Source organism: Nonomuraea sp. LP-02 (assembly GCF_036289125.1).
Taxonomy (GTDB): Bacteria; Actinomycetota; Actinomycetes; order Streptosporangiales; family Streptosporangiaceae; genus Nonomuraea; species Nonomuraea bangladeshensis.
In genome coordinates this window covers 6,089,440-6,145,962 of sequence record NZ_JAXCLK010000001.1, presented here as the reverse complement: position 1 = coordinate 6,145,962, position 56,523 = coordinate 6,089,440, and the positions used below count along the sequence as shown (strand labels likewise).

At 70.8% G+C, this 56,523-nt stretch carries 54 protein-coding genes and 1 pseudogene (2 of these 55 cut by a window edge); 30 read left to right on the top strand and 25 right to left on the bottom strand.

What is annotated here, in order from left to right; all coding sequences use genetic code 11:
- Nucleotides 1-225: the 5' portion of a hypothetical protein gene (locus tag SMD20_RS28860; protein ID WP_329587135.1), read on the bottom strand. The gene continues 222 nt to the left of window position 1, outside the view; the window shows 225 of its 447 coding nt (coding positions 1-225); it begins with the start codon at nt 223-225; its stop codon lies off the left edge, out of view.
- Between the two features lie 88 nt (nt 226-313).
- On the opposite strand from SMD20_RS28860, the gene nth reads away from it, so the two are divergent.
- Complete coding sequence (gene nth, locus SMD20_RS28855; RefSeq protein WP_329587132.1) at nt 314-1,036, top strand: endonuclease III; 723 nt, start codon at nt 314-316, stop codon at nt 1,034-1,036.
- 44 nt (nt 1,037-1,080) lie between these two features.
- Nucleotides 1,081-1,731 (top strand): NUDIX hydrolase, encoded by a 651-nt coding sequence (locus SMD20_RS28850; protein WP_329587129.1) that lies wholly within the window; start codon nt 1,081-1,083, stop codon nt 1,729-1,731.
- 10 nt (nt 1,732-1,741) lie between these two features.
- Here SMD20_RS28850 and SMD20_RS28845 read toward each other — a convergent pair whose 3' ends face one another.
- Nucleotides 1,742-2,254: a HEAT repeat domain-containing protein gene (locus SMD20_RS28845; protein WP_329587126.1), complete on the bottom strand. Its 513-nt coding sequence runs from the start codon at nt 2,252-2,254 to the stop codon at nt 1,742-1,744.
- Between the two features lie 81 nt (nt 2,255-2,335).
- On the opposite strand from SMD20_RS28845, the gene SMD20_RS28840 reads away from it, so the two are divergent.
- The gene (locus SMD20_RS28840; protein ID WP_329587123.1) at nt 2,336-3,526 is read left to right on the top strand and encodes a MarP family serine protease; all 1,191 of its coding nucleotides are present in this window, start codon (nt 2,336-2,338) and stop codon (nt 3,524-3,526) included.
- A gap of 4 nt (nt 3,527-3,530) precedes the next feature.
- Here SMD20_RS28840 and SMD20_RS28835 read toward each other — a convergent pair whose 3' ends face one another.
- The 4 genes from SMD20_RS28835 to acs form a co-directional block, all read right to left on the bottom strand.
- A complete protein-coding gene (locus tag SMD20_RS28835; RefSeq protein WP_329587120.1) occupies nt 3,531-3,974 on the bottom strand; it encodes a DUF309 domain-containing protein in 444 nt (147 codons plus the stop codon).
- Between the two features lie 28 nt (nt 3,975-4,002).
- The gene (locus SMD20_RS28830) at nt 4,003-4,923 is read right to left on the bottom strand and encodes an alpha/beta fold hydrolase (protein WP_329587118.1); all 921 of its coding nucleotides are present in this window, start codon (nt 4,921-4,923) and stop codon (nt 4,003-4,005) included.
- Entirely contained in the window at nt 4,913-5,380 is a 468-nt protein-coding gene (locus SMD20_RS28825; protein ID WP_329587116.1) for a phage holin family protein, read from the bottom strand. The genes SMD20_RS28830 and SMD20_RS28825 overlap by 11 nt, the downstream gene beginning before the upstream one ends.
- Nucleotides 5,381-5,563: 183 nt before the next feature.
- The gene (gene acs / locus SMD20_RS28820) at nt 5,564-7,537 is read right to left on the bottom strand and encodes an acetate--CoA ligase (RefSeq protein ID WP_329587113.1); all 1,974 of its coding nucleotides are present in this window, start codon (nt 7,535-7,537) and stop codon (nt 5,564-5,566) included.
- A 349-nt stretch (nt 7,538-7,886) separates the two neighbouring features.
- On the opposite strand from acs, the gene SMD20_RS28815 reads away from it, so the two are divergent.
- From SMD20_RS28815 to SMD20_RS28780, 8 genes are all read left to right on the top strand, one after another.
- Entirely contained in the window at nt 7,887-8,666 is a 780-nt protein-coding gene (locus tag SMD20_RS28815; RefSeq protein ID WP_329587109.1) for an oxidoreductase, read from the top strand.
- Between the two features lie 883 nt (nt 8,667-9,549).
- Nucleotides 9,550-10,602, top strand: coding sequence for a septum site-determining protein Ssd (gene ssd / locus SMD20_RS28810; protein WP_329587106.1), 1,053 nt, complete (start codon nt 9,550-9,552; stop codon nt 10,600-10,602).
- Between the two features lie 34 nt (nt 10,603-10,636).
- Entirely contained in the window at nt 10,637-11,929 is a 1,293-nt protein-coding gene (locus SMD20_RS28805; RefSeq protein ID WP_329587103.1) for a TadA family conjugal transfer-associated ATPase, read from the top strand.
- Between the two features lie 37 nt (nt 11,930-11,966).
- Nucleotides 11,967-12,680, top strand: coding sequence for a type II secretion system F family protein (locus tag SMD20_RS28800; RefSeq protein WP_329587101.1), 714 nt, complete (start codon nt 11,967-11,969; stop codon nt 12,678-12,680).
- Nucleotides 12,681-13,246: 566 nt separating this feature from the next.
- Complete coding sequence (locus SMD20_RS28795) at nt 13,247-14,104, top strand: type II secretion system F family protein (protein WP_329587098.1); 858 nt, start codon at nt 13,247-13,249, stop codon at nt 14,102-14,104.
- A 520-nt stretch (nt 14,105-14,624) separates the two neighbouring features.
- Complete coding sequence (locus SMD20_RS28790; protein WP_329587096.1) at nt 14,625-15,137, top strand: DUF4244 domain-containing protein; 513 nt, start codon at nt 14,625-14,627, stop codon at nt 15,135-15,137.
- Entirely contained in the window at nt 15,134-15,508 is a 375-nt protein-coding gene (locus SMD20_RS28785; RefSeq protein ID WP_329587093.1) for a TadE family type IV pilus minor pilin, read from the top strand. The genes SMD20_RS28790 and SMD20_RS28785 overlap by 4 nt, the downstream gene beginning before the upstream one ends.
- A 192-nt stretch (nt 15,509-15,700) precedes the next feature.
- Nucleotides 15,701-16,183, top strand: a complete 483-nt coding sequence (locus SMD20_RS28780; RefSeq protein WP_329587090.1) for an Rv3654c family TadE-like protein — start codon at nt 15,701-15,703, stop codon at nt 16,181-16,183.
- Nucleotides 16,184-16,598: 415 nt separating this feature from the next.
- Here SMD20_RS28780 and SMD20_RS28775 read toward each other — a convergent pair whose 3' ends face one another.
- Nucleotides 16,599-17,156, bottom strand: coding sequence for a GNAT family N-acetyltransferase (locus SMD20_RS28775; RefSeq protein ID WP_329587087.1), 558 nt, complete (start codon nt 17,154-17,156; stop codon nt 16,599-16,601).
- Nucleotides 17,157-17,938: 782 nt separating this feature from the next.
- Between SMD20_RS28775 and SMD20_RS28770 the strand changes: the two genes are divergently transcribed.
- On the top strand, nt 17,939-20,281 hold the full coding sequence (locus tag SMD20_RS28770) for a hypothetical protein (RefSeq protein WP_329587084.1): 2,343 nt from the start codon (nt 17,939-17,941) through the stop codon (nt 20,279-20,281).
- An 87-nt stretch (nt 20,282-20,368) separates the two neighbouring features.
- Here SMD20_RS28770 and SMD20_RS28765 read toward each other — a convergent pair whose 3' ends face one another.
- The gene (locus SMD20_RS28765; RefSeq protein WP_329587081.1) at nt 20,369-22,696 is read right to left on the bottom strand and encodes a DEAD/DEAH box helicase; all 2,328 of its coding nucleotides are present in this window, start codon (nt 22,694-22,696) and stop codon (nt 20,369-20,371) included.
- Between the two features lie 409 nt (nt 22,697-23,105).
- Between SMD20_RS28765 and SMD20_RS28760 the strand changes: the two genes are divergently transcribed.
- The 4 genes from SMD20_RS28760 (at nt 23,106) to SMD20_RS28745 (ending at nt 28,461) form a co-directional block, all read left to right on the top strand.
- Nucleotides 23,106-23,456, top strand: a complete 351-nt coding sequence (locus tag SMD20_RS28760; protein ID WP_020542579.1) for an STAS domain-containing protein — start codon at nt 23,106-23,108, stop codon at nt 23,454-23,456.
- Nucleotide 23,457: 1 nt separating this feature from the next.
- Nucleotides 23,458-23,886 (top strand): ATP-binding protein, encoded by a 429-nt coding sequence (locus SMD20_RS28755; protein ID WP_329587078.1) that lies wholly within the window; start codon nt 23,458-23,460, stop codon nt 23,884-23,886.
- Nucleotides 23,887-25,350: 1,464 nt separating this feature from the next.
- Entirely contained in the window at nt 25,351-27,672 is a 2,322-nt protein-coding gene (locus SMD20_RS28750; RefSeq protein WP_329587075.1) for a sodium-translocating pyrophosphatase, read from the top strand.
- 309 nt (nt 27,673-27,981) lie between these two features.
- Nucleotides 27,982-28,461 carry a SixA phosphatase family protein gene (locus SMD20_RS28745; RefSeq protein WP_329587072.1) on the top strand — a complete coding sequence of 160 codons (480 nt, stop codon included), beginning with the start codon at nt 27,982-27,984 and terminating at the stop codon, nt 28,459-28,461.
- A 47-nt stretch (nt 28,462-28,508) separates the two neighbouring features.
- Here SMD20_RS28745 and serB read toward each other — a convergent pair whose 3' ends face one another.
- The 5 genes from serB to SMD20_RS28720 form a co-directional block, all read right to left on the bottom strand.
- Complete coding sequence (gene serB, locus SMD20_RS28740) at nt 28,509-29,729, bottom strand: phosphoserine phosphatase SerB (RefSeq protein WP_329587069.1); 1,221 nt, start codon at nt 29,727-29,729, stop codon at nt 28,509-28,511.
- A gap of 82 nt (nt 29,730-29,811) precedes the next feature.
- Nucleotides 29,812-30,372, bottom strand: coding sequence for a hypothetical protein (locus SMD20_RS28735; protein ID WP_329587066.1), 561 nt, complete (start codon nt 30,370-30,372; stop codon nt 29,812-29,814).
- Between the two features lie 127 nt (nt 30,373-30,499).
- The gene (locus tag SMD20_RS28730; RefSeq protein WP_329587064.1) at nt 30,500-31,510 is read right to left on the bottom strand and encodes an S-adenosylmethionine:tRNA ribosyltransferase-isomerase; all 1,011 of its coding nucleotides are present in this window, start codon (nt 31,508-31,510) and stop codon (nt 30,500-30,502) included.
- A complete protein-coding gene (locus SMD20_RS28725) occupies nt 31,507-32,196 on the bottom strand; it encodes an SDR family NAD(P)-dependent oxidoreductase (protein WP_329587061.1) in 690 nt (229 codons plus the stop codon). The genes SMD20_RS28730 and SMD20_RS28725 overlap by 4 nt, the downstream gene beginning before the upstream one ends.
- 71 nt (nt 32,197-32,267) lie before the next feature.
- Entirely contained in the window at nt 32,268-33,137 is an 870-nt protein-coding gene (locus SMD20_RS28720) for a TIGR03620 family F420-dependent LLM class oxidoreductase (protein ID WP_329587059.1), read from the bottom strand.
- Between the two features lie 95 nt (nt 33,138-33,232).
- Here SMD20_RS28720 and SMD20_RS28715 point away from each other — a divergent pair, with 95 nt between their 5' ends.
- From SMD20_RS28715 to SMD20_RS28705, 3 genes are all read left to right on the top strand, one after another.
- Nucleotides 33,233-34,099 carry a LysR family transcriptional regulator gene (locus SMD20_RS28715; RefSeq protein WP_329587056.1) on the top strand — a complete coding sequence of 289 codons (867 nt, stop codon included), beginning with the start codon at nt 33,233-33,235 and terminating at the stop codon, nt 34,097-34,099.
- 64 nt (nt 34,100-34,163) lie between these two features.
- Nucleotides 34,164-35,282, top strand: a complete 1,119-nt coding sequence (locus SMD20_RS28710; RefSeq protein ID WP_329587053.1) for a GAF domain-containing sensor histidine kinase — start codon at nt 34,164-34,166, stop codon at nt 35,280-35,282.
- Nucleotides 35,279-35,908, top strand: coding sequence for a response regulator transcription factor (locus SMD20_RS28705; RefSeq protein WP_329587050.1), 630 nt, complete (start codon nt 35,279-35,281; stop codon nt 35,906-35,908). The genes SMD20_RS28710 and SMD20_RS28705 overlap by 4 nt, the downstream gene beginning before the upstream one ends.
- Here the strand turns inward: SMD20_RS28705 and SMD20_RS28700 are convergent.
- Nucleotides 35,905-36,621: a hypothetical protein gene (locus SMD20_RS28700; RefSeq protein ID WP_329587049.1), complete on the bottom strand. Its 717-nt coding sequence runs from the start codon at nt 36,619-36,621 to the stop codon at nt 35,905-35,907. The genes SMD20_RS28705 and SMD20_RS28700 overlap by 4 nt on opposite strands.
- Nucleotides 36,622-36,690: 69 nt before the next feature.
- On the opposite strand from SMD20_RS28700, the gene SMD20_RS28695 reads away from it, so the two are divergent.
- The 4 genes from SMD20_RS28695 to SMD20_RS28680 all read left to right on the top strand — a co-directional run bounded on the left by SMD20_RS28695 (nt 36,691) and on the right by SMD20_RS28680 (nt 39,520).
- Complete coding sequence (locus SMD20_RS28695; protein ID WP_329587047.1) at nt 36,691-37,479, top strand: ABC transporter ATP-binding protein; 789 nt, start codon at nt 36,691-36,693, stop codon at nt 37,477-37,479.
- A 92-nt stretch (nt 37,480-37,571) separates the two neighbouring features.
- Nucleotides 37,572-38,492, top strand: a complete 921-nt coding sequence (locus tag SMD20_RS28690) for an SPFH domain-containing protein (RefSeq protein WP_329587045.1) — start codon at nt 37,572-37,574, stop codon at nt 38,490-38,492.
- Nucleotides 38,493-38,501: 9 nt separating this feature from the next.
- Complete coding sequence (locus SMD20_RS28685) at nt 38,502-39,257, top strand: sulfite exporter TauE/SafE family protein (RefSeq protein ID WP_329587041.1); 756 nt, start codon at nt 38,502-38,504, stop codon at nt 39,255-39,257.
- 23 nt (nt 39,258-39,280) lie between these two features.
- Entirely contained in the window at nt 39,281-39,520 is a 240-nt protein-coding gene (locus tag SMD20_RS28680) for a hypothetical protein (protein ID WP_329587039.1), read from the top strand.
- A 24-nt stretch (nt 39,521-39,544) separates the two neighbouring features.
- Here SMD20_RS28680 and SMD20_RS28675 read toward each other — a convergent pair whose 3' ends face one another.
- The 6 genes from SMD20_RS28675 to SMD20_RS28650 all read right to left on the bottom strand — a co-directional run bounded on the left by SMD20_RS28675 (nt 39,545) and on the right by SMD20_RS28650 (nt 45,135).
- Nucleotides 39,545-40,438 carry an NAD(P)H-binding protein gene (locus SMD20_RS28675; RefSeq protein ID WP_329587037.1) on the bottom strand — a complete coding sequence of 298 codons (894 nt, stop codon included), beginning with the start codon at nt 40,436-40,438 and terminating at the stop codon, nt 39,545-39,547.
- Between the two features lie 45 nt (nt 40,439-40,483).
- Nucleotides 40,484-41,359 carry a Rieske 2Fe-2S domain-containing protein gene (locus SMD20_RS28670; RefSeq protein WP_329587034.1) on the bottom strand — a complete coding sequence of 292 codons (876 nt, stop codon included), beginning with the start codon at nt 41,357-41,359 and terminating at the stop codon, nt 40,484-40,486.
- A 63-nt stretch (nt 41,360-41,422) separates the two neighbouring features.
- Nucleotides 41,423-42,037 carry an HD domain-containing protein gene (locus SMD20_RS28665; protein ID WP_329587031.1) on the bottom strand — a complete coding sequence of 205 codons (615 nt, stop codon included), beginning with the start codon at nt 42,035-42,037 and terminating at the stop codon, nt 41,423-41,425.
- Between the two features lies 1 nt (nt 42,038).
- Nucleotides 42,039-44,228, bottom strand: a complete 2,190-nt coding sequence (locus SMD20_RS28660) for a molybdopterin-dependent oxidoreductase (protein WP_329587028.1) — start codon at nt 44,226-44,228, stop codon at nt 42,039-42,041.
- Between the two features lie 123 nt (nt 44,229-44,351).
- On the bottom strand, nt 44,352-45,002 hold the full coding sequence (locus tag SMD20_RS28655; RefSeq protein ID WP_329587026.1) for a hypothetical protein: 651 nt from the start codon (nt 45,000-45,002) through the stop codon (nt 44,352-44,354).
- 1 nt (nt 45,003) lies between these two features.
- The gene (locus SMD20_RS28650; protein WP_329587023.1) at nt 45,004-45,135 is read right to left on the bottom strand and encodes a hypothetical protein; all 132 of its coding nucleotides are present in this window, start codon (nt 45,133-45,135) and stop codon (nt 45,004-45,006) included.
- A 635-nt stretch (nt 45,136-45,770) separates the two neighbouring features.
- Between SMD20_RS28650 and SMD20_RS28645 the strand changes: the two genes are divergently transcribed.
- The 6 genes from SMD20_RS28645 (at nt 45,771) to SMD20_RS28620 (ending at nt 50,726) form a co-directional block, all read left to right on the top strand.
- Nucleotides 45,771-46,634, top strand: a complete 864-nt coding sequence (locus SMD20_RS28645; RefSeq protein WP_329587021.1) for a helix-turn-helix domain-containing protein — start codon at nt 45,771-45,773, stop codon at nt 46,632-46,634.
- A 54-nt stretch (nt 46,635-46,688) separates the two neighbouring features.
- Nucleotides 46,689-46,910 (top strand): DUF397 domain-containing protein, encoded by a 222-nt coding sequence (locus tag SMD20_RS28640; RefSeq protein ID WP_329587018.1) that lies wholly within the window; start codon nt 46,689-46,691, stop codon nt 46,908-46,910.
- A gap of 447 nt (nt 46,911-47,357) precedes the next feature.
- Nucleotides 47,358-48,443 (top strand): CapA family protein, encoded by a 1,086-nt coding sequence (locus SMD20_RS28635; RefSeq protein ID WP_329587012.1) that lies wholly within the window; start codon nt 47,358-47,360, stop codon nt 48,441-48,443.
- Nucleotides 48,444-48,484: 41 nt separating this feature from the next.
- The gene (locus tag SMD20_RS28630) at nt 48,485-49,408 is read left to right on the top strand and encodes an alpha/beta fold hydrolase (protein ID WP_329587009.1); all 924 of its coding nucleotides are present in this window, start codon (nt 48,485-48,487) and stop codon (nt 49,406-49,408) included.
- Nucleotides 49,389-50,006, top strand: coding sequence for an SDR family NAD(P)-dependent oxidoreductase (locus tag SMD20_RS28625; protein WP_329587007.1), 618 nt, complete (start codon nt 49,389-49,391; stop codon nt 50,004-50,006). Before SMD20_RS28630 ends, SMD20_RS28625 begins: the two co-directional genes overlap by 20 nt.
- Nucleotides 50,007-50,159: 153 nt before the next feature.
- Nucleotides 50,160-50,726, top strand: coding sequence for a TetR/AcrR family transcriptional regulator (locus SMD20_RS28620; protein ID WP_442942611.1), 567 nt, complete (start codon nt 50,160-50,162; stop codon nt 50,724-50,726).
- A gap of 6 nt (nt 50,727-50,732) precedes the next feature.
- Here the strand turns inward: SMD20_RS28620 and SMD20_RS28615 are convergent, their stop codons facing one another.
- Nucleotides 50,733-51,077: a hypothetical protein gene (locus SMD20_RS28615; protein ID WP_329587001.1), complete on the bottom strand. Its 345-nt coding sequence runs from the start codon at nt 51,075-51,077 to the stop codon at nt 50,733-50,735.
- A gap of 173 nt (nt 51,078-51,250) precedes the next feature.
- Between SMD20_RS28615 and SMD20_RS28610 the strand changes: the two genes are divergently transcribed.
- Nucleotides 51,251-51,781, top strand: a complete 531-nt coding sequence (locus SMD20_RS28610; RefSeq protein WP_245775283.1) for a hypothetical protein — start codon at nt 51,251-51,253, stop codon at nt 51,779-51,781.
- A 91-nt stretch (nt 51,782-51,872) separates the two neighbouring features.
- On the opposite strand, the gene SMD20_RS28605 is transcribed toward SMD20_RS28610, so the two are convergent.
- The 4 genes and pseudogenes from SMD20_RS28605 to dnaJ all read right to left on the bottom strand — a co-directional run.
- Entirely contained in the window at nt 51,873-52,550 is a 678-nt protein-coding gene (locus SMD20_RS28605; RefSeq protein ID WP_329586996.1) for a hypothetical protein, read from the bottom strand.
- A gap of 211 nt (nt 52,551-52,761) precedes the next feature.
- Entirely contained in the window at nt 52,762-55,335 is a 2,574-nt protein-coding gene (gene clpB / locus SMD20_RS28600; protein WP_329586993.1) for an ATP-dependent chaperone ClpB, read from the bottom strand.
- Between the two features lie 34 nt (nt 55,336-55,369).
- A pseudogene (locus tag SMD20_RS28595) lies at nt 55,370-55,693 on the bottom strand (heat shock protein transcriptional repressor HspR); the annotation flags it as partial.
- Nucleotides 55,694-55,696: 3 nt separating this feature from the next.
- Nucleotides 55,697-56,523, bottom strand: partial view of a molecular chaperone DnaJ gene (dnaJ, locus tag SMD20_RS28590; RefSeq protein WP_329586990.1) — the 3' portion only. The gene runs 352 nt beyond the window's last position; only the last 827 of its 1,179 coding nucleotides appear in the window; its start codon lies off the right edge, out of view — the gene reads right to left on this strand; the stop codon is at nt 55,697-55,699.

The window sequence follows — 56,523 nt, the reverse complement described above, 5'->3', positions numbered from 1 at the left end:
CACCGCGCCCTCGTACGCCGCCGCCGACGGCGTCCAGCCGATGAACACCTGACCGTGCGCGCCGAGCGCCACGCTGTCCTCGCTCAGCCGCAGCCCCGCGACGCCGCGCGCGTGCAGCCGCGCCATCGTCGCGGCGCAGGCCAGCGCCAGCCGGTCCAGCGCCGGCCCGCGCAGCGGCCCCGAACTCCGGACGAACTCCGCCACCGTCGCGCCCTGACCGCCCATGGCCGTCCACCCCTCCCGCGTCGCCAGGTTGTACGACGTCCCAGCGTCCGGGGTTCAAGCACCGGCGGAACCTTCTACCCTTGCGGTCATGGCGACGAAAGCGGCGGGGCGCAAGCCGGAGACCCAGCTCGCACTCGTACGGCGGGCGCGCAAGATGAACCGCATCCTGGCGGAGACCTATCCGGACGCCCACTGCGAGCTCGACTTCCGCAACCCTCTGGAGCTGCTGGTCGCCACCATCCTGTCCGCGCAGTGCACGGACAAGCGGGTCAACATGGTGACTCCCGTCCTCTTCGCGAAATATCCGACGGTCGAGGACTACGCCGCCGCCGACCGGTCGGAGATGGAGGACATCATCCGCTCCACCGGCTTCTTCCGGGCCAAGACCAACAGCATCATCGGCATGGCCCAGGCCGTGTGCGAGCGCTACGGCGGCGAGGTGCCCGGCCGGCTGAAGGACCTGGTGACCCTGCCCGGCGTCGGCCGCAAGACCGCCAACGTGGTGCTCGGCAACGCCTTCGACGTCCCCGGGCTCACCGTCGACACCCACTTCCAGCGCCTGGTGCGGCGGTTCGGCTGGACCGAGGAGACCGACCCCGTCAAGATCGAGCACGTGGTGGGCGAGCTGCTGCCGCGCCGCGACTGGACGATCTTCTCGCACCGGGTCATCTGGCACGGCCGGCGCATCTGCCACGCCCGCCGCCCGGCCTGCGGTGTCTGCCCGCTCGCCGCGCTCTGCCCGTCGTTCGGCACCGGCCCGACGTCCGAGGCCGAGGCGCGCAAGCTCGTCAGGTCCGGCCCCTTCTCCTGACGGCAGGGGGGAAGCAGCAGGAGCCCCGGCGTGTTGGAGGATGCGTGACCCAAGTCCCCCATTGGCTGATCCGCCTGGCGGACCAGTCCCAGCGGCTCAGCGTCCCCCGATACCTGCGGCCGCCCGACGGGCGCGGCCGACGCGCGGCGGTGCTCATGCTGTTCGGCGAGGGGCCGTACGGTCCCGACGTGCTGCTCATCCAGCGCAGCAGGCGCGGGCGCAGGCACCCGGGTCAGCCCGCGTTCCCCGGCGGCGGCGTGGACCCCGAGGACGGCGGCCCCGTCGAGGCGGCACTGCGCGAGGCCGAGGAGGAGACCGGGGCCGACCCGCGCGGGGTGCACGTGCTCGGCACCCTCCCCGAGCTCTACCTCCGCCACAGCGACAACCGGGTCACGCCCGTCGTCGCCTGGTGGCGGGAGCCGTCGGCGGTGCACGCGGCCTCACCCGACGAGGTCGACTCGGTCGAGCGGGTGCCGATCGCCGAGCTGGTCGATCCGGCCAACCGGTTCACGCTGCGGCTGCCCACCGGCGACTCGGGGCCGGCGTTCCAGGTGCGGGGCATGCTCGTGTGGGGCTTCACCGCGATGGTGCTCGACCGCACGCTGGGCGCGGGCGGGCTCGACCAGCCGTGGGACACCTCGCGGGTGACGGAGATGCCGCTGGAGGCCCTGGTCCGCGCCGAGCGCGGAGCCTGACGGCCCGCGCTCATCGGCCCGACCACAGGGCGACCCCGAGCGAGGCCCATCCGGCCACGTCGGCGTCGCTGTCGGCGGCCAGCGTCCGCAGCGTCCGCAGCCCTGACGGGTCCGGCGGGTCGCCGAGCACGTGCTGGAGCGCGTACGCGGCCCCGTAACGCACCCGGGGGTCGCGGTGCGCGGCCAGCTCGATCACGGTCGGCAGCGAGCGCGGGTCGGCGAGATGCCCGAAGGCGATCAGCACCGAATAGAGCACCATGGCGTCGTCCTCGCTGGCCGCGAGGTAGCGCAGCACCGGCAGTGTGCGGTCGGCGAACGGCCGCAGCATCCCCATGATGTCCACCCCGAGCAGCCGCTCGGTGACGGTGTCCGCCGCGCACAGCCGGCGGGCCTCGATGAACGACTCCAGGTCGCCGCGCTGACGCAGCACGGAGATCACGTGCCAGCGCAGCGGGCCGTCGGGATCGCTGTCACGCAGCGCGGCCTCGATGAGATCGCGAACTGTTCCCTCGGCCTGCGGCATAGCGCCAAGGTAGCCAGGTGGGTGACGCGGTCCTGGCCGAAGACGTGCACGCTTGACCTTATCCCTGGATACCTTTGAAGCGTGCGCGGTGATCTGCTTGACCTCATCCTGATCGGCCTCGTGGTCGCCTTCGGCATCTCGGGTTACCGTCAGGGCTTCATCATCGGGGCGATGAGCTTCGTGGGGTTCGTCGGCGGCGCCGTGCTCGGGGTCTTCATCGCGCCCCCCGTCTCCCGCGCCGTGGTCGACGGTGACACGCCGCAGGCGCTGCTGGCCATCGTGATCGTGTTCCTGTCGGCCACGATCGGGCAGTTCGCCTCCTCGACGATCGGCGCGGTCGTACGCAGCCACGTCACGTGGGAGCCCGCGAAGGTGGCCGACGCGGTCGGCGGCACCTTCGCCAGCGCGCTGTCGGTGCTGGTCATCGCCTGGCTGATCGGGTCGCTGATCGTCTCCACGTCGTTCACGCCGCTGGTCGACCAGGTCAAGAACTCCGCGCTGCTCACCACCGTCGACGACGCGATCCCGCAGGCGGCGCGCAACTGGCAGGCGCCGTTCAAGAGGTTCATCGACCGCTCGGAGTTCCCGCCGGTCTTCGACGACATCGGCGCGGGGCAGCTCTTCGACGTGCCGCCGCCCGACCAGAGCGTGCTGCAGGGCAACCGGCTCTCCCGGGCCCGCCGCGCCATCGTCAAGGTGCAGGGCGACGCGCAGAGCTGCAACAAGCACATCGAGGGCACCGGCTTCGTCTACGCTCCCGGCCGCATCATGACCAACGCGCACGTCGTCGCCGGCGTCACCCGCGACCTGGAGGTCGTCGACTACAACAACGCCCGCCACCGGGCCACGGTCGTGCGCTACAACCCGCGCCGCGACATCGCCATCCTCCATGTCCCCGGCCTCGACCTGCCGCAGCTCACCTTCGACGGCGAGGGCAGCCGCGGCGACAACGCGATCATCGCCGGGTTCCCCAAGGGCAAGGGCTTCACCGCCGAGCCCGCCCGCATCGGCGGCAAGCTCGACGCCGAGGGCCCCGACATCTACCGCGACACGACGGTGACCCGCAAGGTCTACCAGATCCGCGGCCTCGTGCTCCCCGGCAACTCCGGCGGCCCGCTGCTGACCGTGGACGGCCGCGTGTTCGGCGTGATCTTCGCCGCGGCCGTCAACGAGCAGGAGACCGGCTACGTCCTGACGGCCGAGGAGGTCGCCTCCGACGCCTCGCTCGGCCGCACCGACACCTCGCCGGCCAGCACCCAGAAGTGCGACTGACCGGCTAGTCCGGCAGCTTCTCCAGGATCAGGGCGATCGCCTCGCCCGGGTCGCTGTCCTGGCCCAGGCCGGAGGCGACCTTGCCGACGGCGTCGTACGCGCCGCCGGACGCCTGCACCCGGGCGGCGCCCCGCGCGAACAGCGTCAGCGCGCCGCGCCCGTTGCCGCGCTGGAGGTGCGTGAGCCCGACGCAGATCTGCGCGAGGCCCTGCCACAGCTCGCGCTCCTCCTCCGGGGCGCACTTCCACCGGCCCTCGAACACCTCGTGGGCGTGGAACGGCATCCCCTCGGCCAGGAACCGCCGTCCGTCGGCGAGTGCCTGCTCGGCGGTGGGCGCGTAGTCGTCGGGAACCCTCGGCACGCCGGGCGAGCCGTAGGGGAGCGGCCTGCCGTACGCGTCGCGCGGCCGGGCGTTGCGCGGCCGGCCCTCGGGGTCGCGGTCTCTCATCTCTCATAGGCTTTCTCGTCGGGCTCGCTCACCGGTCGGGCTCTGGGTCGGCCAGCCAGCCGAGCAGCTCGGTGTCGAACGCGTCGGGGATCTCCTCGTGCGGGAAGTGGCCGGCGCCCTCGAACAGCCGCCATCGGTAGGGGGCGGCGACGTACCGGCTCGATCCCTGGGCCGTACGGGGCAGCACGCGCGGATCGAGCGCCCCGTGCAGGTGCAGCGTGGGCGCCTCGATCTCCGCGCGCATGGCGCGGGCGAAGCGCCGCCCGTCGGGCCGGAGCTGGGAGCGGCCGAACCAGCGGTGGTACTCCAGCGCGCAGTGCGCCACGGCAGGGATGCGGAACGCCTCGCGGTAGACCTCCGCCTCCTCGGCCTCCGGCCAGCCCGGCCCCGACCAGTCGTGCAGGAACCGGCCGACCAGCGCGCCGCCCTTGCGGGTGAGCCGGTGCTCCGGGAGCAGCGGCACCTGGAAGCCGAGCGCCTGCCTGCTGGCCTTGAGCTGCCCCATCGGGTCGGTGAGCAGCGCGTTGCGCAGCCGCAGCGGGTGGGGGGCGGACACCGCGACCAGCCGGTGCACGCACTTGGGGTCGAGCACGGCCATCGTCCAGGCCAGCAGCCCGCCCCAGTCGTGCCCGACCACGATCGCCCCGGTCTCGCCCAGCGCGCGGATCAGCCCGGCCGCGTCGGCGGCCAGCGTGGGCAGGTCGTAGCCGCGCGGCGGCTTGTCGCTGCCGCCGTAGCCGCGAAGGTCGGCCGCGACCGCCCGGTAGCCCGCCTTCGGCAGCGAGACGAGCTGGTGCCGCCAGGTCCACCAGAACTGCGGGAACCCGTGCAGCAGCAGGACCAGCGGGCCGTCACCGGCCTCCACGACGTGGAAGCGGGTGCCGCCCGCGTGCACCGCCCGGTGCGTCCAGGGGCCCTCGATCTGGACGACCGACTCGTCAGGTCGCATCTCGGGCCACCGGCTCCCGATCTCGGGTCGCCGGCCGGGCGTCAGGGGCGGTGGCGGGAAGCGTCGCCGCCTCGTCCTCGGGGGTGGCGATCTCCTTGAGCCCCCTGAGCGACGCGGCGGTGCGCTTCATCCCGGCGAGGCCCTTCAGCCGCCGGATCCCGACGAACACCAGCAGACCCGCGACCAGCAGGTAGAACACGGTCACGATGAGGAACGCCGCCCAGTTGGGCAGCCACTGGGCCAGCACGAAGGCGATCGTGAACGAGGCGAGGATCAGGCACAGGTGCGCCATGAACGCCGCGGCGGCGAACAGGCCGCCCGCCATGCCCACCCGTTTGGCGTCGAACCTGAACTCGGCCTTGGCCAGCTCGATCTCCGAGCGGACCAGGGTCGAGATCTGACTGCTCGCCTGGGCGACCAGGGAGCCCAGGGATTCTTCCTCGGGAGTCTGCGGCATGAACGTCTCCTATCGGGGCCCGGGGGCCGTGTCAATCATCATCCAGCGCAGCGCGACGGCCGCTTACTTCCCAAGGACGAGCCGCGCTATCACTCCCAGAACTACCCGATCGGAGAACATAGCGCCGACGCAGAAGGGGCGCACGTCCACGGTGTGTGACATGCGCCCCTTCTATGGAGAGGGTCAGTCGTCCGACTTGGCGGACGGGAGCTTGTCCGAGATGAGGTTCATCACCGTGCTGTCGGCGAGCGTGGTGACGTCGCCGATGCTGCGGTTCTCGGCCACGTCGCGCAGGAGGCGGCGCATGATCTTGCCGGAACGGGTCTTGGGCAGCTCGGGCACCACCAGGATCTGCCGCGGCTTGGCGATCGGGCCGAGCGTCTTGGCCACGTGGTTGCGCAGCTCGGTCGCGATGTCGTCGCTCTCCTCCGCGCTGCCGCGCAGGATCACGAACGACACGATGGCCTGGCCCGTCACCGGGTCCGTCGCGCCCACGACCGCCGCCTCGGCCACCTTCGGGTGGCTGACCAGGGCGCTCTCCACCTCCGTGGTGGAGATGTTGTGCCCGGAGACCAGCATGACGTCGTCGACCCGGCCGAGCAGCCAGAGGTCGCCGTCCTCGTCCTTCTTGGCGCCGTCGCCGGGGAAGTACATCCCGTCGAAACGGCTCCAGTAGGTGTCGATGTAGCGCTGGTCGTCGCCCCAGATCGTGCGCAGCATGGAGGGCCACGGCTCGCGTACGACGAGGAAGCCGCCCCCGCCGTTGGGGACGCTGTTGCCCTGGTCGTCCACCACGTCGGCGGCGACGCCGGGCAGCGGGCGCATCGCGGCGCCCGGCTTGGCGGCGGTGATGCCCGGCAGCGGGCTGATCATGATGGCGCCGGTCTCGGTCTGCCACCACGTGTCGACGACCGGGCAGCGGTCGCCGCCGATGTGCTCGCGGTACCAGACGTACGCCTCCGGGTTGATCGGCTCGCCGACCGAGCCCAGGACCCGCAGGCTGGACATGTCGTACTTGGCGGGGATGTCGTCGCCCCACTTCATGAACGTCCGGATCGCCGTCGGCGCCGTGTAGAGGATCGTGACCTTGTACTTCTGCACGATCTCCCAGAACCGGCCGCGGTGCGGCGTGTCGGGAGTGCCCTCGTAGATGACGCTGGTCGCGCCGTTGGCCAGCGGGCCGTAGACGATGTAGGAGTGACCGGTGACCCAGCCGATGTCCGCCGTGCACCAGTAGATGTCGGTCTCGGGCTTGAGGTCGAAGACCGCGTGGTGCGTCCAGGCCGTCTGCGTCAGGTAGCCGCCGGTCGTGTGCAGGATGCCCTTGGGCTTACCGGTGGTGCCGCTGGTGTAGAGGATGTACAGCGGGTCCTCGGCGTCGTTCGGCTGCGGGGTGTGCTGGTCGCTCTGGCGGTCGACCACGTCGTGCCACCACAGGTCCTTCTCGCCGAACGCGACGTCCTCGCCGGTGCGCCGGACCACGAGGACGTTCTCGACCTGCGGGCACTCGGCGACGGCCTCGTCCACGGTCGGCTTGAGCGCGCTCGGCTTGCCCCGGCGGTAGCCGCCGTCGGCCGTGATCACCAGCTTGGCGTCGGCGTCGTCGATGCGGCTCTTCAGCGCCGTGGCGGAGAAACCGCCGAACACCACCGAGTGGACCGCGCCGATGCGGGCGCAGGCCAGCATCGCGATCGGCAGCTCGGGGATCATCGGCATGTAGATCGCGACCCGGTCTCCCTTGCCCACGCCCAGCTCGGCCAGCGCGTTGGCCGCCTTGCTGACCTCGGTCTTCAGGTCGTTGTAGGTGAGGACGCGGGTGTCGTCCTCCGGCTCGCCCTCCCAGTAATAGGCGACCTTGTCGCCCCGGCCCTCCTCGACGTGGCGGTCCACGCAGTTGTAGGCCACGTTGAGCTCCCCGCCGATGAACCACTTGGCGAAGGGGGCGTTCCACTCCAGGGTCCTGTCCCACCGCTTGGCCCACGTCAGCCGCTCGGCCGCGCGCTCCCAGAAGGCGAGTCGGTCGGCGGCGGCCTCGTCGTACGCGGCGGCGGTCACGTTCGCGGACGCCGCGAGGTCGGCCGGAGGTGCGAACCGGCGGTTCTCCTGCAGCAGATTGGACAGCGCCTGGGTCTCGTTGCCAGGGGTCTCCGGGGCCACCTCGTGCTCCTTCTATGGCCAGGTTGGATAGGTCGTGTCCCACTTCACCAGCTCACGACCCTCACACACAAGAGGTCTAGACAGGTCTGTACCTCGGTGGCGGGGAGCGGGGGCTTGGTTATCCGGTGGGCTTATCTTCGCAATTGAAATGTTGTCATCCTGAAATCCAGAGAATATGCGAACGGGGAGTGGCGGGTTTATGGGCCCCCCGGGTTGAGGGGTTTGGGGGCGTACGGTAAAGGGGGTGCGGCGGCCCTCCCGGACGCTCTGTGTGACGCCGCCCGCCTGCGCCTCTCCACCTCCTGCCTTGCCGCAGGTGGACTGTACCGGCCCGGTAGGGTCAGTCCTCGTGAGTGACCCTTTGGCCGTCATCGCGACCTTCCCCGGCGTGCAGGAGTCCGTGGACGAGGCCCGTCAGTCCGTCGACCGGCTCTACCGCCACCGCGTGCTCCGCCGTGCCAGCCCGGCCGTCTCCACGGAGTCGTCCCTGCGCGGCGCCCGCGCCTCGGCCGCCATCGAGGGCGCGGACGTCCCCTTGGACGCCCTGCGCCGTGACGAGATCCACGACCCGCTGGTCCAGGGCGCCCTGCGCGCGTCCGCCGAGATGGGCAGGCTGGGCCCGACCTGGCGCCGTGCGCCCCGGCAGGTCCTCGCCCGCCTGCACACGGTCGCCGCCGCCGGCCTCGCCCCCGAGGAGGCCCTGGGTCGTCCCAGGTCGGAGGACGACGCCCCCGACCCGTTCGGCCTCGGCCCGGCCCCGGACGCCAAGGAGACGGCCGCACGCATGGACGGACTCATGGACCTCCTCGAACGCCCCACCAAGGCTCCCGCGATCGTGCTGGCGGCCGTGGTGCACGCCGAGCTGGCGGTGTTGCGGCCGTTCGGCGTGATGGACGGCGTGGTGGCGCGCTCGGCCGAGCGGCTGACCCTGGTCGAGTACGGGCTGGACCCGAAGTCGCTGGTGGCCGTGGAGGTGGGGCATCACGAGCTGCCGTACGCGGAGGCGTTGAGGTCGTACCTGAGCGGCACTCCGGAGGGCGTCGCCCAGTGGGTACAGCACTGTGCCTCCGCGGTAAGCCTCGGCGTCCGCGAGACGACCGCCATCTGCGAGGCCATGCAAAGAGGCTGACCGGCCCGCGCCCGGCGGCCGACCGTAACGCACTCCGCCTGCCAAGGACCTGGTAAGACGTCCTACCGACATAGCTGACGGCGTCTCAATACTGAGACGCCGTCTGCCAGTGCATCACGCCGGGTTACCAAGCGTGCACCTGTATCCGTCGGAGCGGGTCAAGCCCGCCACGACGCGCCTCCCGCGGCTGGTCGCACGTGGGTGCCCGGCTGGATGCACCCGGACCAGTGGTCCGTAACACCTTTCTACGTCGGATTCGCCCTGCTGGGAACCCCTCGGGCCAAGACCTTTACCTGACCGCGTACACACCCGCGCCGCAGCCCCGTCCCGCCCGCGCCGGCGCCTTCCCGCCGCCCTGCGGGCCGGGCCCGGCGATCACTCTGCGTGATCTCCTTTATGTGATCGTTATCAGTTCACGAAAAAACTTGGCGAAAATGCGAGATTACTGCTCGACGAAACTCGATCGGATCGGGCAGCATACGTTGGTATCGCCCAGGAACTGGAGCGCACTTGCGCGGGATCGCTTTGCGGGTCCCTTGCCAGGCTGTGGTGAAGTGATGAAAGCTTTCTTCTGAAACGGGACCGGCTCTACCCCCCCGGAGCCGGACCGATCAGGCGACCCCCGCTCTCCCCCCCCGGCGGGGGTCGCCCCTTTTCCCCCGTCTCATCCGCCTCTCCAGGCCCCGCGACCTCCCGGCCTTCCGACGGGTCCTCGTACGCTCAGCCACGGGCGCTGGTGCGCTCACCCATGGGCACTTGGACGCTCATCCACAGGCCCGCGTACGCGAAGCCACCCCATCCACAGAACCCCGTTCGGCCCCTCACCGCACCCACCCTCCACTCCACCCTGGACCTCCCACCACCCACGAACGGGAGGCCCACCTTGCACCGCCCCTTGGTCATCACCGACGACCCCGCCCTGCTCGACGACCTGGTCCGCATAGCGGCGGCAGCCGGCGCCCAGCTCGACGTGGCCCAGCTCCCCGCCCACGCCCGCCCGCACTGGAACCTCGCCCCACTCGTGGCGATAGGCGCAGACCAGGCGGACGCCGTGGCCGCCACCGCACCCCCGCCCCGCGACCAGGTCCTCCTCGTCACCCGCACCCCCGACGACCCCGACACCTGGCGAAGGTGCGTCGCAGCAGGCGCCCAGGCCGTCGTCACCCTCCCCGGCGACGAACGCCACCTCGTCGACCGCTTCGCCGACGCCATGGAGCCGGAGCCTCGCTCAGGCCCGGTGATCTGCGTGGTCGGCGGCCGCGGCGGCGTGGGCGCAAGCGTCCTGTCGGCCTGCCTCGCCCTTCACGCCTCCGGCGGCGCCCAGCTCCACACCCTCCTCGTGGACGCGGATCCGCTGGGCGGCGGCATCGACGCGCTGCTGGGCCACGAGGAAGCGCCGGGAGCCCGATGGGGCGACCTCGTCGCCAGAGAGGGCCGCATCAGCAGCAGCGCCCTGCAGAAGGCTCTGCCCGCGTTCGGCGACCTCGCGATCCTCTCCTTCCACAGGGGCGAGGCGGCACCGATCCCCGCCCAGGCCATGCGCTCGGTCCTCGACGCCGGTCAGCGAGGCTTCGACCTGGTGGTCGTGGACCTCCCACGCCACTTCGACCCGGCCGCCGCCGAGGCCCTCACCAGGGCGAAGACCACCCTGCTGGTGGCCGCGGCGGACGTACGCGGCATCCTCTCCGCGCGCCAGGTCCTGGGCGAAGCCGGCAAGCACACGACGGACCTCCGCACGATCCTCCGCCCGGGCATCGTGGACGCCGACACCGCCACCGCCTCCCTCGGCATCCCCTACGCGGGCACCCTCCCCGACCAGCCCCGGCTCACCGCCACCCTCAACCGCGGCGAGCTCCCCAAACTGGGCCCCCGCACCGCCCTGGGCACCCTCTGTGGCTCCCTCCTCCAAGACCTCCTCACCCCTGTGAACGCTTAAGGCCGCACTTCCCCCCACCGAACAGGCACCTCACATGACGCCACCCCACACCCACCCCGACGAGCCCGCCCAGGCCACCAAAACCCCGCTCAGCACCACCACCTGGCCGGCCACGAGTCCGCCTGCAGCACCCCCACCACCCGTGTCTCCCGAGCTCGTCGAGGCCGTCCGCGTACGCCTCGCCCGCACCGGCGCCGAACCCAGTGCCGCCCAGGTCGCCGTAGCCCTGCGCGCGGAGAAGGCGGTCTACGGCGACGCCGAGATCCTCGCCGTCGCCCGTGCCCTCTGCGCGGACCTGATCGGAGCCGGCCCCTTGGAGCCGCTCCTCGCCCGCCCGGACGTCACAGACGTCCTCGTCAACGGCCCGGACGAGGTATGGCTGGACGACGGCACCGGCCTCAGCCGCACCACCATCCGCTTCACCGACGACGCCGCCGTACGCCGCCTCGCCCAGCGCCTCGCCGCCGCCGCGGGACGACGTCTGGACGACGCCTCGCCTTACGTGGACGCGAGACTCGCGGGCGGCGTACGCCTCCACGCCGTGCTTCCGCCCATAGCCCCCGAAGGCACCTGCCTGTCCCTGCGCCTGCCGCCACGCCGTACGTTCACCCTGCACGACCTCGTCACGGCGGGCACGATCACGCAGTCGGCCGTCGCGATGCTCACGGCGATGGTGTCCGCCAGGCTGGCCTTCCTGGTGACCGGCGGCACGGGCACAGGCAAGACGACCCTGCTCTCGGGACTCCTCTCCCTGGCCGACCCGGGCGAACGCCTCCTCCTCGTGGAGGACTCGGCCGAACTCCGCCCCTTCCACCCTCACGTGGTCCGCCTCGAAACCCGTCCGCCGAACCTGGAGGGCGCCGGCGGCGTGAACCTACGCGACCTGGTGCGCCAGGCCCTGCGCATGCGCCCCGACCGCCTCGTGGTGGGCGAGGTCAGGGGTGCCGAGGTCGTGGACCTGCTGGCCGCCCTCAACACGGGCCACGAGGGCGGATGCGGCACGCTTCACGCGAACACCGCCGCCGACGTGCCACCCCGCCTGGAAGCTCTGGGCTGCGCGGCCGGGCTGAGCCGCGAGGCCGTCCACAGTCAACTGGCCGCCGCCCTGGACGCCGTCATCCACCTGACCCGCGACCGCCACAACGGCCGACGACGCATCGCCGAGATCTGCCTGCTCACCCGGACATCCACAGGCCTCGTCGAGTCCCTCCCCGCCGTGACCTTCGACCCGTCCGGCAACACCCACCTCGGCCCCGGCTACGAAGCCTTCTCCCACGCCGTACGCCCTCGCCCCTGCCCTCCTGACCACCAGCCCGTGAGCGCATAGGCGCACCCATGACCCCTGACCCGCGAAGGAAGGAACCATGCCGACCGCCGTCTGGCTGGCCGCGTTGTCCACAGGCTTCGCCGTATGGCTGTGGACAACTCCCGCCAGCGCCACAACACGCCTGGCCAAGCTCACGGCGTTCGCCAAACCGTACCAATCCCCCCCTTTCCGGACTCTCCTCCGCGCTCCACAAAGCCCGAAACGCCGTACCGAAGCCTGGCGACTGGCCTCAATCGAGCTCTGCCAGGCCCTCTCCGCCGAACTATCCACAGGCCGCACCCCGGGCGAGGCCCTGACCAGGGCGATGTCGGCAATCACCGTCCCAGACCCCGATCTCCTGCGTCCGGTCCTCGCCGCGGCCAGAGACGGCGGCGACGTCCCGGCGGCCCTCACGAACGCGGCCCCGCCACAGGGCGGCGAGGGCTTCCGCCAATTGGCGGCCTGCTGGCAGGTGAGCATCACCGCGGGAGCTGGCCTCGCCGCCCTGACGGACCGCGTCGCCGCCACGTTACGCACAGCCCAGCTCCACAGCCAGGACGTATCCGCTCAGCTCGCAGGCCCACGGACCACGGCCAAGATGCTCGCCGTCCTCCCCGTGCTGGGCCTCCTCATGGCCGCCACGCTGAACATGCATCCCCTGCGCTTCCTGCTCGGCAGCCTCCCAGGCGTCACCTGCCTGGCGACCGGCATCACCCTGAACGCCTGCGGCCTGTGGTGGACCCACCAGATGTCCACCAAAGCCGAACGCTGACAACCACCCCCTCAACACCCCCACCCACCGCCCTCCGGGGACTCCCATCCGCCGCCCTTTGCGGACTTCCATCGCCGCCTTCCGGGATCCCACCCGCCGCCCTTTGGGGACTCTCGTCCGCCGCCCTTTGCGGACTTCCATCGCCGCCCTCCGGGGACTTCCACCCACCGCCCCTCCGAGGGCCTCCATCCGCCGCAACCCCTCCAATGCGCGAATCAGAACCGATCGCGCCTGGTGGGCCGATGGTGCCGCCGCCGAGCGGGTCGGGTCGCCATGGGCGGATCGCGCCGCCGAGCGGTTGGGCCGCCGTGGTTGGGTGGATCGCACCACCGCCAAGCAGGCCGGGCACTGTGAGCCGATCGCCCCGCGGTGCTGGTCGGCCGGGGGAGCGGGTGCTGCTGCGCTGACCGGGCGGGGTGCGGGGCTCCGACCGGCACCAGCACCAACCGCTCGTCGCCCAGCGCAACTCGGGCCTTAACACCGCCGGCTGCACCGACCAGTCGCGCCTACCACCTCGACCGACGGGACCCCCATTGCTCCCTTTGCTGTCCGCGCTATGCGCCGCCATGGCCATCTGGTTCTGGCTCCCCTCACACACGCCCCAGGAACGCCTGACCCGCCTGAAGCCACCCGTGAGCCCGGACGACCAGCGAACCCTGAACCTGCCCCCAGGCCTTCACCACCGTCGAAGTCCGAACCCCAAATCCCGCACCCACGCCCACGCCCACGCCGCGGCGCTCGATCCCGTAACCACCACACACCCTGCCGACACCGAGCCGCCCCCGACATGGCTGGACCAGCTCGGCAAACGCCCTAGTCCGGGTGTCAGCCGAAAGACCATCCTCATCGCGACCTCGGCGGGTCTGGCGATCGCCGTCTTGATCGGCGGCGCCATCGGCGTGATGGTAGGACTTCTCATAACTCCCGCTACTGGCATCTACCTGCACAAGAGACAACCCACGCGGTCACAACAGGACCAGCAGCAGATCCTGACCGACCTTCCCTTCGCTGCCGACCTGATGACCGCTGGCCTCCTGGCGGGCTGCCCGGTCAGCGCCGCCACCGAGATCGCCGCCAACGCGATAGGGGGCCCTCTCGGCCAGCGTCTCGGCTGGGTGAGCACTCAGCTGCGGCTTGGCGCGGACGCGGAACCCACCTGGGCCCTCCTGGCAAAGGATCCCGCGTTAGGGCAGCTCTCCCGAACCATGATCAGAGCCACCCAAAGCGGCACCCCCGTAGCCGATGCCCTGACCCGCCTGGCAGACGACGCCCGCGACGCGTCCAGGGCCGCCGCTGCGGCGGCAGCGAGGCGCGTCGGGGTCAAGGCGGTGGCCCCTCTGGGCTTGTGCTTCCTCCCGGCGTTCGTCCTCCTGGGCATAGTCCCGGTGGTGGCCGACCTCGCCTCCGCCCTCATCCTCCCGTAGCCGCACTACCTCCCATCGCCACGCAACGATGACCGACAACCCGGCACTTCGCCTTGCACCAGCACCAGGCCGCACCGCGTCTAACACCAGGCCACCACCACTGGACACCGTCAGCGCCACAAGGGACAGCCGTGCCAGCTCAGGTCTCAGCACGCGCCCCTTCCCGTAATCACGCCGCCTCCCGTAGCCGCGCCAAATCCCGCAGCCGCGCAGCGATGACCGGCAACCCGGCAGTCCGCCTTACGCAACCTCCAGGCCGCACCACGCCTCACATCAAGCCACCACCACTGGACACCGTCAGCGCCACAAGGGACAGCCGTGCCAGCTCAGGTCTCAGCCCGCCACCCCCTTGCCAGGGCCTCACACGGATGCCCCCTGTTCGCATCCTCTCCTGATCACCTGAGACATGCTCGGCGCACCGTTATCCACAGAACGCCGCTCGGCGACTTCCGCCGGCTCGATCTCGACGAACCTGTAACCCGCCGGGCAGAACCGGCTCCACCAAGCACCTGGAGGCACCATGCACAGCCCTGCCCCCACACCGGACGCCACCACGTACGTCCCAGAAGCCGCCGCTACTCCACCCCCACCCACCACCGCCCTGAAGCGAAACCACGACAGCCTCACTCAGCCTCCGACCAGTCGCTCCGCCCCAAGAGCAAGCCGCGCCCTCGCAGCCCATGACGACACCACGACCACAGCCCCGACATCCCCTGTGCACACAGCCCCGACGCCCGAACACACAGCACCCAAGACGGGCGACCTCCAGGCGCCCTCGGCTGGCGGCCCCGGCACTGACGGCCACACCACACGCGCGAGAAACCCCAGGCACCCGAGCCCCCACCCTCGCTCCAACAAATGGCTGCACTACGCGGCCACAAACCGCGAGCGCGGTATGTCCACCGCCGAATACGCCGTAGGAACCATCGCGGCCTGCGCGTTCGCGGCACTCCTCATGAAGATCGTCAGCGGCACAGAAGTCGCGGACCTGCTCACCGGCATCATCAGCCGAGCACTGAAAACGGACGCGTGAGGTTTCGCCCGAGACCGCTTCTCCGAGGCGCTTCAGCAGCGCGAGGCTCTGTGACCGCTGAGACCGCAGCTGTGCTTCCGGCGCTGATGATCGTCTTGGCAGCCGGTCTATGGGCCATCCAGTCCGTCGCCATCCAGCTCGAATGCGTGGACGCGGCCCGCGCCGCAGCCCGGGCCGCCGCGAGAGGCGAGCCATTGGAGGAGGTCCGCGCGGTCGCCATCACGGCCACCAGCGCGGACGCGCAAGTAGACATCAGCCGCGACCCGAAGACGACGAAAGTTCAGATCGCCGTTCAAGTGAGACCAGCATGGGGTTCGGCATTCCCGCCAGTACGCGTATCCGCTTCTGCCTTCGCCGACACAGAGCCATAGCGGAGATTCATCGCATCTGCCCGCAAGCGTTGCCGCATCGTCGCGACCACGGGGCCAGCTGACGTGTGCCCACGTCATCACTCCACCTGGTGGTGAAGCACGCCGCCATGGCCCCGTGGCCCACGCTTCACGTCAGCTGAGCCGAGAAGGGCGTCATCACCTCCGCCGAAAGACATTCCGCACGAGCCGCGAATGAAGGGAAGTCAGGTGCAAGGAGTGGCACGAGAACGGCCGTATGACGGACGGCGTCCGTCGCAGCCCTGCCAGCGAAGACGAGCACAATCCACTGCGCCTCGGCGGCTGTGGATCGTCACACGAAGGGATGATGCCGATGCTGGCGAACGCGGTTCCGCCACCCTGTGGGGCGTGGCGCTGATGGGGCTCTTGATGGCCGTTGCCACGGCCTTCGCCACGGTGGGCACTGCGCGGGTGGCCCGCCACCGCGTGAACGACGCGGCCGACCTCAGCGCTTTGGCGGCCGCCCGGCTCGCGCTGCTCGATCCGCAGGAGGCGTGCGCCCGAGCCGGCGCGCTGGCAGCCGACAACGGTGTCGAGATGACCCGATGCGAGATCAGCGGCGAGGTAGCCGATGTCTGGACCGCTCTGTCGATCTCGCTACCGGTCGTAGGCACCGGGACTGTCAGGGGCAGAGCCCGAGCAGGCCCGGCCCCGTGACCGGACAGCATCACCAGCACGCCGTCGCCGGAGTCGATCAGCTTGGCAGCCAGCGCCTGGATGATGCACAGGGAGCCGAGCACACTGACGTCGTACATGCGCTGCCAGTCGGCGAGTCGCCCCTCGGCCTGGCCACCGGCTCCAGGCCGAGCGCGCCGGAGCGAAAAGCCACAGGCCGGTCATATCAGGAAGAACGCGGCGATATCAGCGCTCTGGGCGAGAGGTGCGCCGAGAGGTAACGAGTCGACGTGATGGTGGACAAGGACCCGAGCTGACTCGATCAACCAGGGTCTGATCAATCAGGGCATGAAGACGAAGTTGAGCACGAACGGCAGTCGGTGGCCTGGGAAGCACGAGAAGCTGGCTCGCCTGTCTGAGGGCCGCCGCGTTGAGACTGATGTGTTGATGACTGAGATCAGATTCGGAACATGGACAAGGGCGCCGTGCAGAGCGTCTGCTCGGCGTCGAACTCCTCGAACGTGCTGACGGGGCGGAAACCAAGGCGGGCGGCGAGTTTCAGAGATCGCTGGTTCGCCGTCTGGGTCACGATCAGGACCGGCTGGTCGGGAAGTTCGTCAGCTGCGGCGCGCAACGCCGCCGTTGCGGCCTCGTACGCGAAGCCGGCGCCCCACGCACTGCGCCGCAGCACATAGCCCAGTTCCAGTTCCCCGCCACCCTCGGTGACATGTCCGGGACGATCGGCCGATCGGCGGGCGAGCATCAATGTGCCGATGAGCCGGTTGGTCGTGTTCTCCGCGATGACGAAATTGCCAGGTCTGGGGGTCGAGTTCGCGATGCTCGTATCGAAGTGCTGCTCGACCTCCCTCCGAGGGCGGGGGCCACCGAGGTATGCCTGAACCTCGGGATCGGTCATGAGCTCGATGAGACCGTCACGGTCGGTGGGGTGCACTTTGCGCAGCAGGAGTCGTTCCGACGTGACTTCCGTGGCGGACAGCGTGGGCGATTGGCTCATGGGCTTGTGATCATAGAACGCGCAGTACTTCTCGGCGCCGGCTGGGGCGGTTGCACTCGTCCGCGTCCGTGCCTGGCGTAGACGTGCATCTGGTCGGTCTCCCGGACGCGCCGTCGGTTCGCGATCGCGCGCGTCTCGGCCAGTCGGGGCATGGAGCTTTCGATGACGCGGGTGTGTGGCGGTGATGGTCAGGTGGCATGCCTTTCCTGGCCAACGGGTTATTAGCTGAATCGCCGGCTATGGAGGCGTGAAAGCGTAATCCCAGAGAATTAGGCGGGTTTTTTTATGGGTGCGCGGATGGGTGATCGGTTTTGTCGACAAGCGTCTTGTCGCGGAGATCATCAGTGTGGTGCCGGTTTCGGTTGATGAGTGCTGTGGGGTGAGGTGCTGAGGTATAGGACATGCTCATAAGGCAGTTTTGGTGCTGCTGAATGGGGGTCTAGTCGGCGGTGTTCGGTGTGGCTTGTAAGAAGGGTTTGCTGGTGGTGGCGGATGTGGTGAAGAACGGTTGCTTTTGGGGTTTGTGGGGCTAGGTCGCAATCAAGTCACGACTTCTTGGACTTGGTGTCCAAGAGTCTGCTTGCTCACGTAACGTTCCGCTTACCCGCGGTCCATGCCGTTCTTGATGAAGGGTCTGGGAGAGCCGGAACGGTGTCGCTAGGGTGCGGGGCCGGGGGCGGTCGGTGACCGTATCGCCGGGCGAACTGCACTTCCGGTCGTCGCTTGACTCGCTCCTCGCGAGTGGGCCGGGTGGCGCGAGTCTCTCGATGGAGGGAAGCGTCGTGACGGTAGTTGGCAGAGTGGTGGCCGCGGGGATCGTCGCGGTGGGGTCCATGATGTTCGGTGGATCCGCTCATGCGGCCGTGACGGTGGGAAGCGGGGCCTCCGGGCAGATCACCTCGCCGTCGGACGGACAGGTCGTCTCCGGGTCGTCGGTCACCATTTCCGCACGTACGGGGCTTATGCAACTGCGCATGGGGCTGTACGTCGACGGGCCGTCCACCGGTTCGGTGAAAGTGGCCGGCGGGGGCGCCAACCAGACCATCTCCGGGACGTTCGACGCCGGCAGCGCCCCGAACGGGACCTTCACCGTGACCCTCAAGGGGGAGATCACCGGCACCAGGTACGACAGCAGCACCTTCAAACTGCGGCGGCCCGCCGAGACGCCGAGCAATGTGAGCGCCGATCTCCAGGGCACCACGAAGGTCGTCGTGACCTGGAGCAAGGGCGCCGAGCCCGATCTGCAGACGTACCAGGTGTCCAACACGCAGTCGGGGGTCGTGGGGCGGCTGGCGGCGGACAACGCGTGCAGCGGTGGGTCGTGCAAGGCGGTGCTCGCGGTGCCGGCCAAGGCGGCGGGGCAGAAGGTGGGATTCACGGTCAGGGCGTTCCGGAGCGACGGTGACGGAGGGTCGGTCGGGTCGGGCGAGTCGGGCACCGCCTACGTCAGCGTGCCCGCTCCGCCTGCCGCCCAGCCGAAGAAGGAAGTCAACAAGACGCGGCAGGCGCCCAAGACATCCGAGAGGGTCGATCCGCTGCCGACGCTGCCCGCCAAGAAGCAGACTCAGCCCACGCGCAAGGCGACGGCTCACCGGCCGAAGGTGACGGCCAAGGTGCCTGCGATCCCCGACACGGACACGAAGGGCAATCTGCCTATTCCGACTGCTGATGAGCGGCAGGGAGAAGGGGAAAAAGACGGCCTGACGCCATCAGGTGGGAACGGCGAGGGTCGGAGCGACCAGGGCGAGGGCGGTTCGGACACCGCGTCCGTGCAGGTGAATGGCGTGAAGGCGCAGTCGGGCGAGTCTGTGTTGGGGGACGTCGGGCAGTACGGGCTGTATGTCGCGGGTGGGCTGCTTCTGCTGCTGCTCGGAGCGCATGCCGGAGCTTGGGCTCGGCGGCGGGCGCTGGCTGCCGAGGGAGGAAGGGGCGGGAGTTCGCAGGCCCTGAGAACGGGCCCGGCGCCGACGGCGAGGGGCACTTCTGCTGCTTCTGCTTCTGCTCCTGCTTCGAGGGCGGCAGCGGGTGCCGGCGTTTCGTGGACCGGGACCGAGGTCGGCCTTTCGGGGGCAGGTGCCTCGCGTGATGAAGGTGGAGAAGGGGCGGCCGGGGTGACGCCTCGGCGTCGGCCCGCGGTGATCCTTGCGGTGGCGAAGACGCGGATGCCGCAGGGGCCGCAGGCGGCTGATGGGCAGGCTTCGGCTTCCGGCGGAGCTTCCAGTAATGGTGATTCGTCGCCTATGCCTGCTGGTTGGCAGGGAGCGGGTGCGGGAGGCGGCGCGGCACTCCCGGGCGGTGGTCAGGGATTGCGGCAGGTGTCTGCGATGCCGGGGTTAGAGGCTGGCGGGGCGAACATCGCCTCTGTTGCGGATGCTGCTCCTGCGCGAGGGGTGCTTCCGGTAGATGCTGGTTCGGCGCATCTGGTTCCGCCGGCTGTCGGTCGTCCAGATGTCCAGGGTGATCAGGGCTACAAAGGTGTGCAGAGTCACGGCGGTGGTCAGAGGCATGGCGGTGACTTGAGCAAGGGAGGCCCTGGCTATGGCTATGCAGGTGGTCAGGGCCGCGAAGGGGGCGCGGCTGATCACGGTGGACGTGGTGGGCGGCAGGAGCCGGTACGGATTGCGTTGCCCAGTTCGGCGGTGATCGAGGTGCCTGAGCCGGCCGCGGCGGCGGCGCAGCGGCCTGCTGTGCGGATCGAGGAGCGGTGGGATGACTATCTGCCGCCTTCGCCTCGGTCCATGGAGGACAGTGGGTTCTGGGAGCGGCCGCAGCCCGGAGCGCTGGATTTCTGGGCGCCGGATGATGAGGGCGCGGAGGCTGGGACGAGTCTCGGCGCCGGAGGTGCTGGGACGATCCATGCCGGTGGTGCTGGGGCGGCCATCCACGCCGGTGGTGCTGGTGGTGCCGTGACGGGCGGTCCTGGTGGTGCTGCCGGTGCTGTGACAGGTGGTTCTGGTGTTGGTGGGGATGCTGCCAGGGGCAGTGCTGGCAGTGGCGCTGGCGGTGCTGTCGATGGTGGTGGTGCCGTGGACAGGCCTGCTGGTGCCGGTGGTGGGGCGAGTGGTTCTGGTGGTGTCGGTACGTCCGCCTATGCGGGGCGTCGGCACGAGGGCGGGCTCAGTTAGGGACTCTGGTCGGGTGGTGAGCACGGCGGTCCGAGCCGCCGGGGGCTGTTTGTGGGTGGCGCTCCAGGCGGGCTCGGTGGTGCTGGGTCAGCCGGTGGTGAGCAGAGTGTTCAGGAGGCGGATGGCGCCCCGTTTGTCCAGGGGCTCGTTGCCGTTGCCGCACTTGGGTGACTGGATGCAGGACGGGCAGCCGCGTTCGCACTCGCAGGAGGTGATCGCCTCGCGGGTGGCCGTCAGCCAGTCGTTCGCCCGGGCGTAGCCGCGTTCGGCGAATCCGGCGCCGCCCTCGTGGCCGTCGTACACGAAGACCGTCAGCAGGCCCGTGTCGGCGTGCAGTTCGGTGGAGACGCCGCCGATGTCCCAGCGGTCGCAGGTGGCGAACAGGGGGAGGAGGCCGATGGAGGCGTGTTCGGCGGCGTGGGCCGCGCCGCCGAGGTCGATGCCCGCCTCCGCGAGTGGGGCCACGGCCGACGCGGGAAGGGTCCACCAGACGGCGCGGGTGCGGAGGGTGCGAGGTGGCAGGTCAAGGGGCTCGTCGCCGAGCATCTCGCCCGACTGGAAGCGCCTCTTGAGGTACGAGACCACCTGCCTGGTCACCTCGACCTCGCCGAAGTGCAGCGTGCCCTGTCCCAAGGGGTGGGAGCGCTGGGTGGAAAGGATGGAGATGTCGGTGATGTCGCGGGCGAACGTCGAGTAGTCGGGATTGGCGGCCGTGACCAGGGCCACGGCGGCTTCCAGGTCGAGTGCCTCCACGAGGAACGTCTCGCCCTGGTGGATGTAGACCGCGCCCGTGTGGACGGTGGTGTGGGCGGAGGGCTCGTCCACGCTGCCGAGGAGGCGGCCGGTGTTCGCCTCCACGACGTGGATGAGCGACCCGCCGCCGCCGCGGATGTCGGCGAGGTCGGTGGGGCGTTCGCGCCTGGTCCAGAACCAGCCGGTCGGACGGGCGCGGAGCATGCCCTGGTTCACCAGGTCGTCGAGGACGTCGGTGGTGGTCGGGCCGAAGATGGGCAGATCGGCCTCGGTCAGCGGGATCTCGGCGGCTGCGGCGCACAGGTGGGGGCCCAGGACGTACGGGTTGCCGGGGTCCAGGACGATCGCCTCCACCGGCTGGCCGAACAGGGCCTGCGGGTGGTGGACGAGGTAGGTGTCCAGAGGGTCGTCCCTGGCGATCAGGACGGCCAGGGCGTCCTGGCCGTCGCGGCCCGCGCGGCCCGCCTGCTGCCAGAGGCTGGCCCTGGTGCCGGGCCAGCCGGCGATGAGGACGGCGTCGAGGCCGGAGACGTCGACGCCGAGTTCGAGGGCGTTCGTGGTGGCCAGGCCCATGATGGTGCCGTCGCGGAGCGCCTTCTCCAGGACGCGGCGGTCTTCGGCGAGGTAGCCGGCGCGGTAGGCGGCGATCTTGTCGGGGAGGTTGGAGAGGTCGGAAATGTCGGGCAAGGCCCAGGACAGGGGGTTCTCGGGCGCGCTGTGGGAGGGGGCGCGGCCGGGGCTGTCGTCGGGGGCGTGGTCGGGGTGGTTGTTGGGGTTTTGGTCGAGGGTGTCGTTGAGGGGCGTGTCAGACGGCGGGTGGGTGGCCCGAGGGGGCGTGGTCGGTTTTGCGGCCTCTGGGCGGTGGGTGGCCGGGGGCGGGGGGAGCGGGGAGCCGGTGTACGGCATGGAGCCGGTGTACGGCATGGAGAAGGCCACGTCGGCGAGTTTCGCGCGGGCGGTCAGCGCGACCGTCTCGGCGCCGCGCCGGGAGCGGACGAAGGCCAAGGTGCGGACATCGGCCAGCACGAGATCGGCCAGCATGTCGGCGGCCTCCGCCGTGGCCGTACGCCGCACCGGCGCCCCTCCCTCGCCCCGTAGCTCGGTCAGCGGCGGCTCCCACAGCGCGATGGTGGTGGAACCCTTGGGAGAGGCGTCCACGGTCACCTCGTCCATCTCAAGCCCCGTCAGCCTCATCGCGAACGCCCCCGGCTCACTCGCCGTCGCCGAGGCGAGCAGGAACGTGGGCGTCGAGCCGTACCGTGCGCACACCCGGCGGAGCCGGCGCAGGATCTGGGCGACGTGGGAGCCGAACACACCTCGGTAGCCATGGCACTCGTCCACGACGACCAGGCGCAGCCGCCGGAAGAACGACATCCAGCTCGCGTGCCTGGGCAGGACGCTCCGGTGGAGCATGTCGGGATTGGTCAGGACGTAATTGGCGTGTCGGCGTATCCAGGTGCGTTCCTCGAACGGCGTGTCGCCGTCGTACGTGGCCGCCCGCACCTGCGTGATGTGCAGTTCGCGGAGCCCGCGCAGCTGGTCGGCGGCCAGGGCCTTGGTCGGCGTCAGGTAGAGCACCGTCCCGCCGTCGAGGCAGGACGCGACCGCCGGAGTGAGGTACGCCAAGGACTTCCCGGACGCCGTGCCCGTCGAAACGATCACGTTTCGGCCACGGAATGCCAGGTCGGCGGCCTCGTACTGGTGTGGCCAGAGCCCCGTCACTCCGCGGTTCGCCAAGCGCGTAACCAGCACGTCCGGCGCCCAATCGGGCCAGCCGACTTGACCAGCCTGACGTGCTGGAACATGCTCCACATGGGTGACGCGCTCATGACGTGCGGGAACACCGAGCAGGTGGCGGAGGAGTGGACCTGCCTGTTCTGGGGAGGATGCGGAGGAAGTCACTGTTTCCAGTCTTGCATCAGTGGGCAAAGTCGCCGGGAATCGTGATTTCGTATAGACACAAGCCAGACGCGTGGTTGAATGCCGCGCGTCAGGGTCGGACAGTCTGGGGCCACGCTCCAGATTGCCAGGCCGGCAAGAGTACTTTCGCAGGCGAGGCGCTGGAGGATCTGTGGATCTGAAGTTGGATCACCACAACGAGGACCGACTCACCATCGTCGAGGTCGAGGGTGAGATCGATGTCTACACTGCGCCGAGATTGCGTGAACTCCTCATCGACCTGGTGAACAAGGGCAACTTCCACCTTCTCGTCAACATGGAGAAGGTCGACTTCCTGGACTCGACGGGTCTTGGTGTCCTGGTCGGCGGGCTCAAGCGGGTCCGTGCGCACGACGGCTCCCTGGAACTGGTCTGCACCCAGGAGCGCATCCTGAAGATCTTCCGGATCACCGGTCTGACCAAGGTCTTCGGGATCTACGCTTCGGTCGACGAGGCCAAGGAAGCTCACGGCAAAGACAAGTAGCATGGCTACCGTCGAGCTGACGTTCAGCGCCCTCCCCGCGCACGTGCGCACCGCACGGCTGGTGGCCACGGCCATCGCCCGGCGCACGGGTGTGGAGGAGTCCCTGCTGGACGAGGTCAGGCTCGCCGTGGGTGAGGCATGCTCCCGGGCTGTGGAGGCGCACCGCGCCCACTGCCCGGGCGAGCCCATCCGCATCGAGCTCCGAGACGATTCCGGGCGGTTCGAGGTCACGGTCAGCGACCATGCCCCCAGTGATGAGCTCCATCTGGAGCAGCCGCTCGACCTGGGCACGCTGTCCGACTCGTTCATGACGGGCTTCGGTCTCGCGGTCATCACCGGGCTGGCCGACGACGTCGAGGTCTTCCCCACCCCCAAGGGGACCGACATTCGGATGAGCTGGCCCGCGACGAACGGGATCCCTGCGCCGTGAGGGTTGCGGTCCTCCGATGAGTGCTTCAGGCGCCCTCCCCGGGCGCCTGACAACCCATTTTCTGTTTTTACGGCAAGCCACCTTGGCCCCACCCGCCGCCCCCCGCCGGGGGCCTCCAGGGTGACGCTCGCTGACCCGCACGTGGCCGGCCGCCGTCACGGCGCCCGAATCCCGATCACCATGGCAAGGCGTTGACCGGCGTCTTCGTCCGGTACGAGCCCGGTCCCGGTGGTCGGAGACTGCGCCTGGCGGCCTCTGTAGTGCCCCTGACCGCCTGGCGAGGGGTCTGCGCCATCCCAGATGCCTCTGTTGGCCGTGCGGGCCCCCTGCGCGCCCTCAGCGCCTTGACCACGAGAGGGTGCGGGTGCGGGCACGAGTGCTGGCGCGGGGGCAGGTGCACGAGTGGACACTGGCACGGGTTCGGGGCGGGTGCGCGCCTGGGCACGGGTTCGGACACGGAGCGGGTGGGCGACTGGGCACGGGTGTGGGTGCGGGGCGGGATAGGCGGTCTGTCCGTCGGCCGTCCGCTCCGTCCGTGGGGCGTTAGCCCAGCTGTGCACTGGCACGGGTGCGGGCGTGAGAGCGGGTGCGAGATAGGTGGTCAGTCCGTCGGTCGTCCGCCCCCGTCCGCAGGGCGTCAGCCCAGCTGTGCACCGGCACGGATGCGGGCACGGGCGCGGGCGCGGGTGCGGGCTAGAGGGTCGCTCCGTGGGGCGTCCGCCCCATCCGTGGAGCGTCAGCCCCGCTGCGCAGCGGCGCGGGTGCGGGCGCGAGAGCGGGTGCGGAGTGGGTGATCGGTCCGTGGGCCGTCTGCCTGTCCGTAGGTCGTCTGACCCGTCCGTGGGTGGTCTGGCCCATCCGTAGGGCGTCGGCCCAGCCCGCACATGAGTGCAGCCGATTGGGGCAAACGCCCTGTTCGAGACAGATGCCCGCAGTGTGCGATCGCCAATGCGGCCTTCAGGGCGGAACCCCGGTTATGTGCGCCCCCTCCAAATGATCATTAAGAATTCGGTAAAGGCGTGCTTACCGTCCAGTCGTGGGACGATCTGTTTGCCTTTGTGCAACCCCCCGTTGACGCGCGTGGCGGTGCGAACTGCCCACCTCGTGGCCCTGATGCCAGGAGCCTGCGAGCCGCAGCTCCCTAGGGCAAGCGTTCGACGGAGGTTGGTTCCGGTCATCCCATATCGTTTCCTTGTCATGACCTTAACCCCAAGGAAATTTCGCTTGTCAGGCTGCAAACCGGGCTGCTGACCGGCTCTTACTGGACTCGCGGATATTTAGTGACCTTCGGAGCCTTCATATCCGTTCACTGCCTGCGTAGACTCCCGGCACCGGCCAAGGTGATCCGGCGGAACGCGGATTCAACCGGAAGCGGCACCCACAACCCGGATGGTGCCGCAACACCCGCCGAGGAGGGGGCGCAGCACCGCCCGGGCAGGACGACCGGTCTTGCCGAGGAGAACGATGAGCAGGCACATGCTGGCAGCGGAGCCAGCGTCAAATCTGGCCCTGAGCGGAAACAATCTCACCATCGTGGTCGTGGTCGCCGCGGTCGCGTTGATCGCGCTGGCCGTGGCAGGTGGTCTAGTGCGCGAGGTGCTGGGCGCGGGCCAAGGCACCGAACGCATGCAGAACATCGCCCGTGCCGTACAGGAAGGCGCCGCCGCCTATCTCGCGCGGCAGTTCCGCACGTTGGCGATCTTCGTCGTCGTGATCCCGTTCCTGTTGCTCCTGCTACCAGGGGAGACCGACGTCCGGATCGGGCGGTCGATCTTCTTCGTGGTCGGGGCGGTCTTCTCCGCGCTGACCGGGTTCATGGGCATGTGGCTGGCCGTGCGCGGGAACGTGCGCGTCGCCGCCGCGGCCAACGAGGCGGGCGAGAAGCGCGCCATGCGCATCGCGTTCCGGACCGGCGGCGTGGCCGGCATGTTCACCGTGGGCCTCGGCCTGCTGGGCGCGGCCGTGGTCGTGCTCCTCTACCAGGGTGACGCCCCGGGCGTGCTCGAAGGGTTCGGCTTCGGCGCGGCGCTGCTGGCGATGTTCATGCGAGTCGGCGGCGGCATCTTCACCAAGGCCGCCGACGTCGGCGCCGACCTGGTGGGCAAGGTCGAGCAGGGCATCCCCGAGGACGACCCGCGCAACGCCGCCACCATCGCCGACAACGTGGGCGACAACGTCGGCGACTGCGCCGGCATGGCGGCCGACCTGTTCGAGTCGTACGCGGTCATGCTGGTCGCCAGCCTCATCCTGGGCCGGGCGGCGTTCGGCGAGGAAGGGCTCGTCTTCCCGCTGATCGTGCCCATGATCGGCGTGATCACGGCGATCATCGGCATCTTCGTCACCGGCATGCGCGACCGCGACCGCAACGGCATGGCGGCCATCAACCGCAGCTTCTTCATCTCCGCCGCCATCTCGGCGGTGCTGGTGACCGCCGCCGCGTTCTGGTACCTGCCGGCCAGCTTCTCCGGCCTGACCGGCTCGCGTGTGGAGTCCGACGCCGACCCGCGGCTCATCGCGATCGGCGCGGTCCTCATCGGCCTGGTGCTGGCCAGCGCCATCCAGCTGCTGACCGGCTACTTCACCGAGACCACGCGCCGCCCCGTACGGGAGATCGGCGAGAGCTCGCGCACCGGCCCCGCCACCGTCATCCTGGCCGGCATCAGCGTCGGCCTGGAGTCGGCCGTCTACTCGGCCCTGATCATCGGCGGCGCGGTCTACGGCGCGTTCCTGCTGGGCTTCGGGAACGTGACGCTCGCGCTGTTCGCGGTGGCCCTGGCCGGCACCGGCCTGCTGACCACGGTCGGCGTCATCGTCTCCATGGACACCTTCGGCCCGGTCTCCGACAACGCCCAGGGCATCGCCGAGATGTCGGGCGACGTCGAGGGCGAGGGCGCCCGCGTGCTGACCAGCCTCGACGCGGTCGGCAACACCACCAAGGCCATCACCAAGGGCATCGCGATCGCCACGGCCGTCCTAGCGGCCACCGCGCTGTTCGGCGCCTTCCGCACGGCCGTGGAGGGCGAGCTCGCGCAGGCCGACACGGCGATCAAGGACGCGCTCGGCATCTTCCAGAACTTCAACCTCAGCATCGACAACCCCAACGTCCTGGTCGGCCTGATCATCGGCGCGGCGGTGGTGTTCCTGTTCTCCGGCCTGGCGATCATGGCCGTCGGACGGGCCGCGATGCGGGTGGTCTTCGAGGTGCGCGACCAGTTCCGCAACAACCCGGGCATCATGGACGGCACCCAGAAGCCCGAGTACGGCCGCGTCGTGGACATCTGCACCCGCGACTCGCTGCGCGAGCTGGCCACGCCCGGCCTGCTCGCGGTCATGACGCCGATCGCCGTCGGCTTCGCACTCGGGTACGCGCCGCTGGGCGCGTTCCTCGCGGGCGCGATCGCCTGCGGCACGCTGATGGCGGTGTTCCTGGCCAACTCCGGCGGCGCCTGGGACAACGCCAAGAAGCTCGTCGAGGACGGGCACCACGGCGGCAAGGGCTCCGAGGCGCACGCCGCGACCGTCATCGGCGACACCGTCGGCGACCCGTTCAAGGACACCGCCGGCCCTGCCATCAACCCGCTGATCAAGGTGATGAACCTGGTGGCGCTGCTGGTGGCGCCCGCGGTGGTGTTGTACGCGGGCAACCCGGTGCTGAGGATCGGCATCACGGTGGTGGCGGTGGCCGTGGTGGTGGCGGCCATCGTGGTCTCCAAGCGCCGCTCGGTGACGTCCGAGCCGGCCAGCGACAACGACAACCACCGGGAGGAGGAGCCGGTCGCGTCCTGACGACGGCCGGCCGCCCGACTTCCGCGGACGCCCGCTTCCCCTGGCCGGGGAAGCGGGCGTTCCGCTGTCCCCGGAGTTTGCGGGAGCGGGCGGGGGAAGGGGGTGCCGAGGGGGAACGGGAGGCGGGATGGGTGAGCGGTGGGGCAGGTGGTCGCGGCACCCCGGGTGCTCGATGGGACACTGTCCGCGTGGAGAGCGACAAGCAGCCGAACGGCGCCAAAACCCTCGGCTACATCCTGCTGGCCATGATCCTCATTCTGGCCGTACTGATCGGGCTGTCCGTCTGGGCCTCGAGGACAGGGTGATCCGGTGCGGACGTTAATCGTGCTGAGGCACGCCAAGGCCGCCCACGTGCCGGGCCTGGCGGACCGGGAGCGGCCGCTGACCGGCCGTGGGGAGCGGGACGCCGCGCGGGCGGGCGACGAGATCAGGGGGGCCGGGCTGACGCCGGAGGCGGTGTTCTGCTCCCCGGCGGTCCGGACCAGGCGCACCGCCGAGCTGGCCTTCCCCGAGCTGGAGATCAGCTACGAGCGTGAGATCTACGAGGCGTACCCCGAGGAGCTGCTGGACGTGCTGCGCCGCGCCGACCCCGGCCTCGGCACGGTGGTGCTGTGCGGCCACAACCCGGGCGTCCACGAGCTGGCGCTGGGGCTGGCGGGCGGCGACTACGGCTTCCGCCCGGGAGCGTTCGCGGTGATCGAGGTCGGCGCGCCGTGGGCGGACCTCCACCTGGGGGAGGGCCGCCTGGTCGCCCTCTGGGACCCCCAGTCGGGAAGCGAAGGCTCCTAGCGGGGCGTGAGTCCTAGCGGGGCGTGAGTTCTAGAGGGGCGTGAGTTCTAGCGGGGCGTGAGGACGCCGTCCTCGGCGTCGGCGGCCTCCACCTCGTCGCGCGAGATGCCGAGCAGGTAGAGGATCGAGTCGAGGTAGGGCGTGTTGACCGCGGTGTCGGCGGCCTGCCGCACGACGGGCTTGGCGTTGAACGCGATGCCGAGCCCGGCCACCGCGATCATGTCGAGGTCGTTGGCGCCGTCGCCGATGGCCACGGTCTGGGAGATGGGCAGGCCGGCGGCGGCCGCGAAGCGTTCGAGTGCCCGCGCCTTGCCGGGCCGGTCGACGATGTCGCCGACGACGCGGCCGGTCAGCCGGCCGTCCACGACTTCGAGGACGTTCGCCGCGGAGTAGTCGATGCCCAGCTCATCGACCAGCGCGTCGGTGATCTGGGTGAAGCCGCCGCTGACGATGGCGAAGCGGTAGTCGAGCCGCTTGAGCGTGCGGACGAGGGTGCGGGCGCCCGGCGTCAGCACGACCTCCTTGCGCACCTGGGCGAACACCTCCTCGGGCAGCCCTTCCAGCAGCGCCACCCGCCTGCGCAGGGACTCGGCGAAGTCCAGCTCGCCGCGCATGGCCTCCTCGGTGACCCGGGCGACCTCGTCGAGGCAGCCGGCGTGGGCCGCGAGCAGCTCGATGACCTCGCCCTGGATGAGGGTGGAGTCGACGTCCATGACGATGAGCCGCTTGGCCCGGCGGGACAGGCCCGTGCGCTGCACGGCGACGTCCACCTCCTGGGCGGCGGCCTCGGCGGCCAGCTCGACGCGGAGCGCGGCGGGGTTGGCGCCGGAGACGGACAGCTCGATGCAGGTGACGGGCCACTGGGCGAGGCGCTCGATGCGGTCGATGTTGGCGCCTGCGGCGGCGATGCGGCCGGCGATGCCGGCGATCGCGGCGGGCTGCAGCGTCTCGCCGAGCACGCTGACGGAGAGCCGGCCGCGGCGGCGCTGCTCCTTGGCCTGGGAGCCGGTGGAGAGCTCGACCTCCATGCCGAGGTCCTCGGCCACCCGCTCGACGGCGGTCCACAGGGCGCCGAGCGTCGTGCCCGTGCCGGTGGACGGTCCGCCCGCGTAGGCGACGAGCACGCCGAGCGTGAGCCGGCCGCGGATGACGACCTGCTCGATGTCGGCGACGGTCACCGGGAAGCCGGACAGGACGGAGAAGAGGCGCGAGGTGACGCCGGGCCGGTCGGGGCCGGTCAGGGTGATCAGGAGGGTGCGCTGGTCCACATCCAGCCACGGTACTGCGCCCGGTCCGATGCTCGCGCAGCAGGCTCGCCATTCGGACGCGGGCGCATGCCGACGTCGGCTGTTAACGCACGACCGTGGTCTTCACGGACTTGGCGAACAGGTAACCGGGCACCCCGAGCCGGTCGAGCTCGCGGAGGTCCATGTCCTCCATACCCTGGTCGAGGTTGTAGGAGATGACGCCGAGAGTTGCCTTCTGCGTACCGCGAGTGTTCTTCTTGGTCTTTGCGTAGAAAGTAACGGAGAAGGAACTTCCGACCGCAATGTCCTTATTCGCAAAGCAGAAGAAGCCGCGGGCGGTCAGGAGGATGCACTCCATCTTCTTGCCGCTGGTCGAGTAGCGGATGTCCCTGGGGTCGACGCCCTTGGGGAACGCGCCGCCGACGTACCAGGCCTCGGCGGAGGCGAAGTGCGGGCCCACGTTGACCGCGGAGATCTTGTACTTGATGTAGCCGCCGGCCTTGGCCTTCTTGGTGGCCGTCACCTTCACGGCGAAGGAGGAGTAGGGCTTGGCCGCCTTCGTGGTCACCGCGCTGGTGGCGGCGGTGGAGGCGGTGGCAGAAACAGCCGCAGAAGCGGGAACAGCGGGAACGAGCAGAGCACCGGCCGCGAGCGTCGCCAGCATGCCCTTGGTAAGGGACTTGTGCATTACCTCTCCGGGTAAGGGAATTGGACTCGGGGCCGTGTAATACAACAAGCCCCCCGTAAATGCCCGCTGTGTATATCAGTTATTAAAATTTATGTAAAGCCGGTTACTTCAGTATCAGGTGCGTGTCGCCGAACTCATGCCACAGATACCCCTCCCGCAACGCCTCCTCGTACGCCCGGGCCAACGCCTTCTCGCCGGCGACGGCCGTCAGCATGAGCAGGTGGCTGGAACGGGGCTCGTGCAGCCCGGTGAGCAGCCCGGTCACCGCCCGTACGCCCTGCTCGGGGGTCACCAGGTGCCGGGTCCAGCCCGAGGCAGCGCGCACCCGGCCGTCCGCGCCCACGGCGCTCTCCAGGGCCCGTACGACGGTCGTCCCCGCCGCGACCACCTGGCCGCCGCTCTCGCGGGCCAGCTCGACCAGCCGCGCGGTCGCGGCCGGCACCTCGTACCGCTCCGCGTAGGGCGGCTCGTCCTTCTCCGGCGAGGCCACGCCGGTGTGCAGGGTGATCGGCGCGATCCCGACCCCGCGCGCCACCAGCGCCGTCACCAGGGCCTCGGTGAACGGCCGCGCCGCGCTCGGCATCTCCGCGCTGCCCGGCACGGTCGCGAACACGGTCTGGTACGTCTCGATCGGCCACTCGCCCACCACGTACGAGTAGCGGATCGGCACCCCGTACGCCCGCAGGTACGCCTCCACGTCCCGGTCCAGCTCGGCCCGCCACAGCCGGGGCGTCTCCCGTCCGATCAGCCGCAGCGTGGCCCGGCCGGGCAGCGGCAGCCACTCGCCGGGCTCGCCCCCGGCGTAGGGCTCGCTCGCCCGGCCGGTACGCCGCCGCAGCTCGACCAGCCACGTGCCGTCCTCGCAGGCGGTCGAGAAGTGCACCGCCAGCCGGTCCAGCCGGACGGCGGCGGGCAGGGTCGCGGAGTTGTTGACCACGATGAGGTCGCCGGGGCCGAGCAGGTCGGGCAGGTCGCGGAAGCGGCGGTGCTCGGGGGCCCGCTCGCCGCGCGAGACCAGCAGGCGCACGTCGTCACGGGACCGGCCGCGCACCTCGGGAGGCTCCTGGGCCGACAGTCCGGGCGGCAGCTCGAAGTCGAGGGCCCGGGCGGTCATTGCAGGCTCACCCTGCCGCCGGCCGGGCGGGCGGAGACGAGGTCGTACAGCGCGGCCGCGACCTTGGCCGGGTCCGTGGCCCCTGCCGCCTCCTCGGCGCCGACGGCGTCGGCGAGCATGCGGGTGTTCATCTCGCCGGGATCGACCCACCACACCCGTACGTCCGGCTCCTCGGCGGCCAGCACGTTGGACAGCTGCTCCAGTGCGGCCTTGCTCGCCCCGTAGCCGCCCCAGCCCTCGTAGGCGCCGGTGGCGGCGTCGGAGGTCACGTTCACGATCGCGCCGCGCGCCGCCCGCAGCGCAGGGAGCGTGGCCTGGACGAGGGCGAGCGGCGCGGTCACGTTCGTGGCCAGCAGCGCGCCGAACGCCTCCAGCGGGTAGTCCGCGAGCCTGGGCAGCGGCGTCGGCCCGAGGTCGCTGGCGTTGTTGACCAGGAGGTCCAGCGTGGGGGCGGCGTCGGCCAGCCGCCGTACGTGCGCGGGGTCGGCCACGTCGCCGGGGATCGCGGTGGCCCCCAGCTCGGCGGCGGCCCGTTCCAGGTCGGCCGCGCCGCGGGCGGTGAGCACGAGGTTCCAGCCCGCGCCGGTCAGGGCGCGGGCGAGGGCGAGGCCGAGCCCGCGCGAGGCCCCCGTGACGAGAGCGGTGCGGTTCCGGGTGGATGAGGTGTTGGATGAGGTGTCCGTCATGCCTCCGACGCTAGGAACGCGGCGGCCCGCGGACATCGGGCCGAGGTCCGGCCCGGCCTGGGCACTTCGTCCTAGGACCTGCTCGGAGTGCGTGAAGACCCGGTCGGTCGTATGCGCGCCGGCACGGCGTCGCCGACCGCTCGGAGGGTGGCGATGGGATCGTCGCCTAGAGGGTAGACGCCGACCTGGTCCGCGCCGGCATCGAGGTGCGCGGTCAGGCCGCGCGCGAGGTCAGCCGGGTCGCCGTAGGCGAGCAGCGCGTCGATGACGCGGTCGCTGCCGGTGCCGGAGAGGTCCTCGTCGGTGAAGCCCAGCCGCCGGAGGTTGCTCGCGTAGTTGGTGACCTGCAACGCCTGCCCGGGAGGCGCGGCCCGGGCGACGGCGCGGGCCCGCTCGGCGTCGGGCTCCGCGAGCGCGAAGTGGCCGGGAAGGAGCAGCTTGCCCGCACCCAGGACCTCCCTGGCCCGCCGGGTGTGCTCGGGCGTGACCATGCAGGGGATGGCGCCCGCGGTGCGGTCGCGGGCCAGCCGCGTCATTCTCGGACCGAGGGCGGCCAGCACCACCCGTTCGGACGGGACGCCGGCCAGCGCCAGCCGACGCAGGTAGGACGCCAGGGTGTCATAGGGCGACGCCCACTCCGCGTGGACCTCGCGGTGCCCGACCCCGACGCCGAGAATGAACCGGTTCGGATGCCTGGCGGCGATTCGGTGATAGGAGGCGGCGACGATCTCGGCGTCGGCGGTCCACACGTTGATCACGCTCGTGCCGACCACCAGCCGGGTGGTCGCATCGAGGAGCTTCTCCGCGAAGGCGAGGTCGGCCGGTGGCGATGCGTCCAGCCAAAGCGTTCCATATCCGGCCCGCTCCACCTCCACCGCGCTCTCCGGGCTCACCTCATGCTCGCGTAGGTGGGCGCCGAGCAGACCCAGGTCGATATTCATGATCCGATCCCAGCATCACGCCTCACCGGGAACCAGGACCAGTTCCGACGCGCTCGATAACCTGGAGGCATCGTCGCAGAACAGGGGGCGGCTCGGTGGAACTGCGCGCACTGCGCTACTTCGTCGCGGTGGCCGACGAACTGCACTTCGGGCGAGCCGCCGAGCGGTTGCACATCGCCCAGCCCGCGGTCAGCAGGCGGATCGCCCAACTGGAACGGGAGCTGGGAGTCCGGCTGCTGGACCGTTCGCCGCGCCGGGTCCGGCTCACTGCCGCGGGGCACCGGGTGCTCGCCGCGGCGCGTGAGGCGCTCGCGGCCGTGGAGCGGGTCCAGGCCGCCGCCGGTGCGCCGGCGGGCACCATGCGCATCGGTACGGCCGCCGGGTTCAGCGCCCGCCTGGAGCGAGGCGTCGATGCGCTGCGCGAGCACCCTTCGGCGCTCGGCGTCGACGTCGAGCTGGTCGACCTCCCGCTGACGGCTCGGCTGGACGGCGTGCGACGGGGGGAGATCGATCTGGCACTGGCCCGGGGGGTGCGTTCGGCACCCGGGCTGAGGGTGCTGCCGACGTGGACGGAGCAGCTGTTCGCGATCGTGTCCGTGCGGCACCTCGCCGCCGGTCGCCCGACAGTCGATGTGGCCGATCTCGGCGTCGGCGAACTGCGGATCCCGTCGCGGGACCACGGCCTGTTCCTGCCGGAGGCTTTGACAGCCGCGATGAGGAAGGCCGGGATCGAGACTCGGGCCGACCGCCTCGCCGGGACGGTCCAGGACACGATCGTCGAAGTCGGCCTCAATCCGCGTAGCTGGACCGTGCTGCCGGGCGACCAGGTCGCGGAGATCCGCTCCACCCGGGTGCGGGCGATCCCGTTCGCACCGCAGACCACGATCACCGGCAGCGTCGTGGTGCCGGTCGACCTCTCGCCCACCTGCGCCGCCGCCCATCAGGCGGCTTTCGGAGACTGACCCGCCCACGGCATGCGCCTGACGGCCGCGGGCTGGAGCGCGGGCGGTCCCTAGAGTGGAGGGCGTGACGTCCGAACGAGACGAGATCCTGCACGCGGTGAGCTCCGCCGTGCTCGCCGTCACCCGGCACCTGTCCGTGCGCGAGGTGCTGCAGGTGATCGTGCGCTCGGCGCAGCGCCTGCTCGACGCCCGTTACGCCGCCCTCGGGGTGCCCGACGACGACGGCTCGTTCGCCGAGTTCGTCGCCGAGGGCCTGACCGACAAGCAGTGGGACGCGATCGGGCCGCTGCCCCGCCAGCACGGCATGCTGGGGGCGATGCTGCGCGAGGGCGCCCCCGTACGGCTGCCCGACCTGCGCGAGGACCCGAGGTTCGAGTGGTGGCCGAAGGCGCACCCGATCATGAAGGACTTCCTCGGCGTCCCCATCCGCGACGGCGACGAGGTGCTCGGCATCATCTTCCTCGCCAACAAGCGCACGCCGGGCGCGGAGTTCACGCAGGCCGACCAGGAGCTGCTGACGCTGTTCGCCGCGCACGCGGCCATCGCGCTGGCCAACGCCCGCCTCTACGAGAGCGGCCGCGAGCTCGCCATGCTGGAGGAGCGCAACCGCATGGCGAGGGAGCTGCACGACGCGGTCACGCAGAAGCTGTTCTCGCTGCGGCTGAGCGCCCAGGCGGCCGGCACGCTGCTGGAGAAGGCCCCCGACCGGGCGGCGGCGGAGCTCGCGAACGTCCAGCGCCTGGCCGGGGAGGCCCTGGCCGAGCTGCGCGCGGTCATCGTGGAGCTGCGCCCGGCCGAGCTCGACCGGCACGGGCTGGCCGAGACGCTGCGCAAGCACGTACGGCTGCTGGACCGGCTGCATCCGCCGGCGGTGTCGTTCGCCTGCGCCGAGCTGCCGCCGCTGCGGCCGGAGGCCGAGGTGGCGGTGCTGCGGGTGGCCCAGGAGGCGCTGCACAACGCGCTGCGGCACTCGGAAGCGGGCGAGATCGCCGTCCGCCTGGCCTACGAGGGCGGCACGCTGGCGCTGACCGTGCGCGACGACGGCGCCGGTTTCGAGCCCGGGGAATCACGCGGACTCGGGCTGGTTTCCATGAGGGACAGGGCCGAGGCCGTCGGCGGCGTGCTGACGGTCGAGTCGGCTCCGGGACGGGGAACGACGGTGCGCGTGGAGGTGAGCGGGTGATCCGGGTGCTGATCGCCGACGATCATCCGGTGGTGCGGCAGGGGCTGCGGACGTTCCTGGACCTCCAGGACGACATCACGGTCGTCGGCGAGGCGGGCGACGGCGCGCAGGCCGTCGAGCTGGTCGGGCGGCTCGCCCCCGACGTGCTGCTGCTTGACCTCAGGATGCCGGTGCTGGACGGCCTCGGCGCGCTGGAGCGGCTGACGGGCGGGCCGACCCGCGTGGTGGTGCTGACGTCCGTGAGCGACCCCGGCGACGTGGGGCCGGCCATGCGGGCCGGCGCGGCCGGCTTCCTCTACAAGGACGTCGCTCCGGACGCCCTCGTCCAGGCGGTCCGTACGGTGCACGGCGGCCAGGTGCTGCTCGCCCCCGAGGCCGCCGAGGCGATGCTGTCCGGGGAGGCGTCGCCCGCGGGGCCAGACGCGCCGGTGCCGCTGACCGACCGTGAGCGCGAGGTGCTGCGGCTCATCGCGGCCGGCCGGTCCAACAAGGAGATCGCCAGGGCGCTCACGGTGGCGGAGAAGACGGTCAAGACGCACGTGTCGAACGTGCTCATGAAGCTGGGCGTCCAGGACCGCACCCAGGCCGCGCTGTATGCCGTCCGCCACCACCTGGACCGGGACTAGGGGCTGCGGAGCGGCTCGAAGATGGCGTGGTGCGCGGCCACCAGGGCGCGGCGCACCGCCCGGTCGAGCTCGCGCAGCGCGCTCCCGCGCCGGGCGACCTGGCCGGCGGTGAGCCCGCGCTCGTCGGCCAGGCGGAGCACGGCGGCCAGCCGGGTGGCGAGGGTGCTGACGCGGTGGGCACGGGCGGGATAGCCGGGGGCCAGCTCGCCGCCGTGCCGGCCCAGCTCGGGCCGGCCCTGGGCGGGTCCTTCGGCCGACGACAGCGCGTCGGTGGCCGCGCGCATGGCGTCGGACAACTCCCGCTCGGCCTCAGCCAGCGACGGCAGGTCGTGCCGGACCGGGCCGGACTCGTGCACGCCGAACCGCACGCCGTCGTAGGACGAACCGCGCCGGTCGGGCGCGGGCACCAGGCCGAGGTTGCGGTCGTCGAGCACGGCGATGGCGGCCTGGCCCGCGTCGACCGCGGCCGCGTTGAACGACGGCGGCCCCGACAGCCCGAGCGGGTCGCCGGGCGCGGGCAGTGCGAGACGCAGCTCCCGCAGACCGCTCGCACGCAGGTTCGCGAGGTAGGCGCGCAGCGGCACCTCGCCCGCGACGGCGGGCCCACCGGCGGCTTCCACGTGGTCGGCCGCCTCGTCGAGGCCCACGTGACCGGCGAGCCACGCGTTGCCCCAGGCGACCAGGGACGGACAGACAGGTGATTCAGGGCGCACCGATCCACGATATGCGCTCGCCCTGCAATAGGTTTGTCCCCAGGGTGACTCCCGAAGGAGGTAACGGGGATGGGTGGTCAGGTGCTGCGGCTCCAGGACGTCGCCGTCAGGCGGGACGGAGCGGCCCTGCTGCGCGGCATCGACTGGGAGGTCAACGCGGACGAACGCTGGGTCGTCATCGGTGCCAACGGCGCGGGGAAGACGACGTTGCTGCAGGTGGCGTCCACGTTGCTCTATCCGAGCGAGGGCGTGATCGAGGTGCTCGGGGAGCGGCTGGGGCAGACCGACGTGTTCGAGCTGCGCCCGCGCATCGGCCTGGCGAGCGCGGCGCTCGCCGAGCGGATCCCGCCGGAGGAGAAGGTCATCGACCTCGTCCTGACGGCGTCGTACGGGATCATGGGCCGCTACACGGAGGAGTACGACTCCAACGACGTGACCCGGGCCGTCGAGCTGATCGACATGATGGGCGCGGCCCACCTGATCAGGCGCAGGTTCGGCACGCTGTCGGAGGGCGAGCGCAAGCGGGTGCAGATCGCCCGCGCCCTCATGCCCGACCCGGAGCTGCTGCTGCTCGACGAGCCGGCCGCCGGGCTCGACCTGGGCGGGCGCGAGGACCTGGTGCGCCGGCTGTCGACGCTGGCCGGCGACTACCGCTCGCCGACGCTGGTCCTGGTGACGCACCACGTGGAGGAGGTGCCGATCGGGTTCACCCACGGGCTGCTGCTGCGGCACGGCTCGGTGGTGGCCCAGGGGGCGCTGGAGGACGTGATGATGGCCGACAACCTGTCGCAGACGTTCGGGGTGCCGCTGACGCTGGATCGCAGCGCGGAGGGCCGCTGGTACGCGCGGGCGTACTGAGAGCTGCGCGTACTAGCCCGGATCGCCATTTATGGCGATAAAAAACGAAATAGGATCTCCGCAGCCGGTTCCCCCGACTCCGGAGCGTCGCCATGTCCGTCGAGCAGCTCGTCGTCGTCCTCGTCGTGGTCCTCGCGGTGATCTTCGGGGTGGTCCGCACCGTCCGCATCATCCCCCAGGCCACGGCGGCCATCGTGGAACGCCTGGGCCGCTACCACCGGACGCTGCGGCCGGGGCTCAACCTGGTGGTGCCGTTCATCGACCGCATCAAGGACCTGATCGACCTGCGCGAGCAGGTGGTGTCGTTCCCGCCGCAGCCGGTCATCACCTCCGACAACCTCGTGGTCTCCATCGACACCGTGATCTACTTCCAGGTCACGAACCCGAAGGCGGCCACGTACGAGATCGCCAACTTCCTCACCGGCGTCGAGCAGCTGACCGTCACCACCCTCCGCAACGTGGTCGGCGGCATGGACCTCGAACGCACGCTGACCTCCCGCGAGGACATCAACACGGCCCTGCGCGGCGTCCTCGACGAGGCCACCGGCAAATGGGGCATCCGGGTCAACCGGGTCGAGCTGAAGGCCATCGACCCGCCCGCCTCCATCCAGGACTCGATGGAGAAGCAGATGCGCGCCGACCGCGACAAGCGGGCCGCGGTGCTGACCGCCGAGGGCCAGCGGCAGGCGGCGATCCTGCAGGCCGAGGGGGAGAAGCAGGCGGCGGTGCTGCGGGCGCGCGGCGAGGCGGAGGCGGCCGTGCTGCGCGCGCAGGCCGAGGCCGAGGCGCAGGCGATGCGGGCCAAGGGCCAGGCGGACGCGATCGGCATGGTCTTCCGCGCGATCCACGACGGCAGGCCGGACCAGCACCTGCTCGCCTACCAGTACCTCCAGACCCTGCCGGAGATCGCCAAAGGCGAGGCAAATAAGATCTGGATCGTCCCGTCGGAGATGGGAAAGGTCCTGGAGAGCCTTGGCGGCCTGTTCACGCCCCCCAAGAGCCCAGACACGTAAGGAGCGCTCGTGACGGGGTGGGAACTGGTCGCGGTCGGCGCGGCCGGCGTGGTGGCGGGCGCCATCAACGCGGTCGTCGGCTCCGGTTCGCTGATCACGTTCCCGACGCTGGTGGCGATGGGCGTCGACCCCGTGACGGCCAACGTCTCCAACACCATCGGCCTGGTGCCGGGCTCGTTCACCGGCGCCTACGGCTACCGCGCCGAGCTGAGCGGGCAGCGCGACCGGCTGCTCAGGCTCGGCTTCGCCTCGGCGCTGGGGGCGCTGATCGGCGGGATCCTGCTGCTGTTCCTCGATCGCAGCGTGTTCGAGATCGTGGTGGTGGCGCTGATCGCGCTGGCCTGCGTGCTGGTCGTGATCCAGCCCCGGCTCAACGCCCTGCTGGCCGAGCGGCGCGAGCACGCGCATCCGCACGGCGGCCCGGTGCTCTGGCTGGCCGTGCTGGCCGCCGGCGTCTACGGCGGCTATTTCGGCGCGGCCCAGGGCGTGCTGCTCATCGGCCTGCTCGGCAGTTTCCTCGACGACGGCCTGCAGCGGGTCAACGCCGCCAAGAACGTGCTCGCGCTGATCGTCAACGGGGTGGCGGCGGTGCTGTTCGTGATGATCGCGAAGGTGGACTGGCAGGCGGTGCTCGGCGTGGCGCTGGGCGCGATCGTCGGCGGTTTCGTGGGGGCCCGGGTGGGGCGGCGGATCCCGGCTCCGGTGCTGCGCGGCGTCATCGTCGCCGTGGGGGTCACGGCGATTATCGTACTGGTGTACGGATAGCGAGAAATGGGTATATCCCGGACATGAAGGGTGACCGGGTTGAGATCGTCATCGACGCGGGCGGCTCTCCCCGCACGTACGAGATCAGCGCCACCCGCGCCGGCCGGCGGGTCGAGATCGCCACGCGCCGGGGGCTCGTCGAGGTGAGCGAGGTCACCCGCGGCGGCACCCCCGTACGCACGGCCAGGTTCATGTCCAGCCGCGTCCTCGCCCTGGTCGAGCACCCGGCGAACGAGCGGGACGAGCGGCCGGACGACGCCTAGCCGAAGGCGCCTGGCTGAAGGCGCCTAGCTGAAGTCGGCCGCGTGGTCGGCGGCCCACTGGCGGAACGTCAGCGCGGGCCGGCCGAGCAGCCGCTCCACCGTGTCCGTGACCACCTCGGGGCCGGTCACGAAGCTCTCCCAGGTGCGCAGCGCGCTCTCCACGAACTCGGGGACGCCCCAGAGCGCGGTCAGCAGCTCGCGGGCCTGCTCGGGCGACTGCTCCTCCCAGCGCACCTCGCGCCCGACCACCTCGCCGATCACCCTGACCTGCTCGGCCTGGGTCAGCCGCTCGGGGCCGGTCAGCACGTACGCGGCCCCGTTGTGCCCCGCCGAGGTCAGCACGTGCGCCGCCACCGCCGCGATGTCCTTCTCGTGGATCAGCGAGCGCGCCGCCCGCCCGTACGGCCAGCGCACCACGCCCTGCCGCACCTGGTCCGCCCAGCCGAGGGTGTTGACCGCGAAGCCGCTGGGACGCAGGAACGTCCAGCCGAGCCCGGAGCGCCGGACCAGCCGCTCCACCTCGTGGTAGTGGTTTCCGGGTTGGTCGGCCCCGGTGGCGGACAGGAGCACCACGCGGCGGGCGTGCCCGGCGATCGCCGTGATCGTCTCGTCCGCGCCGTCGGCGGTGAAGCTCGGCCAGAGGAGGAAGACGCTCTCCACGTCGCGCAGCGCCGGCTCCAGGCTCTCCGGCGCGGTCAGGTCGCCGCGTACGATCTCGACGGGCCCGATCCCGACGGGCCCGATCCCGACGGGCCCGATCCCGACGGGCCCGATCCCGACGGGCCCGGTCCCGACGGACAGCGCGGCGCGTCCGGGGTCGCGGGCGAGCGCCCGCACGTCCAGTCCCGCCTCCGCGAGCTGGGAAACCACATGCTTGCCGACATTTCCGGTCGCGCCGGTCACCAGGATCTTGCCCATGACCCCGACCGTAGGACCTCAAGCTAACTTCAGGTCAACCTCGCGTCAGGTCATGGGCCGCACCTGGATGGTGCCGTCCCGCCGGATCCGCGTCTCGAACATCGGCGCGGGCGCGGTGGCCGGTCCGTGCCGCACCGAGCCGTCGCCGAGCCGGAACGTGCTGCCGTGCCACGGGCACACCACGCACGCCTCGCCGTCCTCCATGACCAGCCGCCCCTGGTGGAGCGGCCCGGCCAGGTGCGGGCAGTGGTCGGCGAGCACGGTGACGGCCTCGCCCCTGCGCAGCACGAACAACTGGATGTAGCCGAGCCGCCGCGCGACGGGCCGGCCGTCGGGAAGGTCCTTGAGCGGGCACAGGTCGTGCCATCCCAGCGGCACCAGGTGGGCCACCTGTGGGGCGTGGTTGGGCCCCGCGGCCTGGCGGTAGGCCAGGTGACCGCCCAGATAGGCGCTCAGCATGCCGACGCCGAGCCCGGCGAAGGACAACATCTTGCCCGGCCGCTCGTGCCCTTTCAGCCGCAGCATCAAGGAGGCGGAGAACAGCCCGAGCGCGGTCAGGTTCCCCGCCATGTGGACGAAGCCCACCCGCTGCTGCTCAAGGTGGAGCGAGGACCAGTCGGTCAGCCCGGCCGCCGCCGTCGGCAGCGCGCCGGCGATGCCGGTGGCCAGCAACAGCCGCGCCGCCCGCTGATCGCCGCCGGCCGCGTCCAGCAGGGCCGCCGACGTCCAGCAGCCCAGCGTGACCGAGGCCATCGACGGGTGCAGCGGCTCGCCGATGGGCACGCCGTGCAGCAGGTCGCGTAGCCAGCCTTGTTTGACACGGCGGCGTACGTTCTTGGCCAGCACACGGATGGGCCGGTCCAGGGCCTTCGACTTCTCAAGCCGATCGGCCAGAGCGACCGGACCGGCGAATCCCCTCAATTGCCGACGTTTGGCGCGTACTGTCTCTTTCACGACAGGTCCCCTACCCCAGGCATACGGGGGTCACTCGGCGAGGTGTCCCCTGGCCACGGAGAGCTCGACCAGCTCCAGGGCGTACCGGCCGAGCGTGGGTGAGCCCTCCTCGATCACGCGCACCTTCTCCCGTACCTGCGAGGCCCGCACCTTGAACAGCGGCCAGGTGCCGCCCTCGGTGTGATGGTTGGCCAGGATCGGGGCGAAACGGTCGAGCGCCTTGGCGAAGCGCGCCTCCGGCGTCTCGCGCTCCTCGAACTCGTCCCACAGCGCCCGCAGCTCCGCCCCCTGCTCGGCGGGCAGCAGGCCGAAGATGCGCTCGGCGGCCGCCCGCTCGACGTCCACCTGAGCGGCCACCTCGACCGGGTCGTAGATGAACGTGTCTCCGGCGTCGATCTCCACCAGGTCGTGCACCAGCAGCATGGCCACCACCCGCTGGAGGTCCGTCCCCGGTGGGGCATGCTCGCCGAGGACCATCGCCAGCGTGCCCACGTACCAGGAGTGCTCGGCGGTGTTCTCCCGGCGGGAGCCGTCGATCAGATGGTTGCGGCGGATGATCCGCTTCAACTTGTCGATCTCGACGGCGAAAGCGATCTGGGCGTTCAGGCGACGGTCCTCTTCTGGCGCGATAGTCACGCGCAGCACCCTAATGTGCGGTGATCACCCCGGTTGGTGAAATCGTGACCGGAACTCCGTTGAACACTGCGTTACCACTTGGGGCGTCCACCGCGCTCTCGTCGGTGAGATCGTTGACGCTCACGCCCGCGTGCGCGGCCGCCACGCGCTGCGCGCTGCCCGCGTGACCCCAGCCGTGCGGCAGGCTGACCACGCCCGGCATGATCGTGTCCGTCGGCTCCAGCGGCACCGTGAGCTGCCCCTTCGCCGAGCGCACCACCGCCTCGCCGGCGAGCCCGAGCCGCGCCACGTCCGCCGGGTTGATCTGCAGCGTGCAGGCGTTGCTGCCGCCGACCAGCGGGCCCACGTTGTGCAGCCAGCTGTTGTTGGAGCGCAGATGGCGCCGGCCGATGAGGACCATCTCCGGCGCCTCCTCCTCCAGCTTCGCGCGCAGCCGCTCGACGTCCTCCAGGAGCTGCGGCGGCGCCAGCTCGACCAGGCCGGAGGCGGTCCGCAGCACCTCGTCCAGCCGGGGCTCCAGCGGGCCCAGGTCCAGGCCGTGCGGGTGGTCGAGGAGCTTGCGCAGCGACAGGTCGCCCTTGCCCGACCACTCGCCGTACGGGCCGAGCCTGAGCATGAGGTCGAGCCGCCGCTCGCCGCCGTCGCGGCCGTCCAGCGCGGCGCGCAGCTCGGCGACGTCCCGGCCCTCGACGCCGGAGCCCGGCGTCTGCGTGGCCTTGCGCAGCGTCTCGTCGATCACGAACGCGTCGAGGTCGCCGCCGGGGCCGTCCATGCCGGAGGCGATCATCGCCAGCCTGGCCAGGATCTGGGACTCGGACGGCCGATCGTCCATCGGCAGCAGGGGAGGGGAGTAGCGGGCGTAGTTGCGTACCGCGAAGCCGAGCAGCGCGAAGTCGTAGTGCCCGGACTGCAGCACGCGCGGCGGCGGCAGGATGACGTTCGCGTGCCGGGTGGTCTCGTTGAGGTACGGGTCCACGCTCACCATGAAGTCGAGCCGCTCGAAGGCCGCGTCCAGCCGAGCCCCGTGGGGCGCCGACAGCACGGGGTTGCCCGCCACCGTGAGCAGGAACCGGATCCGGCCCTCGCCCGGCGTCTCGATCTCGTCGGCCAGCGTGGCCACCGGCAGCTCGCCGTTGGCCTCCGGCAGGCCGCGCACCCGGCTCCGCCAGCGGCCCGTCGCGTACGGCCGCCGCCGCCCGCCGGACTCGGTGGCCGGCTTGGCGAACATCGCCCCGCCCGGCCGGTCGAGGTTGCCGGTGAGCGCGTTGAGCACGTCCACGAGCCACTGGGCCAGCGTGCCGAACTCGGCCGTGCAGGTGCCGATCCTGGCGTACACGGCGGCCGTGCGCGCCGCGGCCAGCTCCCTGGCCAGCCGCTGGATCACCGCGGCGGGCACGCCGGTGCGCCGGGCGACGGCCTCGGGCGGGAAGTGCTTGGCCGCCTCGCGCACCTCGTCCAGGCCGTTGACCTCGCGGCCGAGCGTGACCAGGTCCTCGGCGAACAGCGTGTGGGCCATGCCGAACAGCAGGTACGCGTCCGTACCCGGCCGGATGAACACGTGCTCGTCGGCGAGCGCTGCGGTGCGGGTGCGGCGCGGGTCCACGACCACCAGCCGGCCGCCGCGCCCGCGCAGCGCCTTCAGCCGGCCGGGGAAGTCGGGTGCGGTGCACAGCGAGCCGTTGGACTCCAGCGGGTTCGCGCCGAGCATCAGCAGGTGGTCGGTGCGGTCCAGGTCGGGCACCGGGACGGCCATGGGGGAGCCGAACATCAGGCCGCTCGCCACGTGCTTCGGCATCTGGTCGGCGGTGCTGGCGGAGAAGACGTTACGGGTGCCGAGCGCCCTGATCAGCGGCCCGGCGTAGAGCGCGCCCGCCATGGTGTGCGCGGTGGGGTTGCCGAGGTAGACGGCGACCGAGCCGCGGTCGCCCACCTGGTCGAGGCCCGCCCGTACGGCGGCGAACGCCTCGTCCCAGCCGACCTCGCGCCACAGCTCGCCCTCGCGGACGAGCGGCTTGCGCAGCCGGTCGGGGTCCTCGTCGAGCCGGCCGAGGCTGGCCCCCTTCGGGCAGATGAAGCCCTTGCTGAACGGATCGTCCTTGTCGCCGCGGACGCTGGTCACGTGCCCGCCCTCGTCGAGGGTGAGCGTCAGGCCGCAGACGGCCTCGCACAGGGGACAGGTCCGGTGGACGGTCGACGTCATCACGACTCCTGAGTTCGTAAGATGAACTCATCTTGGCCCGTGTCGCGCGCATGGGGAAGCCCCGGAGCCCCCGCGGTCTCCGAGGCTTGACCCCTGGGGAAGGCCCCATTCATCCCCAGGCTTCTAGCCGATCCGCACCGCCTTCATCGGGCTGCGCAGATCAGGCGGCTCCTTCAGGTCGGGCCGGAGCGAGATCCAGGCGCGCCGGCCGAACAGCCGGTCGAGCCCCGGCGGCAACGTGCCGGGAGCCTCGTCCCTGCGGACGATCTCCACGACGACGAACTGCGCCCGCGTGCGGTGCCGGTAGACGTTCACGCCCCGCGCCCAGCAGGCCGCGGCGATCTCCTCGCTGTAGGCGTCGAACTCCTCGGCGCAGATGCCGGCCCTCGTCAGCACCAGCGCCTTCTCCCCGGTGGCGGTCGGCGTGATCCACAGGATCAGCGGGATGCGCCCGGCTCTCGTGTGCATGGTGGTCTCCAGGCAGACCCGCTGCAGGCGGTGCCGGGAGACCACGCACCAGCAGTGGGCGGCGATCCAGCCGCGGCCGGTCCTGGTGACCGCCGCCGGGACCGAGATCGCGCTGGTCACCAGGGCGAACGGCAACAGGTGGCCGGCGTCCGCGGCCCGCAGCAGGAGCAGCGCGAACAACCCCAGCACGGCCGCCAGCAGCAGTTCCGCACGTGCCCGCCAGAGCCGGACGAGGACCCCGCCGCGCCCGGCGGCGGGCAGGTCCTCGTAGCCGGGGTAGATCTGGTTCCGTGGGTTCCTGGGCACCTCACGTCACCTCCTCACGCACCTTGTCGGGCACGCGGAGCTGGTCGAATCGCGGATCACGGTAGCGGCGCGCGCCGAACCCCGTCCTGGTCACCGTCCAGCCGACGTGGTAGGCGAACTCATCGGGTTCCATGCAGATCTCGCGGTCGGCCCAGGCGATGAGTTCTCGGATACGGGACTTGATTCGGCCAGGTCCCTTGATACCTTGTGAGTACATAGAAGACCCCTTTCGCGGCATTTCGAGGTGGCTTCTGCGCCGGTCCGTCGGCTGGCGGCCGTTCCTCCCGCAGGGTGGCAGCCCATATGCGGGGATCAGGCCGACAGCCGCGGCCCGGCATTTTTTTGTGCCCGGCTTGTTCTATTCGGGGACGGCGTCGCCGCCGGAGTGCTCACGGCCCGGCATGCTCGGGCACGCGTGCTTGGGGGGAAGGCCCGGTGCGTGCGGCGAAGTCGACGTCATGCCCCGGCCTCCTCACGTGTGTGTGAGAAACCTTTCCCTACGATCGTGCTCCGCTGGTGAGCGGGTAGCAATACCTTCCGTCCGGAAGTTTTGGTTTTCTTGCGCGGGACTTGCGGTGCAAGTTGCACGGAGCCGGTCCGATCCGCGCTCCCGCCTTGCTCCCAAGCTCTCTCCGTGACAGCCTTCCGGCAAGGGCACGTGGCATTGCGTGTGCAACTTGCATGTACGATTGTGGGAACGGCCCCGAATGCCGTCCCCCAAACGATCCCCGCCGGTTACACCTTCCTTCCGGACAAGGAGAGCGGACGGTGCCATCGCAGCAGGGCAGCCCGACGGTACGCAGGCTCCGGCTCGGCCAGGAGCTGCGTTTGCTGCGTGAGCGCAACAAGCTCACCGGCGCCAAGGCCGCCAAGGAGCTCGGCTGGTCGGCCAGCAAGGTCAGCCGCATCGAGGCCGCACGCACGATGCCCAGCGCAGACGACATCAAGGCGCTGGTGAAGCTCTACGGCGTCGACGGGGGCAAACTTGACGAACTCATCGGCCTGCTGCGGGATGCGGAGCAGCGCGGCTGGTGGGAGGATTACCAAGAGGTCCTGCCCCAGGAATACACAAGATTCCTCGGGCTGGAGGCAGAGGCGATCTACCAGCGATCCTGGGAACCCCAGATCGTGCCGGGCCTCCTGCAGACCGAGGACTACGCGCGGGAGGTCATCCTGGCCACCCGGGGCATCGCGCGCATCACGCACAGCGGTGTCCGCAGCCGCGTCGAGGCCCGCCTCGACCGGCAGCGTCGCGTCCTGCACCGCACGGAGCCGTGCCGGCTCACGGTCGTGCTCGACGAGTCGGTGCTCATGCGCCGCTTCGGCGACTACTCGGTCATGCGCGAGCAGATGGAGCATCTGCTGGAGCTCTCCATGCTCCCGCACGTGAAACTGCACGTCCTGACCCTGGACTCGGTGCATCCGGTCAACACCGGTACCTTCATTCACCTGCAGTTCGCGGCATTTGACGATGTCGTTTATCTGGAACAGCTTTACACTGCCGATTTCGTCGAAGACCTCCAACGCGTGGCCGGATATGAATCGGCCTTCGAGCACATCAGAGCGGAGGCCCTGGACGAGGACGAATCCCGCGTTCTCATCCAGCACAAGGCCATGGTGTGGCGACGGTGACGACGACCACCTCAACAAGGGGCAACGACGCCCCTTCAGCTATTTGGGGAGACAATGCACAACCACCTTTCCAGGGCGGCTTGGCGGAAGAGCACCTTCTGCAATGGCGCAGATGCCTGTGTCGAGGTCGCACCCCTGTCCGACGGCAACGTCGCGCTGCGTGACAGCAAGGTGCAGGACGGCCCCGTCCTTGTGTTCACTCCTGCCGAGTGGGCGGCATTCACCTCCGGCGTCCGTGAGGGCGAATTCGACCTGACGACGCTCGCCGACGCCTGAGAAAGGAAACGGCCCGGCGACGTTGATGACGACAACATCGCAGGGCCGCTCCCCGCGGGGTCCTTTCCGGACCTCAGCTTTGGTTTTCGCAGTCATCATGACACAGCATCACCCCGGATGATCAAGCACGTTCCTCCCTTGCTCCGGCTGACGACAAGACGTCTTATCAGATCTTTTTTCCCGGGCCCGTAGGCCCGGAAGAACTGCGCCGCGCGGCCCGCGCGGCGCAGTTTTTTTCGTGGGTCCGCTTTTCGTGGGTTCCGCCGTGATCAGCCGGCGGCTGCCAGGGTCTCCGAAGCCCCGCACACGTCCCCAGTGGCCGGGCCCGGCGCCCCCCAGCCCCACGGCCTGGCCAGAGATGGTCAGATTGCTGCGATTTGCCTGGTAATGACCCCCGCATGGCATGCTCAATCCCTGAATGTCAGGATTCGAGCGGAAGTGCGGCAGATGAGACTCCCCCGTGCCCTCCCGTTGTTCGCCGCCATCGCGTCGGTGGCCTCGCTGGCCGCCTGCTCCTCTTCGGCGCCGGACAAGGAGTTGCAGGCCAAGCAGGCCGACCAGCAGGCGGCGGTGTCGCCGACGAAGAAGCCGACGCCGCAGCGGCGGCCGTACACGATCTCGTTCGGCGGGGACGTGCACTTCGAGGGCATCCTGCGGCCCCGGCTGGCGAATCCGCGCACCGCGCTCGGGCCCATCGCGAACGTCCTGCGCCAGGCCGACCTCACCATGGTCAACCTGGAGACGGCGATCACCACGGCGGGGACGCCCGCGCCGGGCAAGCAGTTCACCTTCCGCGCGCCGGCCAGCGCGTTCACCGCGCTCAAGTCGGCCGGGGTGGACGTCGTCTCCATGGCCAACAACCACGGCATGGACTACATGGAGAGCGGGCTGGCCGACTCGCTGGCGGCCATCAAGCGCAGCAAGTTCCCCGTGGTGGGGATCGGCAAGGACGCGGCGGAGGCGTACAAGCCGTACAGGAAGACCGTGAACGGCAACCGGGTGGCGATCATCGGCGCCACGCAGGTGCTCGACTCCGAGTTCATCCAGGCGTGGACGGCCACGGCGGACAAGGGCGGCCTGGCCTCCGCCAAGGACGAGGCCGCCCTGCTGCGGGCGGTGCGCCAGGCGCGCAAGAACTCCGACACCGTGATCGTCCACCTGCACTGGGGCACCGAGATGCAGAAGTGCCCGAACGAGGCGCAGCTCTCGCTGGCCCCCAAGCTGGTCAAGGCGGGCGCGGACGTCATCGTCGGCGGCCACGCGCACATCCTGCTCGGCTCGGGCTACCTCGGGAACGCCTACGTCAACTACGGCATGGGCAACTTCGTCTTCTACAACTCCAATCCGGCGACCACCGGCCGGACCGGCGTCTTGACGCTCACCATCAACGGCAGGAAGGTGCTGAAGGACCGCTGGACCCCGGCCACCATCCAGGGCGGCGTCCCGGTGCCGATGACGGGGGCGGCGAAGACCCAGGCGCTGACGGACTGGAAGGCGCTGAGGTCCTGCACCGGCCTTTCCGCGCGGCCCTAGGAGATTTATATTCCGGACGGAGCGTCCAACAGGGGGTCGCGATGCGGTGGGTCGAGTCCGGCGACGTGCGGCTGGCGGTCTACGAGGACGGCGACCCCGCCGATCCGACCGTGCTGCTCCTCCACGGCTATCCGGACACGCACCGCGTCTGGGACGAGGTCGCGGCCCGGCTGTCCGGCCGCTTCCACGTCGTGCGCTACGACCTACGAGGGGCCGGGGCCTCGACCGAGCCGCGTGACCGCCGCGACTACGGCCTCGACCGCCTGATGGACGACCTGAGGGCGGTGCTCGACGCGGTGGCCGGCGGGCGGAAGGTCCATCTGGTCGGGCACGACTGGGGGTCGGTGCAGGGGTGGGAGGCGGCCGGGCGGGCCGGGCTGCGCGAGCGGCTGGCCTCGTTCACCAGCCTCGGCGGGCCGGGTGGGCGGCACATGGCGGACTTCGCCCGGCACGGCGGGCGGCGGGACCGGCTCACGCAGCTCGCCCGCTCCGCCTACATCGGGTTCTTCCTGATCCCGGTCGTGCCCGAGCTGGCCTGGCGCTCGCTGGTGCCGCGGCTGCTGGCGCGCCGCCTGCGCCGCGAGGGCGCGCCCCCGAGCGACGGCCATCCCGCCCCGACCCTGGTACGTGACGCGCGCAACGGCCTCTGGCTCTACCGGGCGAACCTGCTGCGGCGGGGCCGGGCCGAGCCGTCCGGGCCGCCCGTGATCGACCTGCCCGTGCAGCTCGTCGACGCCGCGCACGACCCGTTCCTGACCTCGGCGCTGGCGGGCTGGTGCGAACGGTGGACGCCGCGGCTCTGGCGGCGCGAGCTCGACGCCGGGCACTGGGCGCAGCGCGCCCGTCCCGACACGGTGGCGAGCATGATCGCCGAGTTCGTCGCGCACGTCGAGGGCGCGTCCCCGTCGCGGGAGTTACGGCGGGCGCGGGGGGACGGCGTGGGCCGTGCAGGTCGATGTGGGTGATGTCGATCAGATGGTTGATTTTTCGCGAAATATCATTGCTGAATATGGAGTGCCGGACATTGTGCTCAACAATGCCGGGATCACCGTCGCCGGCCCCATTCTCGATCACACCGTCGAGCACTGGCGGCGCACGATCGACACCAATCTCTGGGGCGTCATTCACGGCTGCCGGCTGTTCGGGGCGGCCATGGTGGCGCGCGGGCAGGGCGGGCACATCGTCAACATCGCGTCCCTGGCGGCGTTCGCGCCGACGCGGCTGCTGCCGGCGTACTCGGTGTCCAAGGCCGCCGTGAAGGCGCTCAGCGACAGCCTGAGAGCCGAACTGGCGGGGCACGGCATCGGGGTGAGCGTCATCTGCCCGGGGTTCGTGTCCACGCCCATGGCCGAGCACACCACGTACGTCGGCACGGACCGCAAGGACCTCGCCGTCCGGTGGCTCGCGCGCCGCCGGTATCCGGCCGAGCGGGTGGCCGCGCACATTCTGCGGGCCGTGGACCGTAATCAGGCGGTCGTTCCGGTCAACCTGGAAGCCGAAATAGGTTATGCGCTGTCCCGGATTTCGCCCCGGCTGATGCGGAGACTGGCGCGGCTGGGGTGACGAGCGAGAAATCCAGAAATTTTCCAACTAACGATCGCGCCTTCGAGAGAAGATGAATCCGTGTCTTCGCCGCAGATTGAGAACGATTGCTCCCAGCCTCCCGCCCTGAGGCGGCGGCCCGCGCAGCGCCGCAGCGCGCGCCGCGTCGAGCGCATGCTCGACGCCTGCGCCGAGCTGCTCGACGAGTCCGGCTACGAGACCCTGTCCACCACCCGCATCGCGGAGCGGGCGGGCGTGGCGATCGGTTCGGTCTACCAGTTCTTCCCGGACAAACGGGCCATCACCCAGGAGCTCACCCGGCGCAACGTCGAGGAGTTCGTCCGCCGGGTGGACCGCCGGTTCCTGGAGGAGGACTACCGGGGGTGGTGGGAGGCGGTGGACGCCATCATCGACGTCTACGTCGACATGCACCGCTCGGTCGCCGGCTTCAAGAGCCTGCACTTCGGCGACGCCGTCGACCTCAACCTGCTCGACTCCGACTCCGAGAACAACACGGTCATCGCCGGCCGCCTGCGCGGGCTGTTCCTGACCGAGTTCGGCCTGGCCGACGACCCGAGGCTGGACGTGTCGGTCCTGGCGGCCGTCGAGGCCGGCGACGCGGTGCTCAAGCTGGCCTTCCGCCGCCGCCCCGACGGCGACCCCGAGATGATCGAGGCGGCCAAGCAGCTCATCCGCGGCTTCCTGTCGCGCCAGCTCAGATCGTTGTCGCCGGTCGTCTGAGCCGGGCTACTCGCCCGTCACGGCGCGCTCGACGTCCTGGACCAGGCCGGGCAGCCAGTCGGGGGCGGCCTCGACCGGCCGCCCGCGCCCGGCGTGCTCCTCGCGGCCGAGCGCGCTGGCCGAGAACTCCTGCAACTGCGGCGTGGACGGCGGGTGCAGGCAGGGCACCGAGTACGACACCGGCCGCGCGTCCCTCGCCTCGCGGAGCTGCAGCCGCGCCTCCAGCGCCCGCAGGTTGCGCTCCGCGGCCTCGATGGCCTCCATCCGGGCCGTCAGATAGCCGGCGACACCGGGCACCAGAGCCGACAACACGACCACACACGCCAGCGCGAAGGTCGTCTGCTTGGACATGCCCATGACAGCCCCTTCCGCTCGCGAGAACGCAAAGCAATCCGTATATCCCCCGTAAGCAGTGTCAACACGCAGAGAGTGACCAGTCTTTACCGGTGAGTGACCGAAATCCGGACCCACCGGCGATGCGCAATGACCGGGCAAAGGCGCACGTTGCTCGGTAGTCTCACGGTGTGGCGCATGTGACCCGTGAGCACCTTGATCGTCTGCTTGAGCAGGCCCTTCTGGCCGACGACCACGATTCCCTGGCCAGTCGGCTCTACGACGTCGCGCTCGGATACTCCTCGGGCGACGTCTCCAGGGCGTCCATCCTGGTTCTCGCCGCGGAGGAGTGGCGGGCGGCCGGACAGCCCGCGCGCGCGATGGAGTGTTTCCAGCGCGCGCTCGAGGACGGCGGCGAGACGGGCTTCGACCCGCGTGCCGGCATCGCCGACACGCTCTTCGAGCTCGACCGGCAGGAGGAGGCGAGAGAGGTCATCGAGACGATACGCGCCGAGGGCGGCGTCTCGACGGCGACCGCTCACACGATCGCCGAGACGCTGGTGGCGTACGGAGACCTGCGGGGCGGCCTGGAATGGGCGACCCAGGCCGCGCTGGGATCCGACGAGAGCGACCCGGAGCACGATGCGGCGCTGCGTACGCGCTACCGCATCAGGGTCGATCTCGGGCTGCCCGAGGACGAACTGGACGCGCTCGTCCACTGACGGCCCGCCCTGAGCAGGGCGGGCCGCCGGGATCGGCGCGTGTACCGTTCCACCGAGGTGCACGCGCCATTCCGCCGTGCCCGCGGAGGGGTCAGTGGAGGCCGAGATCCTGGACGAGGCCGGTGAGTCCGGCCAGGCCCGGGTCGCGTCCCGGCAGCACCGGCGGGTCGCCGAGGTCGCCGAGCGCCTGCGGCAGCAGCTCGCCGACGACCTGCGAGCCCACCTCGCCCACCGGCTTCCGCACCCCGCGCGGGTCCTTCCTCGGAGCGCCGGCGATCGCGGTGTACGGCTCAGGCTCCCGCGAGACGCGCGCCGGCGTCCCCGACAGGGCGGGCACCTGGGGCAGCGTCGGCAGGGCCGCGACGTACGCCGCCGTCGCCAGGTCCCTCATCCCGGCCGGCCCGGCCGCGGCCTGCCGGACCCGCGGCGAGGAGAAGGACAGGGGCGGCATGCCCCAACTGGCCGGCACGCCGCCGAGATCGACCTTGCCCGGCAGCGCACCCCCCGCGGCGAGGCCGGTCAGCCCGAGCTGCCGGGCCAGCCGCCCGGCGGCCATGGCCAGGTCGTTGGCCTCCGGGGTGATCGACGTCCCGCCCGGCACGTCCTCCGGCTTTATCTCCACCCGCCCGGCGCAGCCGAGCAGGCTGTCCGAGTGCCGCGCTCCGCCACAGGTGTCCGCGCCCGTGGGGCCCGCGGCGAACCAGCTCACACCCGCGGCCAGCGCGGCCGTCGCGACGATGGTCCGGAACTTGTGGGATGGCACTGGCACGCCCCCTGATCGTTGTCGCTCGTCTGACGAACGCCGAAGCTAGCCCGCCGGGGTACGGGGCGTGCGGGGCTTGTCCGAAGGGTGGGGCGAACCTTACCGAGCGAGCGGCCCCATGACCGTGCCATGAGCCCACAGACCGCGCCATGAGCCCGTACTCCAAGAACGCCGGAGCCCGGGACCCACGGACGGGGTCCCGGGCTCCGGGCGGGCGTCAGGCGGCGCGCTGGACGAGCAGCTCGTCGTCGCCGAGCTCCACGGTCACCTTGTCGCCGTCCACGACCTCGCCCGACAGGACGGCCTTGGCCAGCTTGTCGCCGATGGACGACTGCACCAGGCGGCGCAGCGGCCGGGCGCCGTAGAGCGGGTCGTAGCCGGTCAGGGCCAGCCACTCGCGGGCCGCCGGCGTGACCTCCAGTGTCAGCCTGCGGTCGGCCAGGCGCCGGGCCAGCCGCTCGACCTGCAGGTCGACGATCTGGGCCAGCTCCTCCGTGCCGAGGGCGTCGAAGAGGATCACGTCGTCGAGCCGGTTGAGGAACTCCGGCTTGAAGGCCGAGCGCACGGCCGCCATGACGGCCTCGCGCTTGGCGTCGTTCTCCAGCTTGGGATCGATGAGGAACTGCGAGCCGAGGTTGGAGGTGAGGATCAGGATCGTGTTGCGGAAGTCGACCGTGCGGCCCTGGCCGTCGGTCAGCCGTCCGTCGTCGAGCACCTGGAGCAGGATGTCGAAGACCTCGGGGTGGGCCTTCTCGACCTCGTCCAGCAGCACCACGGTGTAGGGGCGCCGGCGTACGGCCTCGGTGAGCTGGCCGCCCTCCTCGTAGCCGACGTAGCCGGGAGGGGCGCCGACGAGCCGGGCCACGCTGTGCTTCTCCGAGTATTCGCTCATGTCGATGCGGGTCATCGCCCGCTCGTCGTCGAACAGGAACTCCGCCAGCGCCTTGGCCAGCTCGGTCTTGCCCACGCCCGTGGGGCCGAGGAAGAGGAACGAGCCCGTCGGGCGGTCGGGGTCGGCGATGCCGGCCCGGCTGCGGCGTACGGCGTCGGAGACGGCGCGTACGGCCTCCTGCTGCCCGATGAGCCGCCTGCCCAGCTCGTCCTCCATGCGCAGCAGCTTGGCCGTCTCGGCCTCCAGCAGCCGCCCCGCGGGGATGCCGGTCCACGACGAGATCACCTCGGCGATGTCGTCGGCCCCGACCTCCTCCTTGACCATGGCGTTCTCCGGCTGCTCGGCCTCGGAGGCGGCCTTGAGCGCCTGCTCCAGCCGCGGCACCTCGGCGTACATCAGCCGTGAGGCGGCCTCGAAGTCGCCGTCGCGCTGGGCCCGCTCGGCCGCGCTCTTGGCCTCGTCGAGCTGCTTCTTCAGCTCACCGACCTTGTTGAGCCCGGCCTTCTCCTGCTCCCAGCGGCCGACGAGGGCGTTGAGCTCCTCCTGGCGGTCGGCCAGCTCCTGGCGGAGCCGCTCCAGCCGCTGGACGGAGGCCTCGTCGGTCTCCTTCGACAGGGCCAGCTCCTCCATCTTCATCCGGTCGACGGCGCGCTGGAGCTGGTCGATCTCCACGGGACGGGAGTCGATCTCCATGCGCAGCCGCGAGGCGGCCTCGTCGACCAGGTCGATCGCCTTGTCGGGGAGGAAGCGGTTGGTGATGTAGCGGTCGGACAGCGAGGCGGCGGCGACCAGCGCGCCGTCGGAGATCTGCACCTGGTGGTGGGCCTCGTAGCGGCCCTTCAGCCCGCGCAGGATCGCGATGGAGTCCTCGACCGTGGGCTCACCCACGTAGACCTGCTGGAAGCGGCGCTCCAGCGCCGGGTCCTTCTCGATGCGCTCACGGTATTCGTCGAGCGTGGTCGCGCCGATCATGCGCAGCTCGCCGCGGGCCAGCATGGGCTTGAGCATGTTGCCCGCGTCCATGGCGCCCTCGGCCGCGCCCGCGCCGACGACCGTGTGCAGCTCGTCGATGAAGGTCACGACCTGCCCGTCGCTCTCCTTGATCTCGGAGAGCACGGCCTTCAGCCGCTCCTCGAACTCGCCGCGGTATTTCGCCCCCGCGACCATCGCGCCGAGGTCGAGCGAGATGAGCCGCTTGCCGCGCAGCGACTCCGGCACGTCGCCGGCCACGATGCGCTGGGCCAGGCCCTCGACGACGGCGGTCTTGCCGACGCCGGGCTCGCCGATCAGCACCGGGTTGTTCTTGGTGCGCCGGCTCAGCACCTGCACCACGCGGCGGATCTCGCCGTCGCGGCCGATGACCGGGTCGAGCTTGCCGCCCCGGGCGCGCTCGGTCAGGTCGACGCCGTACTTCTCCAGCGCCTGGTAGGTGTCCTCGGGCGTCTCGCTGGTGACGCGGGCGTTGCCGCGCACCTTCTCGAACGCGTCGAGCAGCGCCTGCGCGTTCGCCCCCTGCGCCTTCAGCAGGTCGGCGACCTGGCCGCCGTCGGCCGCGAGGCCCACCAGCAGGTGCTCGGTGGAGACGTAGAGGTCTTCGAGCCGGTTGGCGTGGTGCGCGGCGGTGTTCATGACCGTGAGGAGCTGGCGGGAGCTCGACGGCGCCCCCACCGTCGCACCCTGCGCCTTCGGCAGCCCGGCCAGCAGCTCCTCGACCCTGGTGCGCAACGCGCGCCAGTCGGCGCCGACGGCCTCCAGCAGGGGCACGGCGGTGCCGCCCGTCTGTGCGAGCAAGGTGGCCATCAGGTGAGCCGGGGCGATCTCGGGGTTGCCCTCCGCGGCGGCACGCCGCATGGCCCCCGAAAGCGCCTCCTGGCTCTTCTGGGTGAGCTTGTAGTCCATGTCGTTCTCAGGCCCCCGGTGGCAGCTCGTAGCGGATCAGCGCTCTGACCATGCGCATCTCGGCGCGCAGGCGGTGAACCTCTTCGCGCAACCGCAGGGTCTCGTTCTCGAGCTCGAGAATGCGCTTGATGCCCGCGAGGTTGATGCCCTCTTCCTGGGAGAGCCGCTGCACCTCGCGGAGCTGGATGATGTCTCTCGTGGAGTAGAGGCGGCCGCGCCCGGCCGTACGGCCGGGGCTGACCAGGCCGAGCCGGTCGTACTGGCGCAGGGTCTGCGGATGCAGCCCGGACAACTGCGCGGCCACCGAGATCACATAGACGGGTGTGTCGTCGGACAGGTCGAAATAGTTGGCGTCCATCGGCTACTCGCTTCTGGCTCGCTGAATGAGGTCGGCGCGCGGGTCCTCGCCCGCGGTCGCGGTCTGGAACTCGCTGAGGAGCTCGCGCGACTTGTCGTCCAGCGTGTTCGGCACGAGCACCTCGACCGTGGCGAGCAGGTCGCCCTTGGTTCCGTCCTTGCGGGCCACGCCCCTGCCGCGCACCCGGAAGGTACGCCCGTTGGGCGTGCCGGGCGGGATGCGCAGCGTGACCGGCATGCCCTTGAGGATGGGCACCTTGATCTCGGCCCCCAGCGCGGCCTCCGTGAACGTCACCGGCACGGTGACGGTCAGGTTGTCGCCCGAGCGGCCGAACACCGCGTGCGGCTTGACGTGGGTCTGGATGTAGAGGTCTCCCGCGGGACCGCCGTTCTCGCCCGGCGCCCCCTTGGCCTTGAGCTTGACCCGCTGACCGTCGGCGACGCCGGCGGGGATGCGGGCCTGGATGGTGCGGGTGCTCTTGGCCCGGCCGCTGCCCTCGCACACGGGGCAGGGGTCGTCCACGATCAGCCCGCGGCCCTTGCAGTCGCGGCAGGGCTCGGAGAAGGCGAAGTTGCCCAGGTTGCGGCTGGCCGCGCCGGTGCCCTCGCAGGTCGGGCAGACCCTCGGGGTCGTGCCCGCCTTGGCGCCGGTGCCGGTGCACGCCGCGCAGGCGGCCGAGCTGGTCAGCCTCAGCGACACCGTGGTGCCCTCGACGGCCTCGGTGAACGAGAGCGTGACCTCGGACTCGATGTCCTGACCACGCCGCGGCCGGGTCGTGGTGGTGCGGGTGGACGCACCGCCGCCGCCGCGGTTGAACAGCCCGCCGAACA

Excerpts from the sequence above, each read along its gene's own strand:
- nth (WP_329587132.1), top strand. The coding sequence starts at position 314 with ATGGCGACGAAAGCGGCGGGGCGCAAGCCGGAGACCCAGCTCGCACTC.
- SMD20_RS28845 (WP_329587126.1), bottom strand. The coding sequence starts at position 2,254 with ATGCCGCAGGCCGAGGGAACAGTTCGCGATCTCATCGAGGCCGCGCTG.
- SMD20_RS28835 (WP_329587120.1), bottom strand. The coding sequence starts at position 3,974 with ATGAGAGACCGCGACCCCGAGGGCCGGCCGCGCAACGCCCGGCCGCGC.
- SMD20_RS28830 (WP_329587118.1), bottom strand. The coding sequence starts at position 4,923 with ATGCGACCTGACGAGTCGGTCGTCCAGATCGAGGGCCCCTGGACGCAC.
- SMD20_RS28825 (WP_329587116.1), bottom strand. The coding sequence starts at position 5,380 with ATGCCGCAGACTCCCGAGGAAGAATCCCTGGGCTCCCTGGTCGCCCAG.
- SMD20_RS28805 (WP_329587103.1), top strand. The coding sequence starts at position 10,637 with ATGACGCCACCCCACACCCACCCCGACGAGCCCGCCCAGGCCACCAAA.
- SMD20_RS28800 (WP_329587101.1), top strand. The coding sequence starts at position 11,967 with ATGCCGACCGCCGTCTGGCTGGCCGCGTTGTCCACAGGCTTCGCCGTA.
- SMD20_RS28795 (WP_329587098.1), top strand. The coding sequence starts at position 13,247 with ATGGCCATCTGGTTCTGGCTCCCCTCACACACGCCCCAGGAACGCCTG.
- SMD20_RS28790 (WP_329587096.1), top strand. The coding sequence starts at position 14,625 with ATGCACAGCCCTGCCCCCACACCGGACGCCACCACGTACGTCCCAGAA.
- SMD20_RS28780 (WP_329587090.1), top strand. The coding sequence starts at position 15,701 with ATGAAGGGAAGTCAGGTGCAAGGAGTGGCACGAGAACGGCCGTATGAC.
- SMD20_RS28775 (WP_329587087.1), bottom strand. The coding sequence starts at position 17,156 with ATGAGCCAATCGCCCACGCTGTCCGCCACGGAAGTCACGTCGGAACGA.
- SMD20_RS28755 (WP_329587078.1), top strand. The coding sequence starts at position 23,458 with ATGGCTACCGTCGAGCTGACGTTCAGCGCCCTCCCCGCGCACGTGCGC.
- SMD20_RS28750 (WP_329587075.1), top strand. The coding sequence starts at position 25,351 with ATGAGCAGGCACATGCTGGCAGCGGAGCCAGCGTCAAATCTGGCCCTG.
- SMD20_RS28735 (WP_329587066.1), bottom strand. The coding sequence starts at position 30,372 with ATGCTGGCGACGCTCGCGGCCGGTGCTCTGCTCGTTCCCGCTGTTCCC.
- SMD20_RS28730 (WP_329587064.1), bottom strand. The coding sequence starts at position 31,510 with ATGACCGCCCGGGCCCTCGACTTCGAGCTGCCGCCCGGACTGTCGGCC.
- SMD20_RS28725 (WP_329587061.1), bottom strand. The coding sequence starts at position 32,196 with ATGACGGACACCTCATCCAACACCTCATCCACCCGGAACCGCACCGCT.
- SMD20_RS28720 (WP_329587059.1), bottom strand. The coding sequence starts at position 33,137 with ATGAATATCGACCTGGGTCTGCTCGGCGCCCACCTACGCGAGCATGAG.
- SMD20_RS28695 (WP_329587047.1), top strand. The coding sequence starts at position 36,691 with ATGGGTGGTCAGGTGCTGCGGCTCCAGGACGTCGCCGTCAGGCGGGAC.
- SMD20_RS28690 (WP_329587045.1), top strand. The coding sequence starts at position 37,572 with ATGTCCGTCGAGCAGCTCGTCGTCGTCCTCGTCGTGGTCCTCGCGGTG.
- SMD20_RS28680 (WP_329587039.1), top strand. The coding sequence starts at position 39,281 with ATGAAGGGTGACCGGGTTGAGATCGTCATCGACGCGGGCGGCTCTCCC.
- SMD20_RS28675 (WP_329587037.1), bottom strand. The coding sequence starts at position 40,438 with ATGGGCAAGATCCTGGTGACCGGCGCGACCGGAAATGTCGGCAAGCAT.
- SMD20_RS28660 (WP_329587028.1), bottom strand. The coding sequence starts at position 44,228 with ATGACGTCGACCGTCCACCGGACCTGTCCCCTGTGCGAGGCCGTCTGC.
- SMD20_RS28650 (WP_329587023.1), bottom strand. The coding sequence starts at position 45,135 with ATGGAACCCGATGAGTTCGCCTACCACGTCGGCTGGACGGTGACCAGG.
- SMD20_RS28640 (WP_329587018.1), top strand. The coding sequence starts at position 46,689 with ATGCACAACCACCTTTCCAGGGCGGCTTGGCGGAAGAGCACCTTCTGC.
- SMD20_RS28635 (WP_329587012.1), top strand. The coding sequence starts at position 47,358 with ATGAGACTCCCCCGTGCCCTCCCGTTGTTCGCCGCCATCGCGTCGGTG.
- SMD20_RS28630 (WP_329587009.1), top strand. The coding sequence starts at position 48,485 with ATGCGGTGGGTCGAGTCCGGCGACGTGCGGCTGGCGGTCTACGAGGAC.
- SMD20_RS28620 (WP_442942611.1), top strand. The coding sequence starts at position 50,160 with ATGCTCGACGCCTGCGCCGAGCTGCTCGACGAGTCCGGCTACGAGACC.
- SMD20_RS28615 (WP_329587001.1), bottom strand. The coding sequence starts at position 51,077 with ATGTCCAAGCAGACGACCTTCGCGCTGGCGTGTGTGGTCGTGTTGTCG.
- clpB (WP_329586993.1), bottom strand. The coding sequence starts at position 55,335 with ATGGACTACAAGCTCACCCAGAAGAGCCAGGAGGCGCTTTCGGGGGCC.